We start from the raw sequence: 57,472 nt of genomic DNA, 5'->3' as shown, positions 1-57,472 counted from the left end.
AGATTTAGATTCTAACTTCATTAAAAATTTTTCTGCAAAGCCTCCAAGTATTATATCCAATTCTTTACATCCTCTATGCGTACTTTGGTATAATAACTTCTTTTTTAAATTATTTTGATCCATTATCTTGTGAAGTTTCTATCTTTTAAAAAAATATTACTGGATCATCAATCACAAGCCCTGGTTTAATAGAATACTTGCTTGAAATAGCATCGAAATCTCTTAACTGTACATTAAAATAGTCCAAAATATTCTTAGCTGAGCCAGGAATAAAAGGCTGAAGAAAAATAGCTATAACTCTAATAACTTCAGATAAAATATATAGAACTGTATGCATTCTTTTAACATCTGTTTTCTTCAATTTCCATGGTGCTTCTTCATCAATATAAATATTTGCTTTATTACTCAACATCACTATCTGTTCTAACACTTGCTTTATGTCCTGTTTATCTATCAACTTCCTTATAATAGACAGTTGCTCATAAGCATAATTTAGCAAATCTTGATCTTTATTATTATATTTACCAGGGTTTGGAATTTTTTGTTCACAATTTTTAAATATAAAACTTGTAGTTCTATAAATAAGATTACCAATTTTATTTACCAATTCCGAATTTAATCTTTCAACAAAACTATCTTCTGAAAAATTGCCATCATTACCTAAAGTTATTTCTCTTAAAAGATAATACCTAAAATAATCTAAATTATATTTATCAATAATTTCATATGGATCAATTATATTCCCTATTGATTTAGAAATTTTTTCACCATTATTTGTCCACCACCCATGAGCGAAAATCTTTTTTGGAACTTTAATACCTGCAGCCATTAAAAATGCTGGCCAATATACGGTATGAAATCTCAAAATATCCTTTCCAACAATATGCAATTCAGCTGGCCAAAAACAACTATCGTCTTCACTAAGTGCAGAAATATAATTAAATAATGCATCTAACCAAACATACATAATATGCTTATCATCATTTGGAACTTTTATCCCCCATTCAAATGATGTTCTTGAAATCGATAAATCTTTCAGACCAGATTTTACAAAAGATATAACTTCATTTTTTCTACTTTCAGGCATTATAAAGTCTGGACAATCATTATATAATTTCAATAATTTGTCTTGAAAAGATGATAGTTTAAAAAAGTAACTTGGCTCCTCTATCCATTCTACTGATGCACCTGATGGTGCCTTACCATCTATTAATTCTGCTTCAGCAAAATATGCCTCATCTCTTACTGAATACCATCCTGAATATTTATCTAAATATATATACTTATTTTCTACAAGCTTATTCCAAATATTTTGTACAAAAAGCTTATGCCTTTTTTCTGTAGTTCTAATAAAATCATCATTAGATAAGTTTAAATCTTCTGTTAACTTAACAAAGTTATAAGCTATCTTATCTACATATTCTTGAGTTGATATAGAATTTTGCAATGCAGATTTTTCAACTTTTTGTCCGTGTTCATCAGTACCAGTTAAAAATTTAACATCATAACCATCTAATCTCTTAAATCTAGCGATAGCATCAGCAACAATATTTGTATATGCATGACCTATATGTGGTTTATCATTTACATAATAAATAGGTGTAGTAATATAAAATGTTTTTTGCATTCAACTTTAACTTAATCTCTAACCATCTGGATTAATAGTATGATTACCCTTTTTCATAGAAAATTGTAATTGAGGTTTATCAACTTTACCTGAATTACCAACAGTACCAATTTGAGTTCCTTTATTAACAATTTGTCCCTTCTTAACTAAAAATTTATCTAAATGCGAATAAGCTGTCATATAGCCATTATTATGCCTTAATATTATCAAATTTCCATGATCTTGTTGTTTACTTGCATAAACAACTTCACCTCTTGATGCCGCCTTAACAGGAGAGCCTTTACTAGCACTAATATTTACTCCTTCATTAAATTTCCCATCATGGTCGCCATATCTTTTAATTACATCACCTTCAATTGGCCATATAAAATTCTTAGACTTCGCAGGATTTTGATTCTTAAAAAATTTATTATCTTTTTGTGATTCAACAACTACACCTTTCTTTGTCGTTAAAATATCATTAACTTCATCGTTATTCTCATTGACTTCATTTTTTTGTTCACCTTCTAAATTCTCATCATCATAAATTTCTGAAGACTGAAAATCAATATGTTTATAATTACCTGTTTCCTCAAAACCATCTTTTGTTTCTGGAATTTTTATATAATCATCCGCATATATTTCTGAGTCAATAGATAAACCATTTTTTTTAGCTAATAAATTTATATCAATATCATGTACCCTAGCTATACTTTCAAGTGTGTCATTTGGTTTAATTAGGTAATAATTTCCAATAGGAATCTTTACCGTTGTTCCAGCCTTTATGTCATCGTATGATTTTAGTGAATTTAACCTCTTTATTTCTTTAATTGGCACCTGATTTTCTTGAGCAATTTCACTAATTGTTTTATTGCTTTCTATTTTAACAAATTTATACTTCTCATTTTTACCAAAATAAACAAATTGGTTGTTTTCAATTTCTGCAAATTTATCTACTGAGCTACATCCAACCAAAAAACATAGTAAAGTTATTATAAAGTAATTATTTATATTTGATTTCATATAATGTTACTTTTTTATATTAGGTGAATTATTAGCTAGCATAATTTTATTTTCTTTGTGCAACATGTCATTAATCTTCTTTTTTTGCCTATTAAATGCTACTAATTTTTGACCTTCTAATGGATTAGAAATAAGTGGTTTTACTTTAATAGGATTAATTGGCTTACCATATTTTCTAATTTCATAGTGTAAATGCGCTCCTGTTGAACTACCAGTACTTCCAACATATCCAATAATATCTCCTCTTTTAACACGTTTACCACTTCTAATGCCTGTTTTAAATTTACTCATATGAGCATATAAGGTTGAATATTTACTATTATGCTTTATAGCAAGATATTTACCATATCCTGCTCCATATCTCACTACTTGTATAATTCCGTCACCTGCAGCCATAATAGGTGTACCTGCTCTTGCAGCATAATCAACACCTTTATGCATTTTCTTTCTCTTTAAAATAGGATGGAATCTCATACCAAAACCTGAAGAAATTCTAGCGTTTTTAATAGGCTTACTCAAAAGGGAATTTTTCAAATTACTACCATCACTATGATAATAACTAATACCACCTTTACTATCCTTATATTGATAAACCTCATATTTACGGTTTCTTACCGATAAATATGCATAAATTATATTTCCACTATCAATTATTTTTCCATCACTATTTTCTTTGTAATCAAATAATATTTTAAATTCGCTGTCAGGCTTTATTTCTTTTTTAAAATCAACATCATTGCTAAGTAATTTTATATAATCCATTACCAAACTAGGAGAAGCACCTTCTGAGATTGCAGTATTATATAAACTTTCATTTACATAACCTTTAACAAGCTTAGATTTATTTGAAAAAACTTGCTTTAACAGCTTAAATTTATAAGTATTACTACTTTGACTTAAAGAACCCTCAATAATTTTGTCTTCAACATGCATAGCAAAGTTGTTTGGCAAATTTCCTATTTTAACTTTTTCCCCATTATTTGATGAAAAAATAAATTTCAAATCCTGCCCAACATTAAGACCTGTTAAATCATGTAGTTTATTTATTTGCTTAGATATAGAATACGAATCTCCTGTATTAAATCCAATATCAGAAAGAATCTTTATTAAAGTATCACCTTTTCTTACGCTATAAGAATATTCATTTTCTAAAAACTGTGAATTATAAGAATATTCATTCAAACTATCTTGCTCGGCACCTAAATCTAAAGCTTTATTAATTACATTAACATCATCATTAAATGCAATATTAATGCTAATACGTCTAGTTGTGTTGAATGATTCTTTATCTTGAACACTAAAAATAAAATTTGCAATAATGCAAAATAATGAAAAACCAAACAAAAAAAAGTTAATTCTTTCAAGCTTTGTTAAACTTAAAAAGTAATGCATTGAAAAACAATATATTAGATATTAGATATATAACCATAAATTTTATAATTTTTCAAGTCTTAATAACGATTAATCCTATAGTTTACAATTCATCTTTTTCTAAATCATACGCAGTATTAATTGATTCTTTTATTCTTTTATCTGCTGAAAAAAGCGCTTCAGCAAAAGCCATAACCATGTAATGTGCAATTTTTTGACTATTCAAACCAACATTTAAGTTAGCATTTTTTCCTACTGTTTCATATTTATGTTGCATATTATTCTTAAAAAATTTACCAATTATTTCATTTTGATATACAATAAAAGGAGCAACGGAAATATAAAGAACTTGATTACAATTCTTAGCAAAATCTTGAAATTTATTTAAGGTATCTACCGTAGTAGCTCTACCCTCTTTTTTCTCATCTTTTTCAGCAATCACAGGAATCATTTCCACTTGAGAGCATTTATTATTTATTTTACAAACACTATAATATTTATCTTGAATCAACTCTTTTTCAGTAACTATTTCTACATTGTATTTTTTTCTTACTGATTCTATATATTCCTCAGGACCATCATTATATTTATTCGAATCAACAGCCCTTGTTCCAGTTAACAAAAATAATTTTTCTATCTCAACTCCATAATCGTTAATTAACTCTACTAAATAAACAAATCTTTCTTCCATATTTGGAGCTGTTGAGCCAAGCAAAGCAGCACACTGATATTGATGAAGTTTTGGATTTTTTGCAGAAATAAAATTTAATTTTTTAAAATTATCAATAATTATTGCTGCAACATCTCGTGTTATCCATGTAGGTACTAATGATTCTGATCTTTCTTCCCCACTCTGCCTAGCTCTAAATTTCTCTTGAGTTACCTTTACAAGCTCTTCCTCAGCTTTAATTATCATTTTACTATCAATACAATTACCAGATATATATTCACTTGGAAACTCAGGTTGAGCTTCTTTTAACAAATCAATAATTAAATTTGATTGTTCACAAAAAGCAGATAAATAATCATCATAATCTTTTGAAAAAATACATAAGATCTCTTCTATACATGAAGTCATAAAAACACTTATTAATTGAATAATTAACTTTAAAAAGTATTATATAGCAAATATCAATAAAAAATAATATATAAATTTATGAAAATTGTTTTTATGGGCTCGCCTGAATTTGCATGTCCAACTCTTGAAAAATTAGCTAACTCTAATAATGAAGTAGTTGCTGTATATACAAAAGCACCAAAGAATTCTGGACGAGGCATGAAAGAAGTAAAAAGCGCCATACATAAGCTATCTGAAAAATTTTCACTGAATATATTTGTCCCTAAAAAATTAAAAGACCCAGATGCATTAAATCAATTTAAAGAGATAAATCCTGATATTGCAATTGTCGCAGCGTATGGCTTAATAATACCTAAAGAATTTTTAGAAATACCAAAATTTGGCTTTATCAATATACACCCTTCTGATTTGCCTAGATGGAGAGGTGCAGCCCCAATTCAACGCACTATAATGGCAGGCGACAATAAAACCGCTATTTGCATTATGAGAATGGATGAAGGATTAGATACAGGGGATATTATTTTAAGAAAAAAAATTATTCTGGATAATACACTAACTGCAAAAGAATTACATGATAAGTGCAGTAAATTAGGTGCCGATATGATATTAGAAGCACTAAAGTTATTTGAAACAAACAAGGTTATTTATAGAAAACAAGATAGCATAGGTATAACTTATGCAGAAAAAATTTCTTCACAAGAAGAGTTATTGGATTTTAACTTAACTGCAGTTGAAGTAAATAATGTTATACGTGCATTAAGCCCTAAACCAGGGGCATATTTTATATATAATAATGAGATAATTAAGATAATTTGTGCAACAACTGAAGAAAATAATGAAAAACATCAACCTGGAACAGTAATTGATAACAATCTTAGTATAGCTTGTAAAGATAGCATATTAAAGCCTACATTATTACAAAGACAAGGAAGAAAAATGATTTATACTGATGCGTTTTTAAGAGGATTTAATATCACTAAAGGCACAAAACTTAATAAATAATAATGTTATATCATTTAAAATCATATACAAATTTATTTGAACTTATTCTATACAAAATATGATGAGATAAAGGATGCGTTAATTTAAGTTTAGGATGAAAAAAATCTCCATTAAAATCTCTTTTCATTTCTAACTTCTCCATTAATTTTATAGAACGAACATTTCTTGGAACAGTAAATGATACAATTTCATCTAAGTCACATTTTTCAAAACCATACTTCAATGATGATATAGCAGCTTCAAATGCATATCCCTTACCCCAATGCTTAAATCCTAATCTCCAGCCAATTTCTACGGCTGGTGTAAAATTCGCTTTCCAATCAGTATAATTTAAACCAGTAAATCCTATTAATTCATTATTACTTTTCAATTCCAAGGCCCAAAGTGAATATCCATATCTTTTATGGCCTATATTTGATTGTTTAATAAAATTATTAACTTCTTCTATACTTAAACTAGAAGGTAAAAACTTTAATACCTCTTTTTCTTGATTTATATTATAATAAGCCTCACTATCTTTGAGGGACCAAGTGCGTATTATTAGTCTCTTAGTCTCTAATACTATCACACTCATTATTGACTTTTATTTCTTATAACAAATCTCTTTAGCTTTATTTACTATTTCTTCAACTGATGGAAGTGCTATTTTTTCTAAATTTGCTGCATAAGGAAGCGGCACATCTTTTGCAGTTACTCTTGTCACTGGAGCATCTAAATAATCAAATGCTTTTTCAGAAATTTGCGCTGAAATCTCTGAACCAATGCCAGAAAAATGCCACCCTTCTTCCACTGTAAGAGCACGATTTGTCTTCATAACTGAATTTACAACAGTGTCTATATCCAAGGGCCTTATAGTTCTTAAATCAATTACCTCAGCATCTATTCCAATCTCTTCTAGTTTTTTAGCTGCTTCAAGCGCTAACTTAACTTGAATTGAGAATGCAATAATAGTTATATCTTTTCCCGATCTAACTACTTTTGCTTTCCCTATCTCTTCCACAAATTCTTCTTCATGAACCTCATGAGTATCACCATATAAAATTTCATTCTCAAGAAAAACTATTGGATTTGGATCTCTAATTGCCGCTTTAAGCAACCCTTTATGATCTGCTGCAAAATATGGAGCAATCACTTTTAGACCTGGCACATGCGCATACCAACTAGCATAACATTGAGAATGCTGAGCACCAACTCTTGCTGCTGCTCCATTTGGTCCTCTAAACACAATTGGACAAGATATCAAGCCTCCAGACATATAATGCGTTTTAGCAGCTGAATTAATAATTTGATCAATTGCCTGCATTGCAAAATTAAAAGTCATGAATTCAACTATTGGCTTAAGACCTGCAAACGCTGCACCAACACCAATCCCAGCAAAACCATGCTCTGTTATTGGAGTATCAATAACTCTTTTAGGACCAAACTCATCTAACAAACCTTGAGTAACTTTATATGCCCCTTGATATTCTGCAACTTCTTCCCCCATAACAAAGACATCAGCATCATTTCTCATCTCTTCTGCCATAGCATCTCTAAGAGCTTCTCTTATAGTAATTTTTTTCATAATTATTTATTAAACATTTTAGTTAATTTTGCTATTCTCATTCCAAAATATTCTGCCGTTTTTATATCACTAATATTAGTTTTATTATCTTGATATTTTTTAGGAGATTCTGCCATTAATCCGACCCAACTCCCAAGTTTATTTAATTCAGTATCATAGCCATTTACCTTACTATTACTTTTTAAATCTAATCCTGTCCAAATCATACCATGTTGTTGGGCAAAAACAAATATTGACATTAATGCATTTAACTTATCACCACTTAATGCAGATGAATGAGTAAACCCTGCTGCAAGCTTATTTCTCCACCTCCCATTGTCCCAAACACCAGTGGTTGAATCCATAAATTTCTTTATATTAGCTGAAACATTACCAAAATATGTAGGTGTTCCAATTATTATAGCTTCAGATTCATCAAGTAAATTTATATTATTACTGATAAATTCAGACTCATATGTTTCCGAGTTCATACCTTCTTTTTTTATTCCAACTTGTATATGATCAGAAAGCTGCTTCGTAAAACAATTTTTATTATTATAGATGATTGCAATCTTATTTTTCATTAATAACCTATATAAAACCTACTTATAAACATCTGTATACAATTCATCTAAACTTGGCTCATTGCTATTTTGTGCATAATCAGCACATTCCCTCACCTTACTTTTTATATCTTTTTCTACTATTTTTAATTCTTCTTCTATATTTTTAATATTTTTTAATATATATGTCCTCATAGAAGCAATAGGATCATGATTTGTCTTATAATCCTCTACCTCATCTTTTGACCTATATTTAGCAGGATCAGACATCGAATGTCCTCTATATCTATAAGTTTTTATTTCCAATAAAAATGGCTCTTTATTAGTTCTAATATAGGTTTCAGCTTCTTTTACAGCATCATATACTTTAAAAAAATCCATACCATCTACTTGTTTTCCTGTTATACCAAATGATTCTCCTCTTTTATATAAATCTTTAACACTTGAAGCCCTTTCTACAGAAGTACCCATGCCATATTCATTATTTTCAATTATATATAAAACTGGCAATCCCCATAGTTTAGCCATGTTAAATGATTCATATACTTGTCCCTGATGACAAGCTCCGTCACCATAAAGTGTTACTGATATACAGTTGTTTTCCTTATACTTATGAGCAAACCCTAAACCTGTACCTAAAGAAACTTGAGCCCCAACAATTCCATGCCCCCCATAAAATCCTTTTTCCAGATCAAACATATGCATTGATCCACCTTTACCTTTTGAACATCCAGCCTCTTTACCTAACAACTCTGCCATAATGCTCTTTGGACATGCACCTGCTGCAAGCATCAAGCCGTGATCTCTATAACTCGTAATTACCGTATCTTGTGGATTTATAGCTTTTGCTATACCCACTGCAACTGCTTCCTGCCCGATATATAAATGGCAGAAACCACCTATTAATCCCATTCCATACAATTGACCAGCTTTTTCCTCAAATTTACGCAAAAGCAACATTTTTTTATATACTGAAAGTAACTCTTCATTTGTAAAATTTATTTTTTTACTCATTGTAACTTAAAAAATTAATTTTAATTAAATAGTAGCACGGATATTATATTTAATTAAAAATAAATACAATACTTCAATAAAATTTATTACTGAACCTAAAAAGATTAATTAGACAATTATAAAATTTTAAACAAAGGTTTAGCATCATCATCTGACTTCTTACCAGAGATCATATAAGAAATTTCAGCTTCAATTTCATTATTTTTAATGTAGTTAGCACTTAAAATTGTTTTATTTGACTTAAATTCTTTTTCAACTTTAAAAATATTATCAGATATAGCTACAATTTGAGGTTGATGTGTTATAAGTATAACTTGCATTTTTTTTGATAATTCTTTTAATTTATTACCTATCATTATAGCTGTTTTCCCACCTGTACCAGAATCTATTTCATCAAAAATAATAGTTTTATTGCCAAATTTATTACTTGCAACTAACTTCAAAGCCAGCATAATTCTTGATATCTCACCACCAGAAGCCATTTTATCAATGCTAAGAAAATCTTGCTCTGGATTGGTCTTTATTAAGATATTAATTTTGTCTATTCCAATAGGCGTGACTAATTTATTTTCTATTATTTCAATTTTTAAATCAAAATTCTTCAAATTTAAATCATTTGTAATTTTTAATATTTTATCCCTGAAAGAAGGTGCTGAATCTTTTCTTAAATCACTTAATTGTTTTGAATATTTCAAATAATTTGTTTTTAATTCATTTATATTATTTTTTATTCTCTCTAAATCAAATGTTGCATCTTCTAAATTTTCAAGCCTTCTCTTAGAAGATTGTATTACCTCTGAAAATTCCGATGAATTAATATTATATTTTCTTTCCAGCTCCTTGATTTTAAAAAATCTACTTTCAACTTCATCAACATTTAAAGAATTTTCGTTTAAATTTTCACAGATCGATATCATATCATGATCAAGCGATTCCAATTCAAATATTATTGATTCTAAATTTTTATCAAGAGCATTAAATACATCTGAAAATTTTACCAATTGTTTATGCATATTCCAAAGTTCAGAAATAATACCACCATTATTATCCATTAATTTCTTTGAAGATCTTTGGCTTATTTCAATAATCTTTGAACTCTCTAATAAACTTTTTCTTTTAAGAAATAATTCATCCATTTCATTATTCTTAACATTTAAAAGCTCTAGATCTTTAATTTTATTATTAAGATATGCTTTTTCATATTCATTTTGCGCAACAGAATTTTGCAAATTTTCTAATTGCTTTTCAAATAAAGATATTTTTTGATAAATATTTGAAACCTCTTTCAATAAATTAGGATTATTGATGTATGAATCTAAAATTTGCACATGAGAACTAGATTCTAAAAGTTTAATTTGATTATGTTGAGAACAAATTTCGCATAAATATTTTTCTATAAATTTAATGTTATCAACTGTAGTTAATTGGTCATTAATAAATATTTTATTTTTACCATCAAAACTAATTACTCTTCTAATGGATAATATTTTTTCATTATTAATTATATATCCTGTGTTGATTAAATGATCCTTAATTTTTACATTATCAGATATATCAAACTCAGCTGTTATTGAAGTAATTTTTAATTTATCCTTAATCACACTAGAATTAGACTTTTTTGCAAATATAGAAAGAAGCGCTTTTAATATTATAGATTTACCAGCTCCAGTTTCACCAATTATACTTGTCAGACCTTTTTTAAAGTTTATTTCTAAAAAATCTATTAGGATAAAATTCTTGATATAAAGATTAATTAACATTTTTCAAAAAATCATCTTTATTAAGTTAAATATAATGTTATCAGTAATCTTATATTATGTTTTTATTCTTTTTTATCTAAAATGTTATTTATATTTTTGGCAATATCATTAACACTAGCTTTCAAATCATCTAATTCATTATTGTTGCCACTAATATCACTAGTTTTTGTTTCAGATTTTGAATTAGATTTACCATTTATTAAAGAGTTTATACTTGCAGGTATATTAGACAAATCAAAATTTTTGAGACTTGGTATTTTTAAGCTAAAATTACCATGGCTACCAACACTTAAAAAGAAATATAAAATCCCCAATATTATTAAGGTTCTTATTCTTAAAAAAGCTAAAAATAAATCAAGCATAACTTAATAAGGTTATAAAAATATTATATAATAATAGGTTAAACAAAGTAGTCAATTTTTACAAGGATTAATTATTTAGTTATAAGTTTATAAGCTATGAATATGAAAAAAAGCAATATTAAAATTTTACCATTAGTTTTAGAACCAGATCCTATACTTCATAAAAAGTCTAAATTAGTAAAAAATATAGATCAAGAAATAAAAGAATTTTCAAACAACCTTATTGCTACTATGCAATATCATAAAGGACTTGGACTTGCTGCAGTACAAGTTGGAGTTTTAAAAAAAATTATTGCTGTAGATATAACCAATCTAGGAAGAAAAGGAGATAAATTTCTTGATATTAAAGAAGGTCCAAAAATTTTAATAAACCCTGAAATAATTGAAAAATCTGATGACAAAAAAATATATGCTGAAGGATGTCTATCTTTTGGCAATATATTTCCTGAGGTAGAAAGAGCAAATAGAGTAAAAGTTAAATATTTAGATTTAAATGAAGAAGAAAAATTTTTAGAAATATCAGATAATATTATTTCAGCATGTATACAACATGAAATCGATCATACTAATGGAATAGTATTTTTAGATAGATTATCAAGAATAAAGAGAGATTTCATGATGAAAAAATATATAAAGTGGAGAAAAAATATTTCAAATAGTCAATAATTATTTCTTTTTATTAAAATAGTTATAAATTCTACTAAACCCTATAGTAAATCCTCCATTTCCTGTGACATTTACAGCTGTCCCAAAAGGATCAAAGAGCAAATATATAACGGTTATCACTCCAATCATTTCAGGTGAAAAAGCCAAATATTTTTCAAGTAAAGGTGCAACAATTAATAATACTCCACCAGGTACAGCTGCCACTGCAAATTTTGAAATAGCATAAAAAAACGCAAAAATCACAAAAGATTCAAATGACGGAACTTGTGAATTAAAGGTTTTTATAGTTGCAAAGATTAATATTGTTATGCCAATGGCACTACCAAGAGTATGCGTGTTAATCACTGCTGGTATAATTGCCTTGTATATTTTAGACTTGTTTTTAAAAATCTTTTCCATTGCCAGTAATAAAACACTCATTGCAGCTGCACTTGAAATTGCACTAAATCCTGTAAATGCAGCTGGCATGACATTTTTAAAGTACATTAATGTTTTCTCAAGATTAAATTTAGATATTATAAAGTAAAATATAGATAAATATGAAATTTGAACTAATAATATTATAACAAGAACTTTGCCATAAGATTTAATTGCATATTCTAATACATCTTCATGTTGAAGCTTAAATATAAAGCCTATAACAAATAAAGGTAAAGTAGGTATAAAAAATTTTTTTAAAAATGCAGTTGAAATACCACTCATTTTTTTAATAATGTTCTCAACTTTTTTATGTCTCCAAAATGAAAATATAATACTAAACATGAGACCAAACAACAATGCTTGATCATTTGTAACTACAGCAGGTATATTCATTATCCAAAGCGGCATAAGTAAATTTTGATTATTGGAAATATGCTTTTCCGTTATTAAAAAATCTAAAAAAGTATTTCCAACAAAATAGCCTGTATAAATAGCTAAACTATTAGAGATAAATATGCACAAAATCAGAAGGCCAACAAACTTAAAAATATTCCCTTCAAGTAATAACAAACTACTTGTGATAAAAGAAAAGATAATAAATGGCAAGATCAGCAATAAAATTGATTTTAATATTAAGCTGATTGATAAAAATAATTCTTTAATTTCAACCGAAATATAATTGCCAAATGTATATGTAAAAATTAAAATAAAAAATAATGCTAGTGGTAATTTAAATTTTTTCATATAATACGCAATGTATTGTAAATTTTAAAAAATAAAAACACTATTTCATGATTGAAATCAAGCTAAATAAAAATATAAAGAAATATAACAATAAAATTTCTGGTAAAGATCTACTAAAAGAAATTGATCAAAGTCTGCATAATAATTGTATAGCTATTAAAATAAATGGTGAAATTAAAGATTTATCAACAATAGTAGATAAAAATAGTAAAGTGGAATTCATTTTTTCTTCATCATCTGAAGGTATAGATATTATAAGACATGATGCTGCTCATGTTTTAGCTCAAGCCGTTAAAACATTATATCCAGAAGTAATGGTTACAATTGGACCAATTATTGAGAATGGATTTTATTATGATTTTGCAAATATTAAACCATTTACAGAATCAGATTTAGAAAAAATCGAAACTGAAATGCAAAAAATAATAGATCAAAAATTTCCAATCACTAGAAAGGTCGTCACAAAACAAGAAGCAATTAAATTTTTTCAAAATCAGGGAGAAAAATATAAAGTTGAGATAATTAATTCTTTCCCTGATAATGATGAAATAACCATCTATACACAAGGAAATTTTTCAGATTTATGCAGAGGACCTCATGCACCTAATACAGGATTTATTAAAGCATTTAAATTAATGAAAATAGCTGGAGCTTATTGGCGTGGAGATAGTAAAAATGAAATGTTACAAAGAATATATGGTACTGCTTGGTCTGATAAAAAACAACTTAGAGCGTATTTACAAATGCTTGAAGAAGCTGAAAAAAGAGATCATAGGAAACTTGGTAAGCAATGTAATTTATTTCACTTCCAAGAAGAAGCACAAGGCTCAGTATTTTGGCATCCTAAAGGCTGGGATTTATTTCAAAGACTAATTAATTACATAAGAACTAAACAAAATCAAAATGGATATTTTGAAATAAGCACTCCTGAGATAATGGATAAGAAACTTTGGGTAGCATCTGGGCATTGGGAAAAATTTAGAGAAAACATGTATACAGCGAGTACTATTGACGAAAATAAAATTTATGCCGTGCGCCCAATGAATTGTCCTGGTGGAGTACAAATTTATAACCAAGGAATTAAAAGCTATAGAGATTTACCACTTAGATTAGCTGAATTTGGAAAAGTTCATAGATTTGAGCCTTCAGGAGCATTACATGGCTTAATGAGAGCTAGGGCATTTACACAAGATGATGCACATATTTTCTGCACTAATGATCAAATTACTGAAGAATGCATTAATGTATGCAAGCTAATAAAAGAAATATATAAAGATTTTGGATTTGATGATGTTAAAGTAAAGTTCTCTGACAGACCAGAACAAAGGATAGGCTCTGATGATATATGGGATAAGGCAGAGGCTGCACTACTCACTGCAGTCAAAAAACAAAATTTACCATATACGTTAAATAAAGGTGAAGGAGCATTTTATGGACCTAAATTAGAGTTTGTTTTAAGAGATGCTATAGGAAGAGATTGGCAATTAGGCACTTTACAGGTAGATTTTAATTTACCAGAGAGATTAGATTCCAATTATATTGATAAAGATGGTAAAAAATATAGACCAGTTATGCTTCATAGAGCATTATTTGGCTCAATTGAAAGATTTTTAGGCATATTAATGGAGCATTATTCCGGTAATTTACCTATATGGCTTGCACCTACTCAAGTAGTAATAACTACTGTTACTGATGAACAAAAATGTTACGCAAATAAGGTTTTTGAGATATTAAGAAGCAAATTTATAAGGTGTATCACTGATTTTGAAAATGAAAAAATTACATATAAAATCAGAAAACATTCTGTTGCAAAAGCACCTATAATCATAATTATAGGCAAAAAAGAAGAGGCAAACAATTCAGTTTCAATAAGAAAATTAGGAAATAAAAATCAAGAAGTACTTGAGTTAAGTCATTTTGTAGATAAATTAATAAATGATATTAAACAAAAAAGGAGCTAATTATATCAAAAAATACTACTAATATTAAAATTAATTCAGATATTAATTCTAAAGAAATTCGTCTTCTTGATAATAATGGGCAAATGTTAGGAATAGTAAATATTGAAGAAGGATTGCGCATTGCTCAAGAGAAAAAATTAGATTTAATAGAAATATCTCCAAATGCAAGCCCTCCTGTTTGCAAAATCTTAGATTTTGGTAAATATAAATACGAAATCAGAAAGAAAGAACATGAAGCTAAGAAAAAACAAAAAACAATTGAAATTAAAGAAGTAAAACTTAGACCTAACATTGCTATTGGGGACTTCAATGTTAAATTAAACAACACAAAAAAATTTATAAACAGTGGCAATAAGGTTAAGATTACTCTTTTTTTTAAAGGAAGAGAGATTATGCATGAAGATGTTGGAATCAATATAATGAAAAAATTTAAAGATTTAGTTTTAGATTTTTCTAATATCGAATCTGATATTAAAAAAGAAGGAAAACGAATTTTCATTATAATTGCTCCTAAAAAAAAATAATTTATATATGACACAATTAACACCTAAGCAAATTGTAAACGAGCTCGATAGATATATAATAGGCCAAAGCAATGCTAAAAAAGCAGTCGCTGTAGCATTAAGAAATAGATGGCGTAGAAAACAAATTAATAATGATTTAAAAGATGAAATAGTACCTCATAATATACTAATGGTAGGTCCAACTGGAGTTGGTAAAACTGAAATCGCTAAAAGGCTTGCAAAACTTTCAAAATCTCCTTTCATTAAAATTGAAGCTACTAAATTTACTGAAATTGGCTATGTAGGTCGTGATGTTGACTCAATTGCCAGAGATTTACTTGATACTGCAATAAAAATGGTAAGAGATGATTTTTATATTGAAGTAAAAAATAAAGCATTATATGAAGCCAAACTAAAATTAGTAGATTGTCTAGTTGGTAAAGAAGCTTCAGAAAATACAAAAAATATTTACCTTAAAAAACTTGATGCCAAAGAATTAGACGATAGGGAAGTTGAAATTTCTATTGATGACCAACCAAATAAAGGACAATCATTCCCTACTTTTGATGTACCTGGAATGCCTGGAAGTCAAATGGGAGTAGTGAATATTGGAGATATGCTTGGAAAAACTTTTGGCACCAAAAAACAAAAATTAGTCAAATTAAAAATACCAGAGGCAATAAAACATCTAATTAAACAAGAAACTGAAAAACTTATAGATGAACAGTTAATTATTGATAAGGCTATAAAAATTACTGAAGAAGAAGGAATAGTTTTTTTAGATGAAATAGATAAAATTGCAGGTGGTAACGTTAACAAGAAGAACGATATAAATAGAGAAGGTGTACAGCGTGATTTATTGCCACTTATTGAAGGTACAATAATCAATACAAAATACGGACCTATAAAGACTAATCATATATTATTTATTGCCTCAGGAGCCTTTCATTTAGCAAGACCTTCTGATTTATTACCAGAATTACAAGGAAGACTGCCTATAAGAGTTGAATTATCTCCATTGTCAAAAGATGATTTGTTGAAAATTTTAAAAGAACCTGAAAATTCTTTACCAAAACAATACTCTGCACTCCTTAAAACAGAAGGTGTTAATTTAAAATTTGCAGAAAGTGGATTAAAATGCATTGCTAAATACGCAGCTCATATTAATAATGAAGTGGAAAATATTGGAGCTAGAAGGCTATATACTTTACTTGAAAAAATCTTAGAAGAAATTAGTTTTACTGCTAATGAAATTAAAGGAAAAACAATAAATATAGATGCAAAATTTGTTGAGAAAAATTTAGACAAAATTACTTTATCTGAAGATTTAAGTAAATTTATTCTCTAGCATTTTATATGCAATTAAATCAAATATTAAAAAACTATGAAAATCTAATTGCTAAAATTGATGAATATAACAATATATATAAAAATAACTCTAAACTCCTTTTAGTATCAAAAAATCTAACGCAAGAACAAATATTACATATATTAAATAATAGCAGCCAAAGGTCTTTTGGTGAAAACAAAATCCAAGATGCGATGTTGAAATGGCCTGATATTAAAGATCAACATTCAGATGCAAAGCTTCATTTGATTGGAAAATTGCAAAAAAATAAAATAAAAAAAGCTGTAGAGCTATTTGATGCAATAGAAACCATCTACTCGGTTGAATTAGCTTGCAAAATAAATGAAGAGATGTCGAAAATTAATAAAAAAATTGATTTTTTCATTCAAATTAATATAGGAGATGAACAACAAAAAAGTGGAGTTAATTTAAAAAATTTTGATTCTATTTTTCAAGGAATAAAAAAAGAAGGAATAGCAATTAAAGGTATAATGTGTATACCTCCTAAATCTGGTCCATCATTTTTTTACTTTGGGTACATGGCCAAATTAGCGCAAGAACACAAAATAAAAGAAATCAGTATGGGAATGACATCTGATTTTGAAACAGCCATTAAATTCGGTAGTACTCAAGTGAGAATTGGCAGTTTTATTACCAATAGTGCTTAACCTGCTAAACACTAATTGCTTCTATTTATCCAAGCTAAAAATCTATAATTTAGTACTAATCAAAATACTTAATACCTTGCTTTAAGTACTCATACCCAGTTACAACTGTGAGCACTGCTGCTATCCAAATAGAAATCTCTCCAATTAAATTACTATGTGGAATACCAGTAGTTTCTTCCCCCAATAACAGTATAATAATTGCAACCATTTGAGCTCCTGTTTTTATTTTAGCTAAACGACTCACAGGCAAACTTACTTTTACTTTTAATTCTGCTAGGTATTCTCTCATCCCTGAGACTAATATTTCTCTACATAATATAACTAAAGTAGGTAATATCGGAGCAATATCTTTATTTACCATCATCATTAATGTTGATGCCACAAGTAATTTATCAGCAATTGGATCTAACATTTTACCAAAGTTTGATTGTACTTTCCACGCCCTAGCTAAAAATCCATCAAAAAAATCAGTAACACTAGCAAATATAAATATAACAACTACAACATAGTGCGCAATATTTGAATCAATATAAAACGCCGAAACCAAGATAGGTATTAAAATAATTCTAAGCGATGTTAAGATGTTAGGTATATTTTTTAACATTACATTTATTTATAATTTTTATTCTAAATTATGTATATACTGAAAAATATTTTTTGCCAATTCTTTGTTTATACCTTTTATTTTGGCAATTTCATCTTCACTTGCAAGTTTTAAATCATTTATCGAATTAAAATGCAAAAATAAACTTTTTCTTCTTTTTAATCCTATTCCTTTAATTGAATCAAGCTCTGACTTTTTTAAATTTTTTCTCATTAAATTTCTATGAGTAGTTATTGCATATCTATGAGCCTCATCTCTAATATTTTGTAAAAAAAGAAGTGTCTTATTATTTTTATCAATCTGAAATGATGATTTACTTTTTTGATGAAAAAATTCTCTTCCTGAGTTTCTATTTATACCTTTAGACATAGCAACAACATTTATATTATGGATATCTAACTTTTTAAATTCATCCATAACACTAGTTAATTGTCCTTTACCTCCATCAATTAATACTAAATCTGGTAAATTAGTATAATTTATATTTTTAAACCTTCTTCTTATAACTTCTCTTAACATTTGATAATCATCCATACATTTTTCAAGCTTTATTTTATATTTTCTATATTCATTTTTAATAAATCCATCTTGACCTACAACAACTACGCACCCTACTGGATTGGCTCCATGGTTATGACTATTATCATATACTTCAATTTTTTCAGGTATATAAGAAAGATCAAATTTATTCATTAAATCTTTAAATATATCTATTTTTGCTAAGTAATTATATCTATATTTTTTAAATTCTTCCTGAGTATTATCAATTACAAAATTAAAAATTTTTTCATCACCACTATTTTTTGGATATAAAACTTTTGTTTGATAACTTTGCTGCTTATTAATAGCTTGTTTTATAACTTCATACTTAATCTTATTATTACACCAGATTTCATTTGGCATATAATTATTTTGATAAAATGCAATAATATATTTATAAATCACCTCATCTATCGTCTCTAAAGGGTTTTTATCAAAAAATTCACACTTATCTCCAAAACTATGACCATCCCTTATAACATATGTTTTGATACAATATTTTTGAATTGCAATATCTTCTTTATAAATGAATATATCAATATTTCTACTTGAAAATCCCTGAAATATACTCTTGGATTTGATATAATTTAATAATTTTATCTTATCTCTTATTACTGCAGCTCCTTCATATTGCATGTTATTACTCATACAATCCATTTCTTTTATTAACTCTGAAATAAGATCTTGTGATTTTCCTGACAAAAATTTTTTTAAACTATTTACTTGTATTTGATAATCTTCTTTTGTTATTTTACCCACACATGGTGCACTACATCTTTTAATTTGGTACATTAAACATGGTCTTTTTCTAGTTGTAAAATAATAATCAGTGCAATTTCTCACCAAAAAAAGTTTTTGAAGTTCAACAATGACTTTATCTAGCTTCTCAACAGATAAAAATGGCCCATAAAAAATTGATGCTTCATTCTTTTTACCTCTGAATTTTTTTATTTTGGGAAAATTATGATTTTTATCTAAAATAATATATGGAAAAGACTTATCATCTTTTAGAGCAATATTATATTTTGGTTTAATGCTTTTAATTAAATCTGCCTCTAATATCAGTGCTTCTATTTCTGATTTAGTAAATAAGATGTCTATCTTATAAATTAACGATATCATTCTTTTCAATCTATATGGCAAGTTATTAATATTAGCATACTGTGACACTCTTTTTTTCAAATTCTTTGCTTTTCCTATGTAAATAATTTCTCCAGATTTACAAATCATTTTATAAATCCCTGGTTTTGAAGCAAGATTGTTTACACATGCTTTTATAACATCGATGCCCTTTTTAATATTTTGATTCATCACTATATTATAAAAATAAATAATTGATAATATTATAAGATTTTAGTACTATTAGTACAAATAACTTTATATTTTTTTATGTCTGAAGGTTTAACTACTGGTGGTTCAATTGGAGGGGGTATGCATATAGATGTTGCCTTAATAAAAGATATAAATTTATCATTTGAGAATTTACAAAAATCAAAAAATCTTGGTTCTGTTGTTGAATCTTCTCCTGTAGGTGCAGTTGCACGACTAGGGAATGCATTAAAAGGTATGAAAGATGTAGTAGCTCTATCATCTTTAACACCAACCACTGCTTTAGCACCACCTCAGACACCACTTGGTATAAGTTCCAAAGTGCCTGGTATTATGAGCCGCAAAGGTTAAATAAAATTAACTAATAAATGAATTCTGAAGCCCAACTTATTAAATCGCGAATTTTGCCCTCTGAAATTATCAGAAAAAAAGTAAATCTAAAAATTAAGGGAGGCACTGGATATGTTGGACTTTGTCCTTTTCATAAAGAAAAAACACCTTCTTTTTTTGTTAATGATGACAAAAAAATCTACCATTGTTTTGGTTGTGGAGCACATGGTGATATTTTTACCTTTATAATGCAAGATGAAGGAATTTCATACAAAGATGCATTAGAGAAATTAGCAAATATTGCAGGAGTAAAATTAAAAATAAATTCTAGAAAAGAAATTGAACAATTTGAAAAGAATAAAATCTTTTTTCAAATTTATAAAAAGACAGTAGAATTTTACCAAAAACAGTTATTTAATCAAATAGGAGATAAAGCATTATCTTATATTACTTCAAGGGGAATTAAATTAGAATTTATTAAAAAATATCATTTAGGGTATTCTCCAAATGATTCTTCTATTTTGTTAAAGGAATTAAAAAAAGAGTTTTCAGAATCAGAAATTTATGAATCAAAAATTATTTACAAAAAAAATAATTTTGAATTTGATCCTTTATATAATCGCCTAATTTTTCCAATTCAAGATAAACTTGGAAATTTTATAGCATTTGGAGGAAGAATAGTAGATAAAGGCGAACCAAAATATCTAAATTCTGCCGAAAATCCTATATTTAAAAAAAGTGAACATTTATATGGTTATAATTTTGCAAAAAACTCTATATATAAGCAGCAAGAAGCTATTGTTGTAGAAGGATATATGGATGTTATAAGCCTAGCAAACTGTGGTATTAAAAACACAGTAGCTCCACTTGGAACAAGTATAAAATTAGAGCAGTTAGAAATTTTATGGTCTATTTGCCAAGAACCTACTATTTGTTTTGATAATGATGAAGCTGGTAAAAATGCTGCAAAGAAAATAGCTTATAATAGCTTAACTAAAATATCTCATAACAAATCTCTAAAATTTGTAAACTTGATAGAAGGCAAAGATCCTGATGATGTGATAAAAAACAAAGGTGTAAATTTTTTTAAAAATTTGATTGAGAAAAATATTTCACTATCTGATTATATTTTTAATAATGAAGTTGATAAATTTGGAATAAATACACCTGAAAGAAAAACTTCCATAAAACTAAGTTTAGAAAAAATTGTTGAAGATATATCTGATTATTCGCTTAAAAAAAGCTATCTATATCATTTTAAAAAAAAATATAGTGATTTAGTATTTAATTTTAAGAAAAAAAATATAAATAATACAAATAATGCAACTCTTTTAAAGATAAAAAAACAAAATAATACTGATGAAATCAATAATACCATAGTTATTGCTATCTTATGCAATTATCCCGATTTGCTAAAAAATAACAAAATAACAGAAGAATTAATGAACATTAAGATGCCAAATAAACTTGACAATATTAAAAAAATACTGTTAGATTTCAGCCTTAGTAATGATGACAATTTCAAATCTTTTTTTGATAATAACATTGAAAAAATTATAAATAAAAATGAAGCAACTGAAATAATTGAAAAATTATTAAACACTATAAAATTCAAATCTCAAGCTGAGGCTAAGCAAAAATTGTTAAGAGTATTTAACATAAATAAAATCGGTGCTATTAAAAAAGAAATAGAAGAATTAAAAAATCAATTACTATCTACAGCTGATGACAAGTTAATGAAAAAGATGCTATACTTAAAAGAGTATGAAAGACAAATTAAAGATGAAATTGCAAATTAATTATTCATATTATATTTAAACAAATAAAGATAATGGCAAATATTAATAAACTAAAAAATTCTAAACTACATGAAAAACTAAAAGAGTATATAAAAATTGGAAAAATATCTTCTGAAGAACTTGATAAAATCATTCCAGAAAATACTAATCATGATATTGTAAAACAGGTTATTTTTTTTCTAAAAGAATCTGGTATCGCTATTATTAATAAAGAAGCAGAGTCTGAAATAACTGCTCAAGCAGAACAAGAAGAAGAATTTGAGTCTACTTCTACAGAAAATATAATTAACAATTTTGGTAATGATGATCCAGTAAGAATGTATCTTAAAGAAATGGGATATAGACTTCTATTAACTAGAGATGGAGAAGTTGAAGTAGCTAAAAGAATTGAAGAAAGTAGAGTAAAAAAGTTATTTTATATTATTCAAACTCCTATGGCTCTTAAAAAAATGCAAGATTGGTATGATGACATACTTACAGGTAAAAAATTATTAAGAGAAGTTATAGATATTGATGCAACTGCAAGCAATGAACAATTCTTTGATGAAAATTCTGAAAAAAATGATGATTTTAATACCAAAAACACAGAATCTGGCAATGATGATTTTGATAATGATGATGATAGTGATACTACTTCTATTTCAGCTATAGAAAATGATTTAAAACCTAAAATACTTGATATATTATTAAAAATATCCGAAGATTGTAAAAGCTTATTGCAATTTTATGATGTAAAAAAAGATAAAAAAATTAGCAGTTCTAATCAAAGCAAAGCTGAAAAAAAATTATTAGATAATAAGATAAATGATATAGCTAATTTATTAGGTGAGCTCAAATTAAATGATCAATTTATTAATGAAATTTTTTATCAACTAAAAGAAATAAATAAAGATATTATTCAAATTGAAAGTGAATTATTTAAACTTGCTTCAAATTCAAAATTAAACAGAGCAAAATTTATAGATGTATACCGCACTATTGATTTAGAAAAAAATTGGATTGATCTGTTAAAAAATCGGGGGGTAAAATATACTAAATTAATAGATGAAAACAGCTCGTTTTTTACTAAAGCTCAACTAAAATTTGAAAAAATTAAAGCCAAAGCTGGATTATCCATAATTCAGTTTAAAAAAATCTTTCAAGATATACAAAAATGGGAAAGAGAGGTTACAAAAGCTAAAAAAGACATGATAGAAGCAAATTTAAGATTAGTTATATCTATTGCAAAAAAATATGCTAATCGAGGATTACAATTTCTTGATTTGATCCAAGAAGGTAATATTGGTCTTATGAAAGCTGTTGATAAATTTGAGTATCGAAGAGGGTATAAATTTTCTACCTATGCAACATGGTGGATTAGACAAGCAATAACACGTTCAATAGCAGATCAAGCTAGAACAATTAGAATACCTGTACATATGATAGAAACTATCAATAAAATCATTCGCACTTCAAAGCAATTAGCTCATGACTTAGGAAGAGAACCAACTTCTGAAGAAATTGCTGAACAATTATCAATCCCTATTGAAAAAGTAAAAAAAGTTCTTAAAATTTCTAAAGAACCTATGAGCCTTGAAAATCCAATTGGAGATGATGAAGGAAGTATGTTAGGTGATTTTATTGAAGATGCCAATGCTGTGAAACCATTGGATTCTGCAGTTCATTCAAATTTACGAGAAACAACTACTAAAGTTTTAGCTACACTCACACCCCGTGAAGAAAGGGTGCTTAGAATGAGATTTGGTATAAGCATGGAAACAGATCATACATTAGAAGAAGTAGGCAAGCAATTTGATGTAACTAGAGAGAGAATAAGACAAATTGAAGCTAAGGCTTTAAGAAAATTAAGACATAAAAAAAGATCTGCAAAATTAGATACCTTTACATAATTGCTTCCCTCTCTATCAGCTCATTGTAAGTTAAATTTTTTTGCTACAGGAAAAGTCTAAAAAGAGTATGGCGACTAATTTTCAACACAAATTTCTTGAATAGAATTATATTTATCAGCACACATTCTCTTCATTAATAATAACCCAAACTGCAGATAAGAAATTTATAGCAAATCTTATCATCATGAAGAGGAGTATCTCTGAGCAGTCATCACGAGGGAGAGACAAAGTCTCGACTGTAGTGATCCAGAATTATTGCCTAACTTACATTTTTGAAATATATATGGATTGCCACGGATGCCTATCATCATCCTCGCAATGACGTTTTTGTTTTCGTCATCACGAGGGAGAGACGAAGTCTAGACTGTGGTGATCCATAATTGTTGTCGCATTTACATTTATTGATAATTTTCCTGGATTGCCGCGAGCATTAAAATGCTCTCGCAATGACTATATTGCTAACTAAAATTGTATTCAAATATTTGTATATAACAGTTTTTTCCCCTTTTAATAAGTATTTCTTATATGCAGCTCGGGTTAATAATAATTGTGAATCAGTAAATTTTTTAGGACGTCCACCTAACTTACCTCTAGCAGCATTCAAGCCAATTAATATACGTTCTTTAATAGTATCTTTTTCAAATTTAGCAATTGCAGTAAACATATAGAAGAAAAACTTACTATTAGAAATTAGTATCAATATTTTCTTGAATAAACTTAAATCCAATGTCTTGATTATTAAATTCTTAAACCTTAGAAATAATGCAATAGTATCTTTAGCATCTCTGGCATATTATTTCATTTTAAGAAGCTTTCTGTGATATTTGATTCACTTGCAAAAATTATTTATTCTGGCAAATCTGTGACGTTATTAAATTTAAAAAAGAGCCTTGCAAGAATTGTAAAATATCTGCTATTTCAAGTAATCTATAAATAAACTCTGAATCAAAAACGATTAAAAATTAATGAGAAAAATTTATTATTCTATGAAATTAAAATAAATAATGATAATGATAATTCTATAATGATTGGTGATACATGGCACGATAAACAAGCTTCTAAGGCTTTTGGCATTCCTTTTTTAGATGTGAGATTTGTTCATAATTTATTGAAAATAAATTTATAAATATTTAACTATATAAACAAAAATTAGGTCATTTTTTTATATTTTTTGAATTACAAAAATTATTCTTATTAAAAAAATATGCTTTAATTTCATAGAAAATAATTATGATAATGCTAATAACAATTAAACTATCTGCAATATTAAAAGCTGGATAATGCCAATGATTAATATGAAAATCAATAAAATCAAATACCTTACCAAATATAATTCTATCAATTAAATTACCAATAGCACCACCTATAATAAAGCCTTGAAGAATTAGATTTATATTAGACATTAAATATAGTATTAGGATAATAATTATAAGTGATAAACAAATAAATATAATTGGTGAAAAATTATGTTCGCTAAAAATTCCAAAACTAATCCCATTATTCCAAATTTTTACAAAATTTAGAAAATTAGTAATTTTATATATACTTTTATGATCCAAAGAGCTTAGAACTACCTGCTTTGTTAATTGGTCTAATAATAATGCAAATAAACAAGTAGATACTAAAATAATATTTTTTTTTAATTTTATAGACATTTCCTTAATATAGAAATTACAGTATGTTGAGAATTTTTTAAACTCAAATATTTTAAATTTATAATTATATATTGTATTTTACTAAATCTGTCATATAAAGTTGATATCTTATAAAAAGATTTATTATTGCTAACATATAATTCTAATATTTTTACCATTAAATTGGAAATAGCACATTTAAAAAATCTCAAATTCAAATTATTATTTAAATTAATATCTTCTATTAAATTTAAAATTTTATTAAATTGTTTATCGGCAAAAAAGTTTATTAATTTGAAAAATTGGTCATTTTTGATAATTTCTGCTGCCAAATTAACATCTCCACTACATAATTGATACAATAATTCTATATTTACAGTTAGTTTAGTATTAATAAGTCGTAATATTCTAATTTTAAAATCTTTAAAAGATATTTTAGCTAATTTAAATTTTATACATCTAGACTTTAACGTGTCAGAAATTGAATTAATATTTGTAGCATTAAATATATATGCTGTATTACCAATTGGTTCTTCTAATATTTTTAAAAATGCATTTTCTGCATTCCTATTCATTTTATCAATATCATCAATAAGTACAACTTTATATTTAGAATTAATGGGAGTATGCTTCAACCAATCTTTAATACTTCTTACTGTATCAACTGAAATTATAGAATCTTCATTAAAAAAATCATTTGAAACAACATATAGATCAGGAGATCTTAAATAATTATGATTATTATTTTGTTTATTATTTAGTATAAGATTTGCTATTTCAACACTTAAATATGTTTTTCCTATCCCACTGTTTCCATAAATGATACAAGAATTAAATAATATATCATTATCAATATTGTCCTTAATTAAGGTTCTAATTTCTTTATAAGAATAACCAAAATTTTGCATATAAATTAGTAATAAAATTAACTTTTGATTTTAATATTTGGAATAATAAGCTTATATTTAATGATATTTTTATCATTAGTCTGAAATGATAAATCCAATCCAAGTAAGTTAACAAAATAGTTAATAATTAAAATATCTAATTTTGACTCATCAAAATAATTTAAATCTAATTTATTATCTATATAATTAACATACTCTTGAACATTGCCTTTTTTGATTTTATTGCCTTCAAATATAATTGAAATTTCTAAGCCAGTTAAAATTTCATGTATATATACTGATAAAAAGCTAATTTCATCAATTAGTTTTTTAGAACTATCTAATAAAAAGTACATTACAGTCTCTACAAAGATTTTATCCTCAATAATAATTGTATTAGTAGTAGTGAAATTTTTGCTAATTCTTAAATTATCATAAGTGCTCATATTAAAAATAGTATTTAATAAATCTTTTATAATTTCAGCTAAACATATATTAGACTTCTTAGAATCTAACGAATACCTTAATAATTTTTTATCACTAAAAAACAACTCACAATTAGCTAATAATTGCTTAGATGCTTTATCTATTATTTTTATTTTTTTATTGTCAACTATTGTATTACTATGCTCTGACTCAATACTTTGTATTGACAATTGAATTTGATGTAAAGGAGTATTGAAGTTATGTACTATATCTTTGTAATTATCTTTATAATTAACTATGAATTTTTTTAAAAATTTGCTAACAAAATGATATTTTAGGTATATATTTTTATATTGATTTTGTAATTTAAGATAGTCATGTTTCAATATATCAATAACTTTTAAATTAGATAAATTTTTATCACCTTCTAGTTTCATGTATTTTTTTAATGAAGTAGATATCCTATTTAATGGGTATATAATACCTACTAATACACATGATGCTAATATCAAAAATATTATTAAATCAATTATTATAAGTAACTTATCAAATTTAAGAAAATTAATAATATTTTGTAAATTAAAACTAGATATCTCTTCTACAAAAATCTTAAAACTTTTATCTCTAAATGATACTAAAGAATATGATTTTTCAAATAAACCATAACCACTAATTCTAGTATATCTTTTTTCTTTATTTTTACTTAAAAATACCATCCCTTCTTTTAAATATGGTATATTGGCTAAATTTTTATCTAAAACTTTTGCACTATCATTAATAACATATAAAATTCTATTATATTTATCACTAATTAAAATGCGATAATTTTTACTAAAGCTATATTTATCTTTAATTCCTCTAACTAGCTTACGAAAATTAATTAATCTTAAATATACATATTGATCGCCTCTATAACATGAAACAATTTCATAATGATCATTTATATATATTTGACCAAATTTTATATTTCCTTTATTTTTTATACATTGTAAAATAGTAGGGTTTGTCTTTAAATTTTGAATGCTAATCTTACTTTCATTTATTCCGGTAAAAAATAAATCTTGATTTACACTATCATATTTATAAATTTCATCTAAAAAAAATAATTTTTTAGCTCTATTATTATCTAATATATGTTTAATATTATTGTTAAATAAATTATTTTTATCTATATATTCAATAAGTTGAAAATTATCATAACTATAATTCTTTGCAACAGAAAGCCTAGCTCTAACATAATGAGATAAATCAGTTATTTCATTTCTTATAATTTGCTCAATATAGCTTCTATATTGGAATATGACTATGGTAATGAAGGCAATACTATATATGATCATTATAAAACGCTTGTTTAACAAAAACGTTAATGACTTTTCAATATTTTTTTTCATTACGCTAAAAAAACTTATGGTCGGGGCAGAGAGATTTGAACTCCCGACCCCCTGGTCCCAAACCAGGTGCGCTACCAGACTGCGCTATGCCCCGAATTTATATTATTTAAAAGCATTAAATTGATGTTACTATAATTTCTAATTTTTGTGCAGCCTTTCTCAATTCATCATATTTATTATACAGCACCAATATTAATTTTTCCTCAATATTATCAGATTTTAATTTTAAGTCTTGAGCAACTCCCATAATAACCTTAGATTTTATAATAAGATTATCTAAATTTTTATGAATATCATTAGCTAGTTTTATAGCTGACTCTTCTGTTAATTTTAATTTTGTCGATGCTATACTATGAATATATTTAGTTGCTTTCTCAATCAAATCTACTTTTGCCTTTAAATTAGTAATAGTCTTTTTTCTAACCTGATTTTTCATTGCATCTATCCTAACTGAAGAAGTAACAACCAAATCACTTGCCAGTCCAATTTTTGACATTAAAGCAATAATCCATTTATGAATATCTAAATGATACCATTTATGGCCATTTCTATAATCATTCGCAAATGCATGATGAAAATTATGCCAATTTTCTCCTAAAAGCAAAAAGAATAACCACCAAATATCTCTAGCTGTACCATAGTAATAGTCTTTACCCCCTATATCTGTATGCACAACAGAATTCACACAAAATGTTGCTTGTTGTTGTATAGCTCTGCCAACACCCATAAAAATAAAAGCACCTAAAGCATATTTAAAATTGCCACCAATAATATAACCAAGTGCTAAAGGTACTACTATATTCATAAACATTACTAGCTTCCAATAATTCTTAAATTGCCATAAAACAATTTTATTCCTACCTAATTTTGCAATAGCTAATCTATCAATTCTTTTATTTTTAAAATCTGAAAAAATCATCCATCCCATATGAGACCATAAAAAACCTATAAACTTATTTTTATATTTTAATGCTGAATGAGGGTCTTTTTCTTCGTCTGTATATTTATGATGTAGCATATGTTCTGAAGCCCATGCTAATATAGGCATCTGAGCTGCTCCAGCTGTTAAACAAGCCAAAATAAATTCTAACCACTTTTTAGTTTTAAACGCCCCGTGAGACCATAATCTATGTAAACCTACCCCAACTGAGATATTAACAATATAGTAAGTTGCCACCATAGAAATTATTTCAAATTTACCAATCCCATATTCAAGCCCATAAATTACAGCAAATATAACTAATAAAATGGGATAAATGACTATTACAAAGAGAGCAGGATAATTAATTGCAAAATTAGATTTTTTATTCTGGACCATTTTAGCAAAAGCAACAAATTAAAACCGTCATACTAATATAATTTAGTATAAAATACAAGGTTAATTACTATTTAACCATCAACAATATACTTTATGCAAATTTATTATATTAGGAATCTCAATATAAATATTAAAAATTAAATTAATCTAGCTCCATCAAATCATTTTGTGTAGCCAAAATTGAAGTTAATTCTCTTACTTTTTCAGGCTTCATCTCAGCTAATATCAACGCAAGCTTAGACTCTTTCATATTTAAAGACATTTCTATAAGAATACCTATTTGTAAATCATTAAAAATTTTTGCTGCTTCTTTTGGCTTCATATTTTCATAAACTTTAACTAATCTTTGAATTTTTTGTTCCTCACTTTTATTACTATTTTTTAACTGAGGTTTTAATTTATTTTGTAAATTTTCAAGTAAACTTAATCTTTTATCAATATATTGCTTAACAGACTCTAATGCTAATTTATCTGCTGGCACTTCATCATTATATTGTTCAATCTCTTTCCTCCTCTGTCTTAATTCTTGCAATAATTTTTTTTCTGACTGCAATTGAAAATCATCTTTAATAACAGGTTTAGAATTAGTTGCATTTATATTTTGTGAATTTTCGTTCACATTCGATTTTAAAGGTTCATTATTTTTTTCACTTGATTTATCAAGTTGAGCTTTAGATTCTTGAATATTGATAATTCCTATATATTCCTCCATCACACCCATTAATTTCGAAAAAAACAAACATACTAATAGTATAAGTAAATAAGGTAATAGTCTAAGCATATTAATTATTTAAATCCTTTTTTGTTTTTTTCTTTTTTACGCTTTTAGTACCAGCACTTTTTTTAGTCGTAATAGATTTTTTTAATTTCGATGTAGTTTGAATATTTGATTCAAGCTCATCAGCTAATTTAGTAGCTTTTTCAATTAAAAAACTAAGATCATTAGAAAGCTCTTCTGATTGTTTTATATAATCTGACATCTCAACCATTGTTTTATTTGTAAGAATCTTTAAATCAGATATACTACTGTTGGCCCCATTAATAGATGAATCTAAATTTTTAATTAAAAATTTAATATCACCCCTACTATTTTGCAAATGTTGAATTTTTCCATTTAACTTCCAACAATAAGCTATTGCAAGGCAAAGCAAAACTAATACAACACTATTTAAAATTAATTCCATATTCTTTACTCTAAGTATTTAGCGGCATCAATTTGATCTAATATTTCAACTGCAATCTTATTATTAATTTGACCTAATTTGCAATCAGACACTTTGATATTATTAATCACTAAATTCCAATTTTGATCATTAGTTCTGTTTAAAACAATAGTATTACCAACTTTAATATCAGATAAATCTTTAAGTCTAAAGATTTTTTCAGTATGTTCTACACAAACATTCAATTTCAAATTATTTATAACATTTTCAAAATATTGAAACCATATCTCTTTTTCTTTTAAATCTTTTCCTTTTAAAGATATTTTGCTAAGTTCTGATTTATAGGGAATAAGTGTAAAGTATGGAATTAAAAATTTAATATATCCTTCATTTTTATTTAGAGGACTTACTTTCATAGTTAATAATTTACAAAATTCATTAGAATTTGCTATTAAAATTGAATTAGGGCCACTTTCTAATCTTTTAAACTTAAATTGTAAATTAGATATATTTTCAAATGATTTATTAATAGAATTTATCATCACTTTAACAAAATCTTCTATAACCCCTTTTTCTATCTTTGTAAAAGGTCTTTTTTGTACTTTCAAATCAAATTTATACTCATAACCTCCAAGTAAAATATCCAATATAGTGTATACAAACTGATTTTCAAAAATTACTAAGGATTTATTATTATCACTATTAGTAATTTCTATAACTCCAATCATTGAAGGATACTCAATATCCTTTATAATATCAGAGAACTGAATATTTTCATTTTCACTTATATTAATAGAAGTATCACAGTTTAAAAAATCTTTTAAGGACTTGGAAAAATTTCTTTGCAATAATTCAAATACTTTATTTAAAAGAGGAAAATTCAATACTGATGCATTTTTAGCATTAAGTATCAAATTAAAATTTTCATCCTTGACTTTACCAGTCATTTTCAATGTATTATTTTTTTTTATTGCATTTGCCATTTACTTTATTACCAATTATACAATTATTGAACTAATATATCTTCAATCAATAAATCACTAATTTCAGCTGGATACAAAATTTTATTAGTTCTTTTATACAGACTATCTTTAAGTCTATATATAGACACAGAACCAATAACATCAGATGGCCTTAATTGCCTTAAAAAAGTGAAATACTCATCTCTTAAACTAGGTTCTAGTTTTTTAGCCTCTTCTAAACTACTACTATTATTAAATTTTAATGTTATTGAAATTTTTAAAAATTTATTTGCCTCATTATGAGTATCTAAATTTACTACAATCGGTGTTAAATCATAATATAAAACTTCTTCTTTTTGATCATTTGTAAATTCAGAATTTTCAACAGGCTTAATTTTACTATACTTATAAAACAAAATCCCTAAAACAGGTAAGCCAATAATAATAACTATCGCTATTAATATTATTTTCTTTCTTTTTGTCTTAAAAAATCTGTCGTTGTTAACAGATATATCTTGTTCTAAATTGTCATTGTTATCTTGAGATTCCATAAACCTTTTTTAATTGTCCTACTACTTAGTATTTAAGTAGTAAATTATAATTTTATTTTTGTCAATTTTAGATAATGATTATTTAACATTATACTTTAAACTCAAGAATGAAAAAACATAAAAAACAAGCTGTAATATCCACAATAATATATTAACAGTAGTAAAATTTTTGATTTTAAAATACTCATAAAAATTAGGACTCTGATACCGTATCAAAAGTCAAATAAAAATATATGGGTCTATTGCTACTTTATTACCCTCATTATCTATTATTGTTTTATTATAACTACCATTCCTTCTATTACCACTCTTCTTCTCTTTTTTACTGTGCTTATCATATCCTAGCTCGTGCTCTAATTCGCTTTGTAGAACTCTTTCTACTAATTGTTTTTTTAATTTACTAAACAGACCATCTTTCGCCAATATCTCCGATGGATCTACTTGTGATAATAATTCATCTACTAATTTTGTTGCTGTATCTGTTGTTTTTTTACTTACCTTTTGTGCCATCTGTGTTACCATAATAAATTATTTTTATTTTATTCTTTTTAGTAACTTACACAAAGTATATTACACTCTCTAATATCATTAAAACTTTCTTTTATTATTATCTTATTTATCATATCAATAAATTTTAAAACAGATTTAAACTTTTTAACATTTCCAACAAAATCATAATAGTATATCAATAATTATTCGCAATGAGTTGTCCTTATACTAAAGAACTTCTAATATTATTAATATCATTCTCTATGTTACTATCTTCTTTTTTTAATTTATCAAGCTTATTTATGTAATATAAAATGGTAGAATGATCTCTATCTCCTATTTTATTACCTATTACTTTAAGACTATTTGTTGTTAATTCTTTACTTAGATAAGCTATAATTTGTCTACCTACCACCAGCTTTCTATTTCTTTTTTTAGATACTATGTCTGCAAGTGATATTCTGTAATATTTTGCGACCGCGTTGATTATCCCAGATATACCTGTTTTTTTATTGCTACTCCTTATATAGTTCTGAATATATTTACATATATTTTCAGTGGTAATATTTTTATTACTAATACTTAAATAGGTCTTTAAATTATTTAATCCTGCTTCTAACTCTCTTATACTTGTTGTAACTTTATCTGCTATTATCTTAAGTATATTTTCTTCAAGTCTTATCTCGTTGTTTTTATTATAATTATTTAATATTTTTAAACGCAACTCATACTCACTTGGCTCTATATAAACAGTATTACTTGATCTTAGTATTGATTTTGTTCTTTCATCACTCAGTTCTAATATATGACTATCTACACTAGATGCTATCACTACCTTCTTCCCTGATTCAATAAGAGAATTTAGTATATAAGAAAATTCCTTTTGTGTACTTTCTTTTCCACATATAAATTGTAAATCATCCATTAAAAATATATCTACCTCGTTTATTTTACTTCTCAACTCAAATAATGTATTTGCTCTAACAGCATTTACAAAATTATGCATAAATTTTTCAGCACTTAAGTATCCAACTTTATTTGAAGTACAATTACTAATATTTTTATCTTTACCTTCTTCTTTTTTATTCATTTCATTAACGATAGATTGTAATAAATGCGTCTTTCCCATTCCTACATGTGAATGTATATAAAATACATTATTATGATTATAATCTATATTATTTGTTGCAATATCCTTAGTAACTTTGTACGCAACTATATTTGATTCTCCAGTTATGTAATTATTAAAAGTATATTTTGGATTGGCTTTTGAAAATATATTATTTGCTAAACTATATTTTTGATTTATTGTTATTTCTTTAAATGATTCTTCTTTACTATTTTTATTCTCTTTCCCAATACTATTATCCACAGAAATAGATATCATTTTTATATTATTATCAACACTAAATGCAGCATTCTTTACAATAAAAAAATAATTCCTAACCAATGTTTCTCTATCAAAATTATCTTTTACTGAAAAATATAAAATATTATTTCTTATTTCTATAAATTTACTACTTCCTAATATTCTTAATAACTCTGTATTTTGATTATTATCTAGTTTCACTTTAACAAAAATATTTTGCCACACACTTTGAGACAAATTCTCAGACTCTTCTTCAGTTATATAATTATCTTGAGTATATGTATTTAACTGTACTGTTGATTTTACTTGCATATTATTCCTCAAAATAAATTATATAGATCATAAAAAGACAATAAAGTTGAGTATCTAATCTACTATTATTTTCTTATCAGTAAAGTAAAATAATTGCATTTTTTGCTAATATATTTCTTGACGAACTACAACTTCACAACTTTTCATAAGTTAATAAATTGCAAGATATTTTTTTCTTTTATTTAACAGTTTATTTCGATAATTTTAAATTTTTTATAACACTTTTATTATGTTCTTTATCTTGAGCAACTACAAATTCTCTAAGATTATCTATACATTTTTTATACCCACTGCTTGTTATCCTTCCTGTATGATTTGTATATTTTAAATATAATAAATATGTACACAATACATCTTGTTCACAATAGTTTCTTATTTCTTCTATCTCATTCCTATTGTATAAATCCTCAACTTGTGATCCATCTACATCTACTTTGCATGGTATCCCATATACTCCCGCTACCTCACTCATCTTAATTCTTGTAGATGCATTGTAATCTGTAAATACTTCCAGTAAATCACAATGCCAATCCATACTATATCTCTGAGTGTAGTTATTCCACTTATCACCTCTTGCATATAACCAATTTGCTTCTATGTCATATTTCATTGCTCTATACTTCAGTACTGGTAAATCAAAGCTCCTTCCATTAAATGTTATAAGCCTAGCATCTAATTTTTCTAAATAATTAAAAAATCCTTTTACTAATTCAGATTCTTTATCCTCTATATTCCCACCAGATTTTATATTCATAATTTCATATTCTTCCTTCCCATCAACATTTACATGAACTATTGCATCTAAATAACTTATTGCTACCACCTTATGAAATTGGTGGCTTTACAAAATCACTCCCTGAAATACTATTATCTATGTGATACTGTTTTATTTTTGCTATTACTTCTTCATTTGTTGTTTTTTCACTAAGCCCAAGAAAGCTTCTCGATGATTCAACATCTATTACTGGTCTTTTATATAACTCATAACCTTATTTTATTATTGGAATTAAAGAAGATAAATTCTCCTCTTGAAATATAGCCTTAGATAAACCTATAGAGTTTTCTAATTTCTCTAAAAATGAAACTTTTCTTTCATATTTCACAAAATATACTTGTTTATTATCTTGGTACAAGGAAGTTAAATAATCAGCACTAGTTATTATTTCATCAACTAATTTTAATTCCTTTGCTTTAGATCCTAACCAAAATTCTCCTGTGGATATTTTTTCTATATCTATACTCGGTCTCTTTAATTTAATTAAGTTTTTAAATTCAGAATGTATTTGATCTAATTCTTCTTGTACTTTTTTACGTCCTTCTTCAGTATTTTTACCGAGCACACTCATTGCTCTTTTATACTTACCAGAAGTTATTTGTTCATATTTGATCCCATTTTTCTCCATTAATTCATTAAAATTTGGAATTTCAGTTAATACTCCAATAGAACCTACTATTGCAAAAGGTGCAGCAATAATTCTATCAGCTACAACAGCCATCATATATCCACCACTTGCTGCAACCCTATCTACTAACACTGTTAAATGTAGACCTCTTGCAGTTAATCTCTCAAGTTCAGATGTTGCTAATCCATATCCATTAACTGTGCCACCTGGTGATTCTAACATTAAAACTACATTATCTCCATTATTAGCTACTGATAAAATAGCAGTAATTTCTTTTTTTAATGAATCAACTTCTTTAGCTTGAATATCTCCATTAAACTTTAGTAGAAAAGTCTTGCTGCTTTTATTTTCTTCTTTTTTATTAAGGTTCTGTATTAATTTTTCTGCTTCAGCCTTAGGATAAATATTATTAATCATTGCAGTTTTAACATCATAATAATGATTTGTAAGATTCTTTACCGTTAGTGAACCAATGTCTTTATTTTTATTTTCCTTGTTTCCTATGATCGCAAAAATAAAACTTATACCAAAAAATAACAAAATAATCGTTATTGATTTTAGAGTAAATAATAAATAATCTTTAATAAATTTAGCCATATTATAATTTAGTTTATTATGAATACATAGCCTTATAATGTTTTTATATTAGCTACCGATGTTCTTCCTTGATTTGTTTCTATCTCAAATTCTATCTTTTGCTTTTCATCTAAGGTATCTAGTCCTGCTTCTTTTACTGCAGATATATGTACAAATACATCTTTACCATTTTCTTGTTTAACAAAACCATAACCTTTTTCAGGGTTAAACCACTTGACTGTTCCTGTTACTTTCATTTTGTGATCCTTTTTCTTATTTATTATTGTTTTTACTATTCTTGTTATTTTTACTATCCTAGCTACATTACTTATTATATTTAACATAATCACTATTTAAAATATCAACTTCTTCATGCTTTTTTTATTTCTTTTTCCTTTCCTATAAATCCTGCTTGATCTATAAATATTCTTAGCCTCCCCATATTAATAGTATAATCTATATTTTTCTTTATATTATCTTTTGACTCTCCTATTAATACTGTAAAACTTTGCATTCTCATTTCCAGTAATTCTAACACTTTACTTATTTCTTCCCTTTTCTTATATACTACATCTACCTGCTTTTTAATTTCTCCTGTGCTAGCTACTAATAATTTTATTAATGCCTTTAAATTCCAAATTAATAGCTTATTAATCTCTTTGATCTTATTTATTACTTCTTCATCGTTAATTTCTCTGTTTATTTTTACTATCTTTTTCTTATCCTTTGTGCTTTTTATTAATGCTCTCTCGAGTCCAGCATTCATCGCTAACTCTTTAAGCTGTTTTGTTATTTCTATCTTATTCATCTTAATTATTACTTAATTTATTATATATATTGTTTAATCTTCCTCTTTAGCCTTATCCTCTCTCATTTCACTTATATCTTCTAATTTCCTATGACTACCGTCACACAAAGGTGCTAAATCTGACTTTTTACAAGTGCAAAATGATATAAACCTATCTGATATTACTTCAAATTTTACTGGACCTCTTCCCTGTTCATCATTTTTATGACTCCCATCACAAAATGGCTGGCTCTTACTTAATCCACAACTACACCAATTATATGTTTTACCACCACTGACTGCTACTCTTATTGCTGGGCTTTTGTTTTTCATTTGCACCTATATTATCGTTATTATTGCACCATACATTACTATTGATAGCATATTTCTATATTCTTATGTATCACGCGCTTCACTTGATTCTTCTTCGCTTTGCTCATCTGTATGTAAATCGTTTTCATCTTCTTCTATAACTGTATTTAAAGTATTATGTTTTTCACATGCTATTGATATGTTATTTAATATTGCTGCTAACATTAATGCTATTATTATATTTTTATTCATTGTTTTGTTCTTATTTGTTAATTTTATTTAATTTATTGCTTACTTATTTAATTTCAATAGCTATAGCCACATAGATTGTATATCTTATCTCTATAACTTGCTATAGATTTCATATCTTTTATTATTTGCTTTGCTGTTAGACTTGTTTTCTTACATTCTTCTACATAATATTTTATTTTTATAAAATCCTTGTTTGCATAATCATACATTGCCTTAGCATAACCACTTCCTTTTTGCTTTGTGTAGTCATCTAATTCCCCATGCTTTTTTAACTTACGATTTATGCACCATTTCCATTTTACTTCTTCTATATGTGATAAATTTGCTCCTAGCTCTATACTCATTATTTATAAATTCGCTATTTCTTATTCAGATTATCTATTAATAAACATATTATTCCAATACCACATATGGATAATATAATTATTATAAAATTATTTAAAGCCAACTCTGGCATCAATAACTTTTTACCTTCATTCATTGCTTTATCTGTTATGCATTTTAGACATATATTTAATTCTTCTGCATTAATTAATCCTTCTTTTTCCTTAACTATGTTATTTACACAACTAACAGTCACTTTGTATCCAATTATACTAATAAACAATATAATTGATATTATTACTAATGATATAAAATGATTTTTTAATAACCTCCGCATAATCTTCATTAATTTAACTCTTATTTACTCTAAAATTTGATTTAACACTTAAATCGTCTTCTGCAATTTTTTTACTAAGCTCTTTATAACACTTTCTATCTTCTTCAAGCCTTTTATTTAATATTTCTCTTTGCTCTTCTGTAATCTCAATTTCCCATGTACTGTGGATACCTTTTTGGAATAAATTTCTCCTTATCCTTTTTTCCTCTTTAACATTTTTGTCAATATCTTTATCAATTGCCATTTCCACAAAGATTTTCTATTTTCTTAGCATACCCATCTATTGATGCCATATGTCTTATTAATTGTTTTACTAATTTATCAGTACCCTTATGTTTTTCTATATAGCCTTTCATTTCTTGATAATGATTATTAGCCTCTTCTTGTTTTGAATTGGCATAATTTATCGCTACACTTTTTGAATCACTCTTTACTTCTCCATAATTCTTTATCTCATTTTTTACACTACATAACTTTGCTATTAATTCTTCTCTTATTTCCTCAATTTTTGATAGAGTTATGCCAATATCAGCCTTCATTAATTCGATACTAATTATTTCTTTTTACTTTTAGCAGCTTTTTTATCTGCTGTTGTTGATTTACTCTTTATTTTTGTTAGTGCTTTTTCCTTTAATTCGCTTCCAACTACAAATTTCACTACTCTTCTTTCTGGCACATCTACCATATCTCCTTTTGGTGTTTTTACTTTTGTAGCATTTTTTACAGATGTTTTAAATGTTCCAAATCCTATGAATTTTAGTTCATCGACCTCTTGTATTGACTGTCCTATACTTTCAAATACTGCGTTAAGCCATTTGCTTGCTTCCGTTACTGTACTCTCTCTTTTTTCTGAGAGCTTCTTTAGAAATTCTTGTTTATTCATTTTTATTACTTTTTTATTTTAAAGTACTATTATAACATTTCATTATACATTTTACAAAGTTATTTTAATTCTATTTACCTAATTCACTGCTTTTTATGTTCTTAATATATATTTATGCTGCTTTTTTGTTTTTTTATTGATTCTATTTTATTTTTTGCTTCCTCATATGAATTACACGACTCAATTATATAATTATCTTATTTATCATTTTTCTCACTATATGCTTTTGTTATCACCCACTCATGAAAAATATCTTGCTGAAGCATTATTTATATAGTATCTATTCTTTGATTCATAATCATACCTTGCCCATTTATTAATTTCTATTCTTGGTAACTTATTCGTCATTCTGCTTTATATTTTTTATTCTTGTTATACTGCTAAATTTATAAACTTTTTTCTATAGTACCAATGATATCCCTTAATTCGCTCCTCGCCGCTACCGTCGATAAGTTCATTTTTATTTTTGATGTTAATTTTGCATCACTCAATGTTAATCCCTCTAAAAATAATTCCTTAAATATTACTCTGTCTCCAAAGCCAGATATAATTTTAAAACCATATTTTAATGATAATTTCTTAAGTGCTTCTTCTATATTTTTCATATTATTAGTTATTGTGCTAGACATCCTATTTCTAATTACATACCAGTCTATCTCCTTCTTATTTTTCATTGCTCTTTTTTTCTTGCATTCAAATACCATATTGCTATAAACACCTGCTTTTGAATTTGTTAGATCATTACCATCTACTTGTCCTAATAAATCTACATCTATAAAACTGTCATTGATTGGCGTTACTATTATATCTGCTTGCTTATGCAGTACTTTGCTTAACTTAGTATAATTGCCTGGTGTATCTACTATTATAAAATCAAATTCTTTTTTCTTTTCTTCTATTATTTTTTCTAATTTTTCTCCCTCTCCTTCTATAATAAACTCTTCTTTTATATCAATTATATATGGTAATTCTAATTTTAACTTATCTTTTTCTATTGCTTGCTTTCTATTTTCTAAATATCTTGTAAATGATTTTTGACGTATATCAGCATCTATAATTAATACTCTTTTTGATTTCTTAAGCAAAACTGTCACTATATGAAATGCTGTCGTTGTCTTCCCAGACCCACCTTTTTCATTCCCAAATACTAAAACTTTTCCCATCTTTAATTTTCACTTTAATTTATTATGTAAAATATTTTTTATTACCTACATGTTTATCAACTTATTAAAACTCAATAAATCTTCTTCGTCTTCTTTTTAATCACTATATTTTAGATCTTTTGATTAGGCATAGAATTGATAAATCTTTTTTCTTATTTTTAGTGGTTAATCTTTATGCTAAGTTTTGTTTCACCACTATGAACTGAAGAGATATTCCCTTTATTATTTTCTCTAATCCCTTGGTTTTCATTTTTATCTGAAGAATCTCTATCTTTTTTACTGCTCTCTTTCTTTTTTTGCTTTTCAAGCCATTCTTTATGCTTTTTATTTCTTAACTCCCATTTATTTTTTATTTCCTCTCTGTGCTTTGCAAGACCTTCTACATGCTCCTTTGTAACAACGCCTGATTCATTACCATTTAAATCATATCTTTTTGCATTTTCTTTATGGAGCTCTCTATATTTATTATTACTGCAATATATCCTGATAAATTTTCTTAATTGCAATCTACTTATTGTTAAATTGTAATCCATTAGTATATCTTTTATTATTCCTACTTTTAGTAACTTTACTTCTTCTTTATTAAATAATTTTGGATATTTAGCTGAAAGTTCACTTAGTACTTCTTTATATTTTTGCGTAGGCATTATGCCGATTTTTTTCTTATTAGTCTTTATTTTATCATATAACTCTTGATTAGATTTATCTTTGACCATTCCCTTACCAAGATCTTTCTTTATAGTGCCATATTCTACTTGCATACGTAAGTTTTTACGCTGCTCTTTTTTATTATCTACTACTATGATCGCATAAATTATAAATTTTTTCTTTGTAGCTTCTTATAGATTTTATATTGCGCTCAATTTGATTGGCAACCCTATCATTTTTTGGAGCTTTTTCTATGTAAGCTTTTACTCCATAATAACACTGATTAACATGATCTGTCATTTCTTTTGTATATTTTACTGCTGATTGCTTTAACCCTAATGAAAGATTAACATCTTGTTTCATTCTAGATTTTAAACTAATGTATCGTTTCTTAAATGCCTCTTTTATCCTTCTATATAAGATGCTTTTACCCATAACTCCATAGTTCATAATCTTATAAATTTTATTTCTTTGTTTTACTTGCTTTAGATTTAGTGCTTGTTGAAGCTTTTTCTTTTAACTCAGTCCCAACAGAAAATCTAACTATTCTCTTTTCTGGCACATGTACTACTTCTCCTCTTGGAGTCTTGACATCTTTTGCTTTAGATATTATGTCTTAAATGTTCTAAAGCCCACAAATCTTAATTCATCTGTTTCTTGTATTGCTTCTCCTCTTGTTTCAAATACTGACTTAAGCCATTTATCTGCCTCTGTGATTGTACTTCCTTTTTTCTTTGATAACTTTGCTAAAAATCCTTGCTTATTCATTAATTTCTCCTTTTTTATATTATTTTATTTATTATTGTTTTGAAGATGCCCCCAAGTTCGGACCGGTTTTAATGAGAAAAACCAAATTAATATTTATAGCTTCACTCTATGGAAGCAAACTCATTAGGAGTTTTATAACCAATAGAACTATGAGGCCTATTATGATTATAACCCTCTCGCCATTCTTCTACTTTACACATTACATCATTTAAATTCAAGAACCAATGTTGATTTAAACATTCATTTCTAAATTTACCATTGAAACTTTCTATAAATGCATTATCTGTTGGCTTACCAGGCCTTGAATAGTTTAATTCTACTCCTTTACTACTATAAGCCCACATATCTAGTTCTTTTGATATAAATTCTGGTCCATTGTCAACTTTAATTACTTTTGGAGTACCATAGCTACTTACTGCTTTTTCTAATGTATTTACTACATCCACTGCCTTATAACTATAACCAACTCCTATGCTCAAACTTTGTTTTGTATAATTATCTATTATTGTTAACAGTCTTATTTTAACACCTGTAAATAATTGATCTGACATAAAATCCATGCTCCAGCATTTATTCATTTCATCTGCTATTACTATTATTTCCCTTGCTTTTGCTTTAACTCTTTTCTTTGGCCTCTTATTCCTTAACTGTAAATTTGTTTTACAATACAACCTATAAACTCTCTTTGCATTCACTTTTATCCCTTCTCTTCTTAGTAATACATGAATTCTTCTATATCCGTATCTTACTCGTACTGCGGCTATATCTTTTATTTTTGAATTAGCATTATAGCCTGAGGATCTTCTACTTTTTGATAATAATAGCTTGATCTGTTAAATCTCATTAATTTACAAACTTTCCTTACTCTTACTTTATGTATAAAACACATCCTATCTATTATCATCTTTCAAACCTCAGGCTTTAGTACTTTTTTGAGATTACCTCTTGCAACATATGTTTACCTAGACTTAAATCTGCTACTAATTGTTTTAGTTTTTTATTTTCTTCTTCTAATTGCTTTAATTTTTTTACTTCTGATGGCAAAAGCCCTCTATATTTTTGCTTCCATCTATAAAATGTTGCATTTGCTATCCCTAATTTCCTACATATTTCTTCAACTGGCATCCCATCTTCTGCTCTATGTAGCGCCAATGTTATTTGTTCTTCTGTAAACTTTGTCTTTTTCATAAAAATCTCCTTTTTTATTATTTATTCTATATGAGATTTTTCTCATTTTCACGGTCTTATTTTTTAGGTGCAGGTCACAGCTGATAATCATATAATTTATCAAATACTATACTTCTCCATTTACCATCCTCGCATTTTGTTGCATTACAAAATATTAAATGACTGTGTAGCTGCGGATCAGGTGCTTTTTCTACTTTAACTTTACCCTCTCCTTTTGCAAGCCTCGCTGTTAAATGTGTAAAATATGCACATGACACATTATCAGCTCTTACTAATTCTAATTTTCCTTCCTTCTGAATCCTAGTATAGAGCATATTTTTCTCTATATATCTTGCAACTGCTTTAATTGCATTATGATGCACTTCCTCTAATCTTTTATCCTTAGCAACTAAATGCATGATAGAAACTGATTTTGGTGCCGACAATATTAGTTCTTGGCCTGGATCATGTATTATTCCTTCTTTTGTTCTTCTTCCAAGTTGAATAATCTCTTTTTCTGGTTTAAGTGTTAACTCCTTGCCATTTACATCTCTTTTTCCTGAATCCTCTTTTTCAATAATCTTGCCATCTAACAAATTTTAAAAATTCTCTTTCCTAAGATTAGTAAGTCAATGTACTTCTTTAGCCTTATTATCTATCCATCCTTTCTGGCACTCAAAATTCTTTTCTGTAAAATAAAAATATTTTACTGTATTCGCTCCATCACTTATACCTTTTAATGTAGCAACCATGTTTAATGACTTATTAGTTTTAAATTTGCTACTTGAGTAAACTTCTTAAAATCACTATCTCTTGTTATTAATCCAACCTTATTATCTAAACAACTTTGTGCTATCAATGTATCAGCTATTCTCGCTTTTAGCTTTTTCGCTAATATCTTTGCTCTCAACTTACCTGCTCTTTCCCAATAGCCATTCTTTATTCTAAGAATTGGTAATTCTGTTAGTATTTTGCTAATTTCTATCGGCAATTTATGATCACTTAATAATTCTGTAAGAACTAGTGGTGGAAGCACTATATTCCCCACCTCAATATTTTCTCTTAGTATCCTTACATCTTTACCTTCATCTCCTTGAAAAAATGCAATCATACTACTGGTATCTACTGCTATCACCTATCTTCTCTCAATTCCTTTATATTAATGCTTGGCTTATATTTCCCATATAAATTACTTAACTGACGATAAGTTTTTTCTTTAAGAACCTTATTTAATCCATATCTTAAGGTTTCTGTTATTCCAACACCCGTTACTTCTTGAGCATTATGTAATAATACTTTTGGTATATATGCAGTGACTTTTTGTAATTCTAACTTCATAATTTTACTAATTTATTATATTACCATTTATTATACCATATATATCACCATATTCAACTACTACCATTTTATTTTTTCATCATCCTTCTTATCTTCATCTTCTAATCTTACGCCTAAATCTTTTATTATTCGATACTCAATTTTTTGCGCTTCATTAAATTTATCATCACTTAATTGTTCCATCGCAAGATGCTCTTGAAGATGACCCCAAGTTCAGACCGGTTTTAATGAGAAAAACCAAATTAATATTTATAGCTTCACTCTATGGAAGCAAACTCATTAGGAGTTTTATAACCAATAGAGCTATGAGGCCTATTATGATTATAATCCTCTCGCCATTCTTCTATTTTACACATTGCATCTTTTAAATTCAAGAACCAATGTTGATTTAAACATTCATTTCTAAATTTACCATTGAAACTTTCTATAAATGCATTATCTGTTGGCTTACCAGGCCTTGAATAGTTTAATTCTACTCCTTTACTACTATAAGCCCACATATCTAGTTCTTTTGATATAAATTCTGGTCCATTGTCAACTTTAATTACTTTTGGAGTACCATAGCTACTTACTGCTTTTTCTAATGTATTTACTACATCCACTGCCTTATAACTATAACCAACTCCTATGCTCAAACTTTGTTTTGTATAATTATCTATTATTGTTAACAGTCTTATTTTAACACCTGTAAATAATTGATCTGACATAAAATCCATGCTCCAGCATTTATTCATTTCATCTGCTATTACTATTATTTCCCTTGCTTTTGCTTTAACTCTTTTCTTTGGCCTCTTATTCCTTAACTGTAAATTTGTTTTACAATACAACCTATAAACTCTCTTTGCATTCACTTTTATCCCTTCTCTTCTTAGTAATACATGAATTCTTCTATATCCGTATCTTACTCGTACTGCGGCTATATCTTTTATTTTTTGAATTAGCATTATAGCCTGAGGATCTTCTACTTTTTGATAATAATAGCTTGATCTGTTAAATCTCATTAATTTACAAACTTTCCTTACTCCTACTTTATGTATAAAACACATCCTATCTATTATCATCTTTCGAACCTCAGGATTTAGTACTTTTTTGAGATTACCTCTTGCAACATATGTTTACCTAGACTTAAATCTGCTACTAATTGTTTTAGTTTTTTATTTTCTTCTTCTAATTGCTTTAATTTTTTTACTTCTGATGGCAAAAGCCCTCTATATTTTTGCTTCCATCTATAAAATGTTGCATTTGCTATCCCTAATTTCCTACATATTTCTTCAACTGGCATCCCATCTAAATTTACAAAACAAAATGGTTGCTTTGTTATATCTACTAATCTTACCGGCTCCCAAAATCCACCTGCTATCCCAGGTACTGGCACTGGTAGTGACGGTTTCGGACATAAACATATTGGAGAACTAGGATTATCTGTATCTGGCATATCTCCACTTACTAACTCAATAGATCCTAAAGTCACTGGGAATAGACACTCCCAGCATATATCTCCTATTGGATCAACAAATATCCCTGTACATTTTGCTTCTGCTTGCCCGCAGCTACTTAATAAAATTATTGCAAAACATATTGCAATTGCTGGTACTTTTATTATTTTTATTGTATAATGTTTACGTGAATGAATTTTTAAAATAAACTTCTTATGTATTACAAAACTTTTGATACTCATAAATATATCAAAAGCCTTCAAGAAACTGGCTTTAATGAACAACAAGCTGAAATGCTTGTAAAGTCCCTTCTTGAATCTAGAGATTTTGATCTCTCCATTCTTGCTACTCGTGAACAAGTTGCTGAGGTTAAATCTGATCTTCAGAAAAAAATATCTGAAGCAAAATCTGACCTTCAGAAGGATATTAATAAAATTGAAGATAAATTTGACAAAAAATTTTCTACCCTTGAAGAGAAAATTGATAAAAATAAATATGATCTCGTTAAATGGTTGGTAACTCTTTTTATTACCATGATTATTGCTATATACCTTAAACGCTAAATCACTAATCATTTTACCTTTACCTCTTTATCAACAACTGCAAATCCTTCTGCTCAACACTTGCAGGCACTTGTTTTATTCCAAACTTCTTACTTAATACTCCTTGTTGATCAAAGTAAAATCTTACTTTGTTTTCTTTCATTAAATCAATGATTGCACCATTTACTAATATGATTTTTACTTTATCCTTCTTCGCCTGATCTATCCCCCATTTAACTTGCATCTCATCATCCCCATCTATACTAAGTGGCATTGTTTCAGGTGATTTACTTGTCTCCCAGCCTCTATGAACACTCTACCATCCTGATCTTTTATATCATTTACAACTGTATAAGTAGGATCATAATAACATTCTCTTGGTTCTGTTGTTGTTGCTATTCCTTTAACTCTATAAGGACGATGCCTTTTTTCCAATAAAATTTTACTTTCCATTAGAGATTTTGTTTATTTATATCAATGGCATCCTCTATATAATAATCAGCAGGAACAGAAATTCTGTTGATATATTTGAAGTTACTAAAAGTATTTTATAAAATAGCTATACTAAAATTTTTATATCTAATATTTCTATATGCTATAATATATAATTATAGAACATTATTATTTATTTAACAACTTTTGTTCTTGTAAAAATTGTTGTAATTTTAAAAAGTGATTTTAGAAAATTTATAGTTTAATAATTTAAAATTTTTAAAATAGTAAAAAATTTCTCTTCCATAAATGCGATTTAAGCTATCTATTTTGATAAATATATATAAAAACAATAAAAACGCTTCAAAATTGATTTATTTGCCATTTTTTAATCTCAGACTTCTGTTTTTGCAAAATATAATCATTTTTATGGTGTTAAATCTCATCTGACAAAGTTTGTTCATAAGTTTGATTAAATTTATATTTTGCTTGATTAAATAATCCTTTTTTTAGTAATAAATTTTTTTTCACTCCTTCTTTTAAGTCTCTACTAGCTGTAGCTGAGGAAATATTTTTATGTAAAAGCATGTATTCTTTTCTAGTAAAGTAATTTTTTAAATGTTCTCTGCTATAGTTTAGCCTTTGAGTTATACTAACAATCTGTGAGGATATATTTGTAGTATACATTTTTAAGGTTACCAAAATTTGTTCTAAAGAAAATTCGATAAATACTGTAGAATCTCCATTTTAATCACATATTACTAAAGCTTCATAATACTGATCCTGGTTTTGTTTAATAATAAGTTCAACAGGAATATATCCAAATATTTGATTTTCCTTCATTAGAAGAAGTTGCTGCCATAATCTACCCATCCTACCATTGCCATCTAAAAAAGGATGTATAAACTCCACCTCATAATGAAATATACATGCTTTTAATAGCCACGACGTTTCTGTATCTACGCTTAGAAAGTCAAATAAGTTTTCCATTAAACTTGCAACTCTTTTAGCTGGTGGTGCCACATGTGCTACTTCTTGTTTTTTAAATATACCCACTCCAGTTGTTCTCCATTCACCAGAATTATCTAACAAATCTTTTATAAGTATAGAGTGTGCTTTTTTAAAATCCTGTATATTTAAAGGATCTAAATTATGAAGTATGTTATATACTTTGATAGCATTTTTTACTTCTATTATATCTTTTTGCGGAGCTAAAACTCTTTTTGAATTAATAATAGCAGTCACCTGACTTTCGTTTAGCATATTTCCTTCTATAGCCAAGGATGAATGAATTGTTTGAATCATATTTTTGCGTCGCAACTCTATAGGAACAGGATATAATTTTGCTCCATTTAATAGACCGAGTTCGTGACTTATCTTTTGAGAAAGATTAAGAATTTTATAAGTAATTTTAAAAGGAGGCAAATGTTTCATAAGATAATGATATCATATGATGCTATCATTTACAATATTATATATAATAAACCTCATAGTTTATTAAGTGATTTAACTTAATTAAACCAGTTAGCTATACCATTTAGATATGAAAATAAGATATACCAGAGTTTCTACAAAAGAACAGAACTTGGACTTGCAAGTGAGTGCGTTAAAAAAAAGGGGTATGTACTGTAATACACAAAGAAATAGCTAGTGGAGCTAAAAGTGACAGACCTGTATTAAATAAAATAATTGAAGATTTAAGACCAGAAGATACATTAGTTATATGGAAGCTTGATAGATTAGGTAGATCATTACGACATTTAGTAACTTTGGTAAATGATTTACTCAGTAAGAAAATATCAATTATAAGCATAAATGATCTAATAGATACATCAAGTGTCTAAGGTAAGCTTGCATTTAATATATTTGCTTCCTTAGCTGAATTTGAAATAGACTTAATAAAAATGGAGAATGAAAGCAGGTCTTGATGCTGCTTTAGCAAATGGCAACCGAGGCGGTAGACCAAAAGGACTTACCAAAAAAGCAATAGAAAAAGCTTATGCTGTTGAAACTTTATATAGGGAAAAGAAATTTTCTACTAGAAAACTTACTGCTCATTTAGGTATATCAAGAGCTACTCTCTATTCTTATTTGAAATATAGAAATGTCCCTATAGACAAGGAAAATAGCACTCCTCAAAACTAGAATCGACCTTTTTATCACTTGTTACTACAAACCCCTCAAATTGTTTTGATCTTGTAAGAAAATAGAGATTATAGTGTAACTCAAGATCATTTTTTAACTTATAGATAGTAAATAATATCTAATTCAAATGCAGTTTATTTTTTATAATTACCATATAGCTTTTTCGTAATTATTTAAAATAATTTTATCTGCTGAAATTAAATTACAATTTTTAATTTTAGATGTTGCAACAATCATCCTATCAAATGGATCTCTAGTCCAGCTCAACTTCATAGCTGATTTTATAACAATATCAAAAGAAACTTCTTCAATAATTAAACCAATTTTTTCAATTAAATAATCTATTATTACATCTGGCTCTTCGCTTACTCTTTTAATTTCCTTTAAATATTGCAACTCTAATCTTATTATTGGCGATATAGCTAGATCATTTTTATTAATTAAATTTTTAATTTTAGGACTAAATTTTACCTCAAGTTTATCGTATAACCACAAAATTATATGTGTATCCAGATGATATATCATTTTTTGAGTTCTTCTGACCATTGGTAGCATTTTTCAGAAATCAATAAATCAGGATCACAAGTAATGCTATCGTGTTTTTCTAAATTATCAAATTTATTGCGTATTTTATCATCAAGTATTATTTTGACTTTATAACCCTTGCGCTCAATGGTCTTAGGAATTCCAGTATCTATTACTCCATCAATTATATTATATATATTATTCCTAAAATTTGTGATTGTTAATTTTGACATAATTCCTTTACATTAGATATTTATATTTGCACAGTATCAAAAGTACGTACATATGTCAATATTAGTGCTACGCATATTATAAAAAATTAAATTACTTATTAAGGACTTTTAGAAAAATGCATATATACATATTTTATTTAAGTCAGATTGATTGATAATTTTTTAATTTGCTTTTAAATACTCTAAAAATTATTAATTATCTTCTCTTCATAGGTTATTATACGATAAGTTTTTTACTAGATAAACTATCCTATTTACATCTCATACGATGACTTTGCCTAATAGTCACTTTATATTCTCCTTTTATCAAAGGAATATAAAATATGAGTTATTATAGACTACATCATAAAATAATTAATTCCCCTATAAATAGAGGTATCACTCTTAAAAATGTATAGTCTTTCTAATGCCTAATTTGTCTATATTTGTAATTATAGCCAAAATAATCTTAATGGTAAATAATAACATCTACTTTAACCTTTACTACTGAGAGTATAACATTTAGTTCCAGGCCTTATAGAATATACAAATAAGAAGTAGGCTTAAATAAAAAAAGCACTATATCCAATATCATATCTTAAAAAATCCATATCCTAACTTCTTATCTATTATTTTGCCCTCACTTTTGAATGATCTTCATCATGATAAATTTATTAAATCTTAATTTAAAATTGGTATTAATATTATTTATTAAAGCAAAAATATACTCCTAAAGATAAAAATATAAACCCTATAAACTGCTTTATAGTAGGACTAGTGTTAAGTTAGCTGCGCTAAGAGACCCTCCTTCATTTAAATTATTTCTATCATGCAAGTTTTAGCTATTATATTATTTAAAGCAAGAAATACTAATCAGATTTTACTTTAATGGTTCTTGCAACATATTTTTTATAAATTAATAATGGCATTCCCAAGGTAGAAAAACCAGCTATAAATATGATAATCTTTTCTAAATCAATATACCCTGAAAAATAATTGGTTGTAAAAAGATTATGAGAGGATATTGAAGGCAAAGTACTGCCACCACTAAAACTATTTGCATATTCAATAGCTTTTAAAGGACCACCATTATCTCCTTGTTCTATAAGATCAGTTGCTATAAAAGTTGGAACATTGCCATTGCTCTTACATAAATTAAAACGATCAATTATGCTATTATAATCATTTACTTGAGCGCAGTGATGTTTTACAAGACTTGTCACGCCTAGATTTTCATTACAAGATTTACTGGCACTGTCAAGTTAATGGAGTCACAGCCATAAGATAGTCTTTACCTCAAATTTCAGGCAGTAGCAATTATTTGCATAGCTTCATCCCAAATAGATTTAGCTTTTTGAAAGTTATCTCTTTGGCCTTTAGCATTGTTAATATATCTAACTACACCAACAGCAAATATATTACGCACTTTTCCCATTAACGACAAAGTTTGCTGTATATCTCCAGGAGACTTTTCCTTTCTGCGGGTAGGTTGATGTGCGTTTTCTACTCGATTATTCAGACCTTTATACTTCCTGTGGTCTGTTTTTAAACACATTTGCTTTATTGGCTTCACATAGCTTTTTAGTTTATCTGTTACTATTACTCTTGGTTTTGGTTTTGGATATGATTTTAGCAACCTACCTAAAAACCTTATTGCTGATTTTTATTACGACGTTTTTGTAAAAATATATCTAGTTCATAACCTTCTGAATCTACCACTCACCACAATATGTAATACACTCCATTCATTCTTACCATCATTTCATCTAGATGCCACTTATCTGTAACTTGTCTTTCTTTTTTCTTTATTATATCTGTAAATTTTTTACCAAATTTATAGCACCAACTCCTGATAGTTTCATGGCTAACATCTATCCCTCTGTATAGTAACTATTCCCCTACATCTCTATAGCTGTGATTGAATCTGTGATATTGTTATACTGCTTGCCCTATTATCAGCATTGGATATCTATGTCTGCTTGGTTTATTCATCATTTCTTTGATTATAATTTTTTAGATGAGTCTACTTCCCCTTAACACTTTATTCAACATTATATTATCTCAGCTATTTTTAACTTGACGATACCAATGAAATGACCTCTAAAAATCAGAGCAATAAAAGAGATATTTTTGATCTGACTCATTGGGGTCATTTCAAACAGTGCCGATTTTCTGCTTTTGTTCTTTTTAAAGTATAACAGAAAAATATAAAGAAATTAATAATGTTTTTAATTTGATAATTTTTAGTGTTAGACTAAATTAACTTAATGTTAATTATTCTTGGTATGTTATGATTGTAGATATACATGGGTGTCAGGTTTTAGTCGAAGATGATAGACTTAATAACAGACAAACTATAGCAAATATAGGGAATAATCTTAGGAAGTGCATACATGAACGTAGAATGAAAGGTGAGGATGATGGTGCAACTGATCAAGAAGTCCTTGGACTTTTGCTTAGGATCATTGCGCATGATGATCGTTATGGAGCTGAAGAAAATATTGGAGATAGAAAGAAGTCACTTTTTAATATAGCTAGATCAATTCCTCTTTTAAATCCAAAGAAAGCAACCTCAGAACAGGAAAAATTTGTTAAAGAAAAGTATGTTTCAGCTGATGAGAGAAGTATTTGGAGGGATACAGAATTTTTGCAGAAGATGTTAATATCAGAGGGACAACCTGGCTATGAGGGTAGGTATTTTATACCAGATAGTAAAGTAAAGAAAATACTTGAGCAGGATGTAAGGCAGTTGGCTAAGGCTATTGCAGATGAGCTCCAAGGAGTAGTTGCACTTGATGAAAGATATAAAGATACAAGAGAACTACAACATGTATATGAGATAGCTAATTATTATCGTGAAGAAGAAGCATTAAAGAAAATTTTAGACTATACTCGGCCAGAATTATTAGCCCAAATAGATACAGAAACAGTAAAAGGAAAATTTGCGTTATTTAGAATACTAGTCATAATAGGTGAATATGTTTCTAAAAAAAATCTCACAGATGGTACAAAGGGTCAAGTTCTTGATTTAGACTGGGAATTATTAACAGCAATTCGTAATAGATTAGCACATCATGAATGGTATCTTGCTCATGAAGATGTATTTGCTAATTTGGTAAAATTTGACTTAAAACACATATTGAATGAAGATCTTCCATATATTAGGCAGAAAACAGGAGTGATCTGGGTCAATCATCAAAATGTAAAAAGACATTTGGATGTTCATGAAAGGTTTTTTAGTAGAGATGTTTCGGATTATTATCGACTGGAAGATAATACTGATTTTATACCAAAAGAATCTGAACAGTATATTGCAGAACATTGTAGATGGTTGCATGATAAGGGCTTTATATCTGCAGATTATTTACTGTTATTGCTAGATTTTTTAAATAAGGACTTTGAAATTATATATAAAGAATTTAGGGGGAAATTAAAAGAGTACATAGGAGAGGATAAGTTTAATCAGGATTCTAGTGTTGATTCTGATGAGGTAGAAGCTATTAAAAATGTGGTACATGTATATAACCAGATTAGTGGACAATCACTTAGGAAACTGGACAATAAGCTTCTGAATAAGTTTATTGCATTTATAAATAAATTATATAAGGCTAATTTTATTGAACAAGAAAAAGCCTTAGAGATAAAAGAACAGTGTAAAAAGTGTAAAACCCCAGAAGAGTTAATGCTAGTGCTGGGAAAGGCATACACACCTTTAAGCGAGTTAGAATTAGAGGTTTTGAGACTTTATAATAGTATAAATAATGGTAGCAAGAAAAAGAAAAGTGGCAATATAAGAGATCTATATAAGCTATTAGGTGAAAAGGGTGTTCCTCTAAGTGATAGCGATGAAATAATACAAAAAATAATAGATGAAAAGCCTAAGGATATATCTGAACAAATAGATAGTGTGAAATTGGGAGTAATAGAGAAATATATTAAGGAAAAAGCAATAGATAAAATAGATGGGCGTGTCATTAATTTTAGTGAGGAATATTTTGCTTTAAAAAAACTTGTAATTCCAGTGGTTGCAAAGGGTTTGATGACCAAGATAGAAAAATTGTTACAAGACATTAAAGTTTTAGGTTATGTTGATGATATTGCTGGCATTATAGCTGTGCTAAATAGTAATAAAATTGATGATTTTTTATCTATGTTAAAATACGCTATTGGGGAAGATAAATTTGAAGCAAGTTATTTTGATCAGTATAGAAGTGAGGAAATACTTAAAATTAATGAAATGAGACAGAGATTTGGAGATGTTGACAAGGAAATAGATAAAGTGAATATGGACTTGATAAATCAACAGCAAAGAGCAGAAAGAAATATAGAACGTGAAAGAGAAAGGCATCTAGATGGTTTTAGAAAGCTTAAGGATTTATTGCCTGATGAAGATAGATTTTTTGCTAAGAAAAATACAGTATTAGAAGGGTATCCAGCCTTTGATCAGTTAAAAGTTATTAGTAGTGCTGTTCCTATTGTAAGGGAATTGAGTGAGCTTCTGAACACACAAGATTTTGCTGCTTTAAAAGATGTGCAAAGAGGGTTTGCAGAAGAAATGCAATTCGCAAAAATTGATGCTGAAATATGGGACAGAGTAATGGTTAGAGCTTTAGCTGAAGATCAGGAATATATACAAGCTCTAACTAATTTGCAAGAATATGAACAAACAGATAAAGCTATAGTGCCGCTTTCTTGGCGAGCTATTACTGATGATGATGATATAGTTATCGGAAGCGAGAGAAGCATGAATATGACTGAGAATCAGCTTAAAGATTATCTTGAGCAAAATGTAGACTTTATAAAAGCTAGAACGGTTAATAGAGCTTGTTTTATTGAAACATGTCAAGCATTGAGAGGTGATGAAGTTACCAGATTGGCTGTTGAATATGGTACTAGTATTGTTTGGCCATATCTAAGTGAAATACAAGAGGACTATCTGACTGATATGCCAGAAATGTTTAGAGTAGAGCTTAAGGGGCAAAGAAATGTCGTACAACATGGTAATATATATGTGGATATGTTGGTATCTGATAGATTAGATGAATTTTTAGTGCGCTATTCAAGTATATTCATAAAAGATGTTCAACCAAGACTTGCACAGTTGGAGGGTAGCTTAATAGTTGCACATGAAGTAGTTGAAGATATGGTTAATGAAGTTGTATTCCTGCAAAACTTTAGAGATAAATATGAAGTAACAGGAATTTTAGGATGGTTGAATAGTTATGTAGAGGGTTTGTTTAGAGATTATATTAAATATTCTAAGTTTAAGGACATGCAATACCTTGCAGATAAGCATAGAATAGATGTAGTGGTTGATAAGGATAACTTAAAATCTGTATATCATAAACTAGCAAGAAAAACTCACCCTGATAAGATACATGGTTATGAAGATGATTTTAAAAGTGTGACAGCTGCTAGGGAATTTTTGGAGCAAAATGACGATGAATTTATAGTATCAGATCTATATAAGCCGATAATGAGTCAATTACAGAAAGTAAATATTGGTATAAAAGTTGCAGATACTTTTGTTGATATTGGGAGGCTTATCAACAGTCCAGATGGGAATAATATTTTAAAAATAGGAGTAGATTTTATACAATTAGCGGGAGTTTATATGCAAAGTCCTATTGCTATTATTTCTACAACTGCTATTGATTCATTTCATCAAGTATACGAAGATAACAATTTTTTAGGAGCTATTTCTTCAGTAGCAAAAAATGCAGGTTTAACTATGGCAATGAGTGCTATATCTGCTAATGCACCAGCACTTTATGTAGTAACTACTGCTGGGTTTACTTTGTATGGGGGATGTTCAGTAGTAAAAAATATTTATGATTTATATTATGAAATTTTCCCCGAACAAAGTGAGTTAGAGCATTAAACAAACAAGGTATTGATATAGAAACTGACTTTGATTACGAGTTAAGAGCATAGCGAATGAGGTAAATTTAGTTAATTAGGTTGAGGGGTAATGGTCAGGTTTACACAACGTTTAATGTGAATCAATATGATTTTAATAAACCTATATTTTTACTTTTACTACATTAAAACTCACCATTTAAACTTTTAAAAAAACTACCCTACTATTCTTCCGATATGTTTTGTAGTTGTATACTATTGACTTTATATATTATTAGTGCAATATATTATTAACTATCAACAATGTATTAATTATACAGTATGCAAGAATATAGAGCTATTTTTGGTAAAAATGGGCGTCTTATAATTCCAGCACCTCTTCGCAATAAAATGAAACTCAATCCTGGTGAGGAAATATTGCTTAGATATGATAATAATTCTATCAACATCCTTACTATTAAACAAGCTGTCAAAGAAGCTCAAGATATTGTTATGCAATACAATAAGGAGCATATATCTCTAACTGACTCTTTAAGTAAATCACGACATGAAGATGAAAAAGATGAATAAAGTTATACTTGATGCTTCTGCTTTTTTAGCTTTAGTCAATAATGAAGCTGGTAAAGATGTTGTTGAACCATTGTTGCCATATTCAATTATGTCATCTGTTAATATTTCTGAAGTGGTTAGCGAGTTAAATTCAAAACTTTCTCTTCCCATAGAGCATATTCAAAAAATACTTTGACTCATTCCTAAGGTTTATCAATTTGATAAAAATCTTGCTATTCAAGCAGGACTTTTAAAAAAGTCAGTTAGTCATTTAGGCTTATCTTTAGGAGATAGAGCGTGTTTAACACTTGCTAATCATCTTACTCTCCCTGTATACACTGCAGATAAGGTTTGGAGCAAACTTCATACTGATATCACAATTACTCAAATTAGATAATTTTATGCTTACCAAAGCTTCCATAAATAAATTTGATCTGACATCAATTGAAGAAACTAATAATACCTTATTCTATTACGCTAATCTTTATTTACATAAGCTTCTATCCTTACTATATTAATTATCTCTTCTAACTCCTAATAACTGTAATAAGAATACAAATAGATTTATAAAATCCATATATAAGGTTAGTGATCCATATATAGCTAATTTTTGTGTTACTTCAGTATTACTATGTGTTTGATAATATAATGATTTAATTCTTTGTGAATCATATGCTGTAAATAATGTGAATACCAATACACCTACTATAGAAATTACAAACTGCATAGCCCCACTTTGCATAAATATATTTACAACACTAGCTATCAATAACCCTATCATTCCCATAATTAAAAAAGAACCCATACTTGTTAAGTCTTTTTTCGTACTATGTCCATAAATACTCATAGCTCCAAATGTACTTGCTGCTATAAAAAATACCCTAGCAATACTTTCTCCTGTAAATACTATAAATATCGATGATAACGACAGTCCCATTAGAGTTGCAAATACCATTAGACAAGTTTGTGCTCTATTTACTGACATAGAAATTAATCTACTCCCCATATAAAAAGCCATGATAAGTGGCGCAAATGCTATGACCCATTTAAGGGGTGTGCCATGTATTATACTTAGAAACTGTGGAGATGAAGCAGCTCCCATTGATACAACACCAGTTAAAGCAAGTGCAAATGCCATATATTGGTATACTTTAAGCAAATACTCTCTTAATCCCCAATCATAGTGGGT

69 protein-coding genes, 1 tRNA gene and 3 pseudogenes (1 of these 73 cut by a window edge) are annotated in these 57,472 nt (G+C 27.4%); 15 read left to right on the top strand and 58 right to left on the bottom strand.

All coding sequences use genetic code 11. From position 1 onward, the window contains the following. The 5 genes from h2es_RS00340 to h2es_RS00320 form a co-directional block, all read right to left on the bottom strand. Positions 1-123, bottom strand: partial view of an FAD assembly factor SdhE gene (locus h2es_RS00340; protein WP_154510358.1) — the 5' portion only. Its footprint begins 150 nt before the window's first position; only the first 123 of its 273 coding nucleotides appear in the window; the start codon lies at positions 121-123; its stop codon lies beyond the left edge, outside the window. A 22-nt stretch (positions 124-145) separates the two neighbouring features. Continuing rightward, positions 146-1,627: a methionine--tRNA ligase gene (gene metG, locus h2es_RS00335; RefSeq protein ID WP_154510355.1), complete on the bottom strand. Its 1,482-nt coding sequence runs from the start codon at positions 1,625-1,627 to the stop codon at positions 146-148. 18 nt (positions 1,628-1,645) lie between these two features. Next, the gene (locus h2es_RS00330) at positions 1,646-2,629 is read right to left on the bottom strand and encodes a M23 family metallopeptidase (protein ID WP_154510352.1); all 984 of its coding nucleotides are present in this window, start codon (positions 2,627-2,629) and stop codon (positions 1,646-1,648) included. Between the two features lie 6 nt (positions 2,630-2,635). Continuing rightward, positions 2,636-4,021, bottom strand: coding sequence for a M23 family metallopeptidase (locus h2es_RS00325; protein ID WP_154510349.1), 1,386 nt, complete (start codon positions 4,019-4,021; stop codon positions 2,636-2,638). 82 nt (positions 4,022-4,103) lie between these two features. Next, a complete protein-coding gene (locus h2es_RS00320; protein WP_154510346.1) occupies positions 4,104-5,078 on the bottom strand; it encodes a hypothetical protein in 975 nt (324 codons plus the stop codon). A gap of 78 nt (positions 5,079-5,156) precedes the next feature. Between h2es_RS00320 and fmt the strand changes: the two genes are divergently transcribed. Then, on the top strand, positions 5,157-6,080 hold the full coding sequence (gene fmt, locus h2es_RS00315) for a methionyl-tRNA formyltransferase (protein WP_154510343.1): 924 nt from the start codon (positions 5,157-5,159) through the stop codon (positions 6,078-6,080). A 10-nt stretch (positions 6,081-6,090) separates the two neighbouring features. Here fmt and h2es_RS00310 read toward each other — a convergent pair whose 3' ends face one another. From h2es_RS00310 to h2es_RS00285, 6 genes are all read right to left on the bottom strand, one after another. Then, positions 6,091-6,654: a GNAT family N-acetyltransferase gene (locus tag h2es_RS00310; protein ID WP_154510340.1), complete on the bottom strand. Its 564-nt coding sequence runs from the start codon at positions 6,652-6,654 to the stop codon at positions 6,091-6,093. Between the two features lie 9 nt (positions 6,655-6,663). After that, positions 6,664-7,644 (bottom strand): pyruvate dehydrogenase complex E1 component subunit beta, encoded by a 981-nt coding sequence (locus h2es_RS00305; protein ID WP_154510337.1) that lies wholly within the window; start codon positions 7,642-7,644, stop codon positions 6,664-6,666. Between the two features lie 2 nt (positions 7,645-7,646). Continuing rightward, entirely contained in the window at positions 7,647-8,207 is a 561-nt protein-coding gene (locus tag h2es_RS00300) for a flavodoxin family protein (protein WP_154510334.1), read from the bottom strand. A gap of 18 nt (positions 8,208-8,225) precedes the next feature. Next, positions 8,226-9,200 carry a pyruvate dehydrogenase (acetyl-transferring) E1 component subunit alpha gene (gene pdhA / locus h2es_RS00295; RefSeq protein ID WP_154510331.1) on the bottom strand — a complete coding sequence of 325 codons (975 nt, stop codon included), beginning with the start codon at positions 9,198-9,200 and terminating at the stop codon, positions 8,226-8,228. Positions 9,201-9,316: 116 nt separating this feature from the next. Further along, entirely contained in the window at positions 9,317-10,960 is a 1,644-nt protein-coding gene (locus tag h2es_RS00290) for a DNA repair protein RecN (RefSeq protein WP_154510328.1), read from the bottom strand. Between the two features lie 62 nt (positions 10,961-11,022). Beyond that, positions 11,023-11,322, bottom strand: a complete 300-nt coding sequence (locus h2es_RS00285) for a hypothetical protein (RefSeq protein WP_154510325.1) — start codon at positions 11,320-11,322, stop codon at positions 11,023-11,025. A gap of 96 nt (positions 11,323-11,418) precedes the next feature. Between h2es_RS00285 and def the strand changes: the two genes are divergently transcribed. After that, entirely contained in the window at positions 11,419-11,988 is a 570-nt protein-coding gene (gene def / locus h2es_RS00280; RefSeq protein ID WP_154510322.1) for a peptide deformylase, read from the top strand. Here def and h2es_RS00275 read toward each other — a convergent pair whose 3' ends face one another. Further along, positions 11,989-13,152, bottom strand: a complete 1,164-nt coding sequence (locus tag h2es_RS00275) for a cation:dicarboxylate symporter family transporter (RefSeq protein ID WP_154510320.1) — start codon at positions 13,150-13,152, stop codon at positions 11,989-11,991. Positions 13,153-13,199: 47 nt separating this feature from the next. Here h2es_RS00275 and thrS point away from each other — a divergent pair, with 47 nt between their 5' ends. The 4 genes from thrS to h2es_RS00255 are packed head-to-tail and all read left to right on the top strand — an operon-like array spanning position 13,200 to position 17,632. Continuing rightward, on the top strand, positions 13,200-15,113 hold the full coding sequence (thrS, locus tag h2es_RS00270) for a threonine--tRNA ligase (protein ID WP_154510317.1): 1,914 nt from the start codon (positions 13,200-13,202) through the stop codon (positions 15,111-15,113). Beyond that, a complete protein-coding gene (infC, locus tag h2es_RS00265) occupies positions 15,113-15,637 on the top strand; it encodes a translation initiation factor IF-3 (protein WP_326844989.1) in 525 nt (174 codons plus the stop codon). Before thrS ends, infC begins: the two co-directional genes overlap by 1 nt. 7 nt (positions 15,638-15,644) lie before the next feature. Continuing rightward, complete coding sequence (gene hslU / locus h2es_RS00260; protein ID WP_154510314.1) at positions 15,645-16,964, top strand: ATP-dependent protease ATPase subunit HslU; 1,320 nt, start codon at positions 15,645-15,647, stop codon at positions 16,962-16,964. An 8-nt stretch (positions 16,965-16,972) separates the two neighbouring features. After that, on the top strand, positions 16,973-17,632 hold the full coding sequence (locus h2es_RS00255; RefSeq protein ID WP_154510311.1) for a YggS family pyridoxal phosphate-dependent enzyme: 660 nt from the start codon (positions 16,973-16,975) through the stop codon (positions 17,630-17,632). Positions 17,633-17,687: 55 nt separating this feature from the next. Here h2es_RS00255 and pgsA read toward each other — a convergent pair whose 3' ends face one another. Beyond that, on the bottom strand, positions 17,688-18,236 hold the full coding sequence (gene pgsA, locus h2es_RS00250; protein ID WP_126045160.1) for a CDP-diacylglycerol--glycerol-3-phosphate 3-phosphatidyltransferase: 549 nt from the start codon (positions 18,234-18,236) through the stop codon (positions 17,688-17,690). 18 nt (positions 18,237-18,254) lie between these two features. Then, entirely contained in the window at positions 18,255-20,087 is a 1,833-nt protein-coding gene (gene uvrC / locus h2es_RS00245; RefSeq protein WP_154510308.1) for an excinuclease ABC subunit UvrC, read from the bottom strand. Between the two features lie 78 nt (positions 20,088-20,165). On the opposite strand from uvrC, the gene h2es_RS00240 reads away from it, so the two are divergent. Genes h2es_RS00240 through rpoD form a run of 3 tightly spaced genes read left to right on the top strand, consistent with a single transcriptional unit; the run spans position 20,166 to position 24,123 of the window. Beyond that, entirely contained in the window at positions 20,166-20,456 is a 291-nt protein-coding gene (locus h2es_RS00240) for a hypothetical protein (RefSeq protein ID WP_126045162.1), read from the top strand. Between the two features lie 17 nt (positions 20,457-20,473). Next, positions 20,474-22,234, top strand: coding sequence for a DNA primase (dnaG, locus tag h2es_RS00235; RefSeq protein WP_154510305.1), 1,761 nt, complete (start codon positions 20,474-20,476; stop codon positions 22,232-22,234). A 32-nt stretch (positions 22,235-22,266) separates the two neighbouring features. Further along, the gene (rpoD, locus tag h2es_RS00230) at positions 22,267-24,123 is read left to right on the top strand and encodes an RNA polymerase sigma factor RpoD (RefSeq protein WP_154510302.1); all 1,857 of its coding nucleotides are present in this window, start codon (positions 22,267-22,269) and stop codon (positions 24,121-24,123) included. A 430-nt stretch (positions 24,124-24,553) separates the two neighbouring features. Here the strand turns inward: rpoD and h2es_RS00225 are convergent, their stop codons facing one another. The 35 genes and pseudogenes from h2es_RS00225 to h2es_RS07535 form a co-directional block, all read right to left on the bottom strand. Then, on the bottom strand, positions 24,554-24,787 hold the full coding sequence (locus tag h2es_RS00225; RefSeq protein ID WP_154510299.1) for a transposase: 234 nt from the start codon (positions 24,785-24,787) through the stop codon (positions 24,554-24,556). A 490-nt stretch (positions 24,788-25,277) separates the two neighbouring features. Beyond that, a complete protein-coding gene (gene lspA / locus h2es_RS00220; protein WP_154510296.1) occupies positions 25,278-25,778 on the bottom strand; it encodes a signal peptidase II in 501 nt (166 codons plus the stop codon). After that, positions 25,769-26,665: an AAA family ATPase gene (locus h2es_RS00215; protein ID WP_154510293.1), complete on the bottom strand. Its 897-nt coding sequence runs from the start codon at positions 26,663-26,665 to the stop codon at positions 25,769-25,771. Before h2es_RS00215 ends, lspA begins: the two co-directional genes overlap by 10 nt. Positions 26,666-26,682: 17 nt before the next feature. Beyond that, a complete protein-coding gene (locus tag h2es_RS00210; RefSeq protein WP_154510290.1) occupies positions 26,683-28,461 on the bottom strand; it encodes a histidine kinase in 1,779 nt (592 codons plus the stop codon). A 17-nt stretch (positions 28,462-28,478) separates the two neighbouring features. Next, a tRNA-Pro gene (locus h2es_RS00205) sits at positions 28,479-28,555 on the bottom strand. Positions 28,556-28,576: 21 nt separating this feature from the next. Further along, positions 28,577-29,779 (bottom strand): acyl-CoA desaturase, encoded by a 1,203-nt coding sequence (locus h2es_RS00200; protein WP_154510287.1) that lies wholly within the window; start codon positions 29,777-29,779, stop codon positions 28,577-28,579. 142 nt (positions 29,780-29,921) lie between these two features. After that, positions 29,922-30,491 carry a MotE family protein gene (locus tag h2es_RS00195; RefSeq protein ID WP_154510284.1) on the bottom strand — a complete coding sequence of 190 codons (570 nt, stop codon included), beginning with the start codon at positions 30,489-30,491 and terminating at the stop codon, positions 29,922-29,924. Between the two features lie 70 nt (positions 30,492-30,561). After that, a complete protein-coding gene (locus h2es_RS00190) occupies positions 30,562-30,963 on the bottom strand; it encodes a DUF6468 domain-containing protein (RefSeq protein ID WP_154510281.1) in 402 nt (133 codons plus the stop codon). A gap of 5 nt (positions 30,964-30,968) precedes the next feature. Further along, positions 30,969-31,925, bottom strand: a complete 957-nt coding sequence (locus tag h2es_RS00185) for a FliM/FliN family flagellar motor switch protein (protein ID WP_154510277.1) — start codon at positions 31,923-31,925, stop codon at positions 30,969-30,971. 23 nt (positions 31,926-31,948) lie between these two features. Then, on the bottom strand, positions 31,949-32,455 hold the full coding sequence (locus h2es_RS00180; protein ID WP_154510274.1) for a flagellar basal body-associated FliL family protein: 507 nt from the start codon (positions 32,453-32,455) through the stop codon (positions 31,949-31,951). A gap of 219 nt (positions 32,456-32,674) precedes the next feature. Next, positions 32,675-32,965, bottom strand: a complete 291-nt coding sequence (locus h2es_RS00175; RefSeq protein ID WP_154510271.1) for a transposase — start codon at positions 32,963-32,965, stop codon at positions 32,675-32,677. Positions 32,966-33,167: 202 nt separating this feature from the next. After that, the gene (locus h2es_RS00170; RefSeq protein WP_154510266.1) at positions 33,168-34,625 is read right to left on the bottom strand and encodes a DnaA ATPase domain-containing protein; all 1,458 of its coding nucleotides are present in this window, start codon (positions 34,623-34,625) and stop codon (positions 33,168-33,170) included. A gap of 190 nt (positions 34,626-34,815) precedes the next feature. Next, a pseudogene (locus h2es_RS00165) lies at positions 34,816-35,451 on the bottom strand (3'-5' exonuclease); the annotation flags it as partial. A gap of 163 nt (positions 35,452-35,614) precedes the next feature. Beyond that, complete coding sequence (gene sohB / locus h2es_RS00160; protein WP_154510260.1) at positions 35,615-36,625, bottom strand: protease SohB; 1,011 nt, start codon at positions 36,623-36,625, stop codon at positions 35,615-35,617. Between the two features lie 32 nt (positions 36,626-36,657). Continuing rightward, positions 36,658-36,948, bottom strand: a complete 291-nt coding sequence (locus h2es_RS00155; protein WP_462687174.1) for a cold-shock protein — start codon at positions 36,946-36,948, stop codon at positions 36,658-36,660. Between the two features lie 26 nt (positions 36,949-36,974). Further along, positions 36,975-37,412: a hypothetical protein gene (locus h2es_RS00150; RefSeq protein ID WP_154510257.1), complete on the bottom strand. Its 438-nt coding sequence runs from the start codon at positions 37,410-37,412 to the stop codon at positions 36,975-36,977. Between the two features lie 33 nt (positions 37,413-37,445). Beyond that, the gene (locus tag h2es_RS00145; RefSeq protein ID WP_154510254.1) at positions 37,446-37,724 is read right to left on the bottom strand and encodes a CDGSH iron-sulfur domain-containing protein; all 279 of its coding nucleotides are present in this window, start codon (positions 37,722-37,724) and stop codon (positions 37,446-37,448) included. A 63-nt stretch (positions 37,725-37,787) separates the two neighbouring features. Continuing rightward, entirely contained in the window at positions 37,788-37,955 is a 168-nt protein-coding gene (locus tag h2es_RS00140) for a hypothetical protein (protein WP_154510251.1), read from the bottom strand. 53 nt (positions 37,956-38,008) lie between these two features. Then, positions 38,009-38,299 carry a hypothetical protein gene (locus h2es_RS00135; RefSeq protein WP_154510248.1) on the bottom strand — a complete coding sequence of 97 codons (291 nt, stop codon included), beginning with the start codon at positions 38,297-38,299 and terminating at the stop codon, positions 38,009-38,011. Positions 38,300-38,313: 14 nt separating this feature from the next. Beyond that, on the bottom strand, positions 38,314-38,625 hold the full coding sequence (locus h2es_RS00130; protein ID WP_154510245.1) for a hypothetical protein: 312 nt from the start codon (positions 38,623-38,625) through the stop codon (positions 38,314-38,316). 4 nt (positions 38,626-38,629) lie between these two features. Continuing rightward, complete coding sequence (locus tag h2es_RS00125) at positions 38,630-38,860, bottom strand: hypothetical protein (protein ID WP_154510242.1); 231 nt, start codon at positions 38,858-38,860, stop codon at positions 38,630-38,632. Next, entirely contained in the window at positions 38,850-39,155 is a 306-nt protein-coding gene (locus h2es_RS00120) for a hypothetical protein (RefSeq protein WP_154510239.1), read from the bottom strand. Before h2es_RS00120 ends, h2es_RS00125 begins: the two co-directional genes overlap by 11 nt. Positions 39,156-39,169: 14 nt before the next feature. Beyond that, complete coding sequence (locus h2es_RS00115) at positions 39,170-39,499, bottom strand: HU family DNA-binding protein (protein WP_154510236.1); 330 nt, start codon at positions 39,497-39,499, stop codon at positions 39,170-39,172. Positions 39,500-39,885: 386 nt separating this feature from the next. Further along, positions 39,886-40,662 (bottom strand): division plane positioning ATPase MipZ, encoded by a 777-nt coding sequence (locus tag h2es_RS00110; RefSeq protein WP_154510233.1) that lies wholly within the window; start codon positions 40,660-40,662, stop codon positions 39,886-39,888. A 158-nt stretch (positions 40,663-40,820) separates the two neighbouring features. Further along, complete coding sequence (locus h2es_RS00105) at positions 40,821-41,423, bottom strand: ProQ/FINO family protein (protein ID WP_154510230.1); 603 nt, start codon at positions 41,421-41,423, stop codon at positions 40,821-40,823. Between the two features lie 28 nt (positions 41,424-41,451). Then, positions 41,452-41,745, bottom strand: a complete 294-nt coding sequence (locus h2es_RS00100) for a hypothetical protein (protein ID WP_230204217.1) — start codon at positions 41,743-41,745, stop codon at positions 41,452-41,454. Between the two features lie 174 nt (positions 41,746-41,919). After that, positions 41,920-42,078 carry an HU family DNA-binding protein gene (locus h2es_RS00095; protein WP_154510224.1) on the bottom strand — a complete coding sequence of 53 codons (159 nt, stop codon included), beginning with the start codon at positions 42,076-42,078 and terminating at the stop codon, positions 41,920-41,922. A 101-nt stretch (positions 42,079-42,179) separates the two neighbouring features. After that, positions 42,180-43,266, bottom strand: a pseudogene (locus h2es_RS00090) (IS3 family transposase). A 74-nt stretch (positions 43,267-43,340) separates the two neighbouring features. Continuing rightward, the gene (gene mobF / locus h2es_RS00085) at positions 43,341-43,841 is read right to left on the bottom strand and encodes a MobF family relaxase (protein ID WP_154510221.1); all 501 of its coding nucleotides are present in this window, start codon (positions 43,839-43,841) and stop codon (positions 43,341-43,343) included. Positions 43,842-43,874: 33 nt separating this feature from the next. After that, a complete protein-coding gene (locus tag h2es_RS07790; RefSeq protein ID WP_268258902.1) occupies positions 43,875-43,997 on the bottom strand; it encodes a hypothetical protein in 123 nt (40 codons plus the stop codon). Positions 43,998-43,999: 2 nt separating this feature from the next. Beyond that, on the bottom strand, positions 44,000-44,380 hold the full coding sequence (locus h2es_RS00080; protein ID WP_154510218.1) for a PIN domain-containing protein: 381 nt from the start codon (positions 44,378-44,380) through the stop codon (positions 44,000-44,002). Then, positions 44,377-44,583 carry a hypothetical protein gene (locus h2es_RS00075; RefSeq protein ID WP_154510215.1) on the bottom strand — a complete coding sequence of 69 codons (207 nt, stop codon included), beginning with the start codon at positions 44,581-44,583 and terminating at the stop codon, positions 44,377-44,379. Before h2es_RS00075 ends, h2es_RS00080 begins: the two co-directional genes overlap by 4 nt. Positions 44,584-44,643: 60 nt before the next feature. Continuing rightward, positions 44,644-44,766: a hypothetical protein gene (locus h2es_RS07785; protein WP_268258901.1), complete on the bottom strand. Its 123-nt coding sequence runs from the start codon at positions 44,764-44,766 to the stop codon at positions 44,644-44,646. A 74-nt stretch (positions 44,767-44,840) separates the two neighbouring features. Next, positions 44,841-45,904, bottom strand: a protein-coding gene (locus h2es_RS00070; RefSeq protein ID WP_410528598.1) for an IS3 family transposase whose coding sequence is annotated in 2 segments (ribosomal slippage) — positions 44,841-45,676 and positions 45,676-45,904 — 1,065 coding nt in all. Because the reading frame shifts where the segments join, the coding sequence is not laid out codon by codon here. A gap of 9 nt (positions 45,905-45,913) precedes the next feature. Next, positions 45,914-46,261: pseudogene (locus tag h2es_RS07535) on the bottom strand (TraU family protein); the annotation flags it as partial. Between h2es_RS07535 and h2es_RS00065 the strand changes: the two are divergent. Then, positions 46,235-46,582, top strand: coding sequence for a CCDC90 family protein (locus tag h2es_RS00065; RefSeq protein ID WP_154510212.1), 348 nt, complete (start codon positions 46,235-46,237; stop codon positions 46,580-46,582). The pseudogene h2es_RS07535 and the gene h2es_RS00065 overlap by 27 nt on opposite strands. A gap of 19 nt (positions 46,583-46,601) precedes the next feature. Here the strand turns inward: h2es_RS00065 and h2es_RS00060 are convergent, their stop codons facing one another. From h2es_RS00060 to h2es_RS00050, 4 genes are all read right to left on the bottom strand, one after another. After that, a complete protein-coding gene (locus h2es_RS00060) occupies positions 46,602-46,835 on the bottom strand; it encodes a hypothetical protein (protein ID WP_154510208.1) in 234 nt (77 codons plus the stop codon). Continuing rightward, a complete protein-coding gene (locus h2es_RS00055) occupies positions 46,820-47,014 on the bottom strand; it encodes a hypothetical protein (RefSeq protein ID WP_154510205.1) in 195 nt (64 codons plus the stop codon). Before h2es_RS00055 ends, h2es_RS00060 begins: the two co-directional genes overlap by 16 nt. A 414-nt stretch (positions 47,015-47,428) precedes the next feature. Next, the gene (locus h2es_RS07630) at positions 47,429-47,680 is read right to left on the bottom strand and encodes a hypothetical protein (RefSeq protein WP_230204216.1); all 252 of its coding nucleotides are present in this window, start codon (positions 47,678-47,680) and stop codon (positions 47,429-47,431) included. A 60-nt stretch (positions 47,681-47,740) separates the two neighbouring features. Continuing rightward, on the bottom strand, positions 47,741-48,427 hold the full coding sequence (locus h2es_RS00050) for a Fic family protein (RefSeq protein WP_230204215.1): 687 nt from the start codon (positions 48,425-48,427) through the stop codon (positions 47,741-47,743). Positions 48,428-48,624: 197 nt separating this feature from the next. Here h2es_RS00050 and h2es_RS07625 point away from each other — a divergent pair, with 197 nt between their 5' ends. Both h2es_RS07625 and h2es_RS07620 read left to right on the top strand, forming a co-directional pair. Further along, positions 48,625-48,837 (top strand): recombinase family protein, encoded by a 213-nt coding sequence (locus tag h2es_RS07625; RefSeq protein WP_326844987.1) that lies wholly within the window; start codon positions 48,625-48,627, stop codon positions 48,835-48,837. A 67-nt stretch (positions 48,838-48,904) separates the two neighbouring features. Beyond that, on the top strand, positions 48,905-49,138 hold the full coding sequence (locus h2es_RS07620) for a helix-turn-helix domain-containing protein (RefSeq protein WP_230204214.1): 234 nt from the start codon (positions 48,905-48,907) through the stop codon (positions 49,136-49,138). 147 nt (positions 49,139-49,285) lie between these two features. Here h2es_RS07620 and h2es_RS00040 read toward each other — a convergent pair whose 3' ends face one another. The 4 genes from h2es_RS00040 to h2es_RS07615 form a co-directional block, all read right to left on the bottom strand. Next, positions 49,286-49,663: a type II toxin-antitoxin system VapC family toxin gene (locus h2es_RS00040; RefSeq protein WP_154510203.1), complete on the bottom strand. Its 378-nt coding sequence runs from the start codon at positions 49,661-49,663 to the stop codon at positions 49,286-49,288. Then, positions 49,660-49,896 carry a type II toxin-antitoxin system Phd/YefM family antitoxin gene (locus tag h2es_RS00035; RefSeq protein WP_154510200.1) on the bottom strand — a complete coding sequence of 79 codons (237 nt, stop codon included), beginning with the start codon at positions 49,894-49,896 and terminating at the stop codon, positions 49,660-49,662. Before h2es_RS00035 ends, h2es_RS00040 begins: the two co-directional genes overlap by 4 nt. Positions 49,897-50,744: 848 nt before the next feature. Beyond that, positions 50,745-51,098, bottom strand: a complete 354-nt coding sequence (locus tag h2es_RS00030) for a hypothetical protein (RefSeq protein WP_154510197.1) — start codon at positions 51,096-51,098, stop codon at positions 50,745-50,747. Positions 51,099-51,178: 80 nt separating this feature from the next. Beyond that, the gene (locus h2es_RS07615; protein ID WP_326844986.1) at positions 51,179-51,529 is read right to left on the bottom strand and encodes a DDE-type integrase/transposase/recombinase; all 351 of its coding nucleotides are present in this window, start codon (positions 51,527-51,529) and stop codon (positions 51,179-51,181) included. 636 nt (positions 51,530-52,165) lie between these two features. Here h2es_RS07615 and h2es_RS00020 point away from each other — a divergent pair. From h2es_RS00020 to h2es_RS07610, 3 genes are all read left to right on the top strand, one after another. Next, on the top strand, positions 52,166-55,756 hold the full coding sequence (locus h2es_RS00020; RefSeq protein WP_154510194.1) for a hypothetical protein: 3,591 nt from the start codon (positions 52,166-52,168) through the stop codon (positions 55,754-55,756). 299 nt (positions 55,757-56,055) lie between these two features. Then, the gene (locus tag h2es_RS00015; protein WP_154510191.1) at positions 56,056-56,304 is read left to right on the top strand and encodes an AbrB/MazE/SpoVT family DNA-binding domain-containing protein; all 249 of its coding nucleotides are present in this window, start codon (positions 56,056-56,058) and stop codon (positions 56,302-56,304) included. Further along, entirely contained in the window at positions 56,297-56,479 is a 183-nt protein-coding gene (locus h2es_RS07610; protein ID WP_230204212.1) for a PIN domain-containing protein, read from the top strand. Before h2es_RS00015 ends, h2es_RS07610 begins: the two co-directional genes overlap by 8 nt. A gap of 318 nt (positions 56,480-56,797) precedes the next feature. Here the strand turns inward: h2es_RS07610 and h2es_RS00005 are convergent. Next, a partial coding sequence (locus h2es_RS00005; RefSeq protein ID WP_154510188.1) for a Bax inhibitor-1/YccA family protein occupies positions 56,798-57,472 on the bottom strand: 675 nt, incomplete at its 5' end.

The organism is Rickettsiales endosymbiont of Trichoplax sp. H2, assembly GCF_009690945.1.
GTDB classification, from domain to species: Bacteria; Pseudomonadota; Alphaproteobacteria; order Rickettsiales; family Midichloriaceae; genus Aquirickettsia; species Aquirickettsia rohweri.
The sequence above is the reverse complement of the archived record's forward strand: the minus strand, read 5'-3'. Positions and strand labels throughout refer to the sequence as shown.

What these genes read in the sequence shown, in the direction of transcription:
- h2es_RS00100 (WP_230204217.1), bottom strand. Translation starts at nt 41,745, where the DNA reads ATGGGTAAAAGCATCTTATATAGAAGGATAAAAGAGGCATTTAAGAAA.
- h2es_RS00015 (WP_154510191.1), top strand. Translation starts at nt 56,056, where the DNA reads ATGCAAGAATATAGAGCTATTTTTGGTAAAAATGGGCGTCTTATAATT.
- pdhA (WP_154510331.1), bottom strand. Translation starts at nt 9,200, where the DNA reads ATGAGTAAAAAAATAAATTTTACAAATGAAGAGTTACTTTCAGTATAT.
- def (WP_154510322.1), top strand. Translation starts at nt 11,419, where the DNA reads ATGAATATGAAAAAAAGCAATATTAAAATTTTACCATTAGTTTTAGAA.
- h2es_RS00285 (WP_154510325.1), bottom strand. Translation starts at nt 11,322, where the DNA reads ATGCTTGATTTATTTTTAGCTTTTTTAAGAATAAGAACCTTAATAATA.
- h2es_RS00240 (WP_126045162.1), top strand. Translation starts at nt 20,166, where the DNA reads ATGTCTGAAGGTTTAACTACTGGTGGTTCAATTGGAGGGGGTATGCAT.
- h2es_RS00225 (WP_154510299.1), bottom strand. Translation starts at nt 24,787, where the DNA reads ATGTTTACTGCAATTGCTAAATTTGAAAAAGATACTATTAAAGAACGT.
- h2es_RS00305 (WP_154510337.1), bottom strand. Translation starts at nt 7,644, where the DNA reads ATGAAAAAAATTACTATAAGAGAAGCTCTTAGAGATGCTATGGCAGAA.
- h2es_RS00140 (WP_154510251.1), bottom strand. Translation starts at nt 37,955, where the DNA reads ATGAATAAAAATATAATAATAGCATTAATGTTAGCAGCAATATTAAAT.
- h2es_RS00325 (WP_154510349.1), bottom strand. Translation starts at nt 4,021, where the DNA reads ATGCATTACTTTTTAAGTTTAACAAAGCTTGAAAGAATTAACTTTTTT.
- h2es_RS00190 (WP_154510281.1), bottom strand. Translation starts at nt 30,963, where the DNA reads ATGGAATTAATTTTAAATAGTGTTGTATTAGTTTTGCTTTGCCTTGCA.
- h2es_RS07630 (WP_230204216.1), bottom strand. Translation starts at nt 47,680, where the DNA reads ATGTATACTACAAATATATCCTCACAGATTGTTAGTATAACTCAAAGG.
- uvrC (WP_154510308.1), bottom strand. Translation starts at nt 20,087, where the DNA reads ATGAATCAAAATATTAAAAAGGGCATCGATGTTATAAAAGCATGTGTA.
- h2es_RS00145 (WP_154510254.1), bottom strand. Translation starts at nt 37,724, where the DNA reads ATGAAAAACAAAAGCCCAGCAATAAGAGTAGCAGTCAGTGGTGGTAAA.
- h2es_RS00120 (WP_154510239.1), bottom strand. Translation starts at nt 39,155, where the DNA reads ATGAAGGCTGATATTGGCATAACTCTATCAAAAATTGAGGAAATAAGA.
- h2es_RS00195 (WP_154510284.1), bottom strand. Translation starts at nt 30,491, where the DNA reads ATGGAGGAATATATAGGAATTATCAATATTCAAGAATCTAAAGCTCAA.
- h2es_RS00180 (WP_154510274.1), bottom strand. Translation starts at nt 32,455, where the DNA reads ATGGAATCTCAAGATAACAATGACAATTTAGAACAAGATATATCTGTT.
- h2es_RS00115 (WP_154510236.1), bottom strand. Translation starts at nt 39,499, where the DNA reads ATGAATAAACAAGAATTTCTAAAGAAGCTCTCAGAAAAAAGAGAGAGT.
- thrS (WP_154510317.1), top strand. Translation starts at nt 13,200, where the DNA reads ATGATTGAAATCAAGCTAAATAAAAATATAAAGAAATATAACAATAAA.
- fmt (WP_154510343.1), top strand. Translation starts at nt 5,157, where the DNA reads ATGAAAATTGTTTTTATGGGCTCGCCTGAATTTGCATGTCCAACTCTT.
- h2es_RS00125 (WP_154510242.1), bottom strand. Translation starts at nt 38,860, where the DNA reads ATGGCAATTGATAAAGATATTGACAAAAATGTTAAAGAGGAAAAAAGG.
- hslU (WP_154510314.1), top strand. Translation starts at nt 15,645, where the DNA reads ATGACACAATTAACACCTAAGCAAATTGTAAACGAGCTCGATAGATAT.
- rpoD (WP_154510302.1), top strand. Translation starts at nt 22,267, where the DNA reads ATGGCAAATATTAATAAACTAAAAAATTCTAAACTACATGAAAAACTA.
- metG (WP_154510355.1), bottom strand. Translation starts at nt 1,627, where the DNA reads ATGCAAAAAACATTTTATATTACTACACCTATTTATTATGTAAATGAT.
- lspA (WP_154510296.1), bottom strand. Translation starts at nt 25,778, where the DNA reads ATGTCTATAAAATTAAAAAAAAATATTATTTTAGTATCTACTTGTTTA.
- h2es_RS00210 (WP_154510290.1), bottom strand. Translation starts at nt 28,461, where the DNA reads ATGAAAAAAAATATTGAAAAGTCATTAACGTTTTTGTTAAACAAGCGT.
- h2es_RS00110 (WP_154510233.1), bottom strand. Translation starts at nt 40,662, where the DNA reads ATGGGAAAAGTTTTAGTATTTGGGAATGAAAAAGGTGGGTCTGGGAAG.
- h2es_RS00095 (WP_154510224.1), bottom strand. Translation starts at nt 42,078, where the DNA reads ATGAATAAGCAAGGATTTTTAGCAAAGTTATCAAAGAAAAAAGGAAGT.
- h2es_RS07610 (WP_230204212.1), top strand. Translation starts at nt 56,297, where the DNA reads ATGAATAAAGTTATACTTGATGCTTCTGCTTTTTTAGCTTTAGTCAAT.
- h2es_RS00040 (WP_154510203.1), bottom strand. Translation starts at nt 49,663, where the DNA reads ATGATATATCATCTGGATACACATATAATTTTGTGGTTATACGATAAA.
- h2es_RS00275 (WP_154510320.1), bottom strand. Translation starts at nt 13,152, where the DNA reads ATGAAAAAATTTAAATTACCACTAGCATTATTTTTTATTTTAATTTTT.
- pgsA (WP_126045160.1), bottom strand. Translation starts at nt 18,236, where the DNA reads ATGTTAAAAAATATACCTAACATCTTAACATCGCTTAGAATTATTTTA.
- h2es_RS00020 (WP_154510194.1), top strand. Translation starts at nt 52,166, where the DNA reads ATGATTGTAGATATACATGGGTGTCAGGTTTTAGTCGAAGATGATAGA.
- h2es_RS00065 (WP_154510212.1), top strand. Translation starts at nt 46,235, where the DNA reads ATGTATTACAAAACTTTTGATACTCATAAATATATCAAAAGCCTTCAA.
- h2es_RS00130 (WP_154510245.1), bottom strand. Translation starts at nt 38,625, where the DNA reads ATGAAGATTATGCGGAGGTTATTAAAAAATCATTTTATATCATTAGTA.
- h2es_RS00175 (WP_154510271.1), bottom strand. Translation starts at nt 32,965, where the DNA reads ATGGCACAAAAGGTAAGTAAAAAAACAACAGATACAGCAACAAAATTA.
- h2es_RS07785 (WP_268258901.1), bottom strand. Translation starts at nt 44,766, where the DNA reads ATGGAACAATTAAGTGATGATAAATTTAATGAAGCGCAAAAAATTGAG.
- h2es_RS00200 (WP_154510287.1), bottom strand. Translation starts at nt 29,779, where the DNA reads ATGGTCCAGAATAAAAAATCTAATTTTGCAATTAATTATCCTGCTCTC.
- dnaG (WP_154510305.1), top strand. Translation starts at nt 20,474, where the DNA reads ATGAATTCTGAAGCCCAACTTATTAAATCGCGAATTTTGCCCTCTGAA.
- h2es_RS00075 (WP_154510215.1), bottom strand. Translation starts at nt 44,583, where the DNA reads ATGAAGTTAGAATTACAAAAAGTCACTGCATATATACCAAAAGTATTA.
- h2es_RS00170 (WP_154510266.1), bottom strand. Translation starts at nt 34,625, where the DNA reads ATGCAAGTAAAATCAACAGTACAGTTAAATACATATACTCAAGATAAT.
- h2es_RS00320 (WP_154510346.1), bottom strand. Translation starts at nt 5,078, where the DNA reads ATGACTTCATGTATAGAAGAGATCTTATGTATTTTTTCAAAAGATTAT.
- h2es_RS00150 (WP_154510257.1), bottom strand. Translation starts at nt 37,412, where the DNA reads ATGAATAAGATAGAAATAACAAAACAGCTTAAAGAGTTAGCGATGAAT.
- h2es_RS00050 (WP_230204215.1), bottom strand. Translation starts at nt 48,427, where the DNA reads ATGAAACATTTGCCTCCTTTTAAAATTACTTATAAAATTCTTAATCTT.
- h2es_RS00255 (WP_154510311.1), top strand. Translation starts at nt 16,973, where the DNA reads ATGCAATTAAATCAAATATTAAAAAACTATGAAAATCTAATTGCTAAA.
- h2es_RS00135 (WP_154510248.1), bottom strand. Translation starts at nt 38,299, where the DNA reads ATGAGTATAGAGCTAGGAGCAAATTTATCACATATAGAAGAAGTAAAA.
- sohB (WP_154510260.1), bottom strand. Translation starts at nt 36,625, where the DNA reads ATGGCTAAATTTATTAAAGATTATTTATTATTTACTCTAAAATCAATA.
- h2es_RS07790 (WP_268258902.1), bottom strand. Translation starts at nt 43,997, where the DNA reads ATGGTTGCTACATTAAAAGGTATAAGTGATGGAGCGAATACAGTAAAA.
- h2es_RS00155 (WP_462687174.1), bottom strand. Translation starts at nt 36,948, where the DNA reads ATGTTAAATATAATAAGTAATGTAGCTAGGATAGTAAAAATAACAAGA.
- h2es_RS00185 (WP_154510277.1), bottom strand. Translation starts at nt 31,925, where the DNA reads ATGGCAAATGCAATAAAAAAAAATAATACATTGAAAATGACTGGTAAA.
- h2es_RS00215 (WP_154510293.1), bottom strand. Translation starts at nt 26,665, where the DNA reads ATGCAAAATTTTGGTTATTCTTATAAAGAAATTAGAACCTTAATTAAG.
- h2es_RS07620 (WP_230204214.1), top strand. Translation starts at nt 48,905, where the DNA reads ATGAAAGCAGGTCTTGATGCTGCTTTAGCAAATGGCAACCGAGGCGGT.
- h2es_RS00035 (WP_154510200.1), bottom strand. Translation starts at nt 49,896, where the DNA reads ATGTCAAAATTAACAATCACAAATTTTAGGAATAATATATATAATATA.
- h2es_RS00060 (WP_154510208.1), bottom strand. Translation starts at nt 46,835, where the DNA reads ATGCCACTTAGTATAGATGGGGATGATGAGATGCAAGTTAAATGGGGG.
- h2es_RS00310 (WP_154510340.1), bottom strand. Translation starts at nt 6,654, where the DNA reads ATGAGTGTGATAGTATTAGAGACTAAGAGACTAATAATACGCACTTGG.
- h2es_RS00330 (WP_154510352.1), bottom strand. Translation starts at nt 2,629, where the DNA reads ATGAAATCAAATATAAATAATTACTTTATAATAACTTTACTATGTTTT.
- h2es_RS00105 (WP_154510230.1), bottom strand. Translation starts at nt 41,423, where the DNA reads ATGCAAGTAGAATATGGCACTATAAAGAAAGATCTTGGTAAGGGAATG.
- h2es_RS00300 (WP_154510334.1), bottom strand. Translation starts at nt 8,207, where the DNA reads ATGAAAAATAAGATTGCAATCATCTATAATAATAAAAATTGTTTTACG.
- h2es_RS00055 (WP_154510205.1), bottom strand. Translation starts at nt 47,014, where the DNA reads ATGGAAAGTAAAATTTTATTGGAAAAAAGGCATCGTCCTTATAGAGTT.
- h2es_RS00290 (WP_154510328.1), bottom strand. Translation starts at nt 10,960, where the DNA reads ATGTTAATTAATCTTTATATCAAGAATTTTATCCTAATAGATTTTTTA.